Annotated in this window: 47 protein-coding genes (2 of these 47 cut by a window edge); 23 read left to right on the forward strand and 24 right to left on the reverse strand. The window is 49.8% G+C overall.

Annotated features, from left to right (window positions below):
- Window positions 1-1,781, forward strand: partial view of a catalase/peroxidase HPI gene (gene katG, locus ACO0LF_RS07020; protein ID WP_423013486.1) — the 3' portion only. It extends 394 nt beyond the left edge of the window; 1,781 of the gene's 2,175 nt are visible here — the last part of the coding sequence; the start codon falls outside the window, past its left edge; the stop codon is at window positions 1,779-1,781.
- 154 nt (window positions 1,782-1,935) lie between these two features.
- Here katG and ACO0LF_RS07025 read toward each other — a convergent pair whose 3' ends face one another.
- Window positions 1,936-3,201: a flavin-dependent oxidoreductase gene (locus ACO0LF_RS07025; protein WP_423013254.1), complete on the reverse strand. Its 1,266-nt coding sequence runs from the start codon at window positions 3,199-3,201 to the stop codon at window positions 1,936-1,938.
- 206 nt (window positions 3,202-3,407) lie between these two features.
- Between ACO0LF_RS07025 and ACO0LF_RS07030 the strand changes: the two genes are divergently transcribed.
- Together ACO0LF_RS07030 and ACO0LF_RS07035 are read left to right on the forward strand one after the other, a co-directional pair.
- Window positions 3,408-3,947 carry a MarR family winged helix-turn-helix transcriptional regulator gene (locus ACO0LF_RS07030; protein ID WP_423013256.1) on the forward strand — a complete coding sequence of 180 codons (540 nt, stop codon included), beginning with the start codon at window positions 3,408-3,410 and terminating at the stop codon, window positions 3,945-3,947.
- A 378-nt stretch (window positions 3,948-4,325) separates the two neighbouring features.
- Entirely contained in the window at window positions 4,326-5,465 is a 1,140-nt protein-coding gene (locus ACO0LF_RS07035) for an ABC transporter substrate-binding protein (RefSeq protein ID WP_423013258.1), read from the forward strand.
- Between the two features lie 176 nt (window positions 5,466-5,641).
- Here ACO0LF_RS07035 and ACO0LF_RS07040 read toward each other — a convergent pair whose 3' ends face one another.
- Complete coding sequence (locus ACO0LF_RS07040; protein WP_423013260.1) at window positions 5,642-7,018, reverse strand: PLP-dependent aminotransferase family protein; 1,377 nt, start codon at window positions 7,016-7,018, stop codon at window positions 5,642-5,644.
- Between the two features lie 232 nt (window positions 7,019-7,250).
- Here ACO0LF_RS07040 and ACO0LF_RS07045 point away from each other — a divergent pair, with 232 nt between their 5' ends.
- Window positions 7,251-7,481, forward strand: coding sequence for a hypothetical protein (locus tag ACO0LF_RS07045; protein ID WP_423013262.1), 231 nt, complete (start codon window positions 7,251-7,253; stop codon window positions 7,479-7,481).
- A gap of 56 nt (window positions 7,482-7,537) precedes the next feature.
- Here ACO0LF_RS07045 and ACO0LF_RS07050 read toward each other — a convergent pair whose 3' ends face one another.
- The 3 genes from ACO0LF_RS07050 to ACO0LF_RS07060 form a co-directional block, all read right to left on the reverse strand.
- Window positions 7,538-9,472 carry a UvrD-helicase domain-containing protein gene (locus tag ACO0LF_RS07050; RefSeq protein WP_423013264.1) on the reverse strand — a complete coding sequence of 645 codons (1,935 nt, stop codon included), beginning with the start codon at window positions 9,470-9,472 and terminating at the stop codon, window positions 7,538-7,540.
- Window positions 9,454-11,595, reverse strand: a complete 2,142-nt coding sequence (locus ACO0LF_RS07055) for an ATP-dependent nuclease (RefSeq protein WP_423013266.1) — start codon at window positions 11,593-11,595, stop codon at window positions 9,454-9,456. Before ACO0LF_RS07055 ends, ACO0LF_RS07050 begins: the two co-directional genes overlap by 19 nt.
- Before the next feature lie 245 nt (window positions 11,596-11,840).
- Complete coding sequence (locus ACO0LF_RS07060) at window positions 11,841-14,729, reverse strand: polyprenyl synthetase family protein (protein WP_423013268.1); 2,889 nt, start codon at window positions 14,727-14,729, stop codon at window positions 11,841-11,843.
- A 338-nt stretch (window positions 14,730-15,067) separates the two neighbouring features.
- Between ACO0LF_RS07060 and ACO0LF_RS07065 the strand changes: the two genes are divergently transcribed.
- From ACO0LF_RS07065 to ACO0LF_RS07075, 3 genes are all read left to right on the forward strand, one after another.
- On the forward strand, window positions 15,068-15,403 hold the full coding sequence (locus ACO0LF_RS07065) for an ArsR/SmtB family transcription factor (protein ID WP_423013270.1): 336 nt from the start codon (window positions 15,068-15,070) through the stop codon (window positions 15,401-15,403).
- Window positions 15,404-15,411: 8 nt separating this feature from the next.
- Window positions 15,412-15,669, forward strand: coding sequence for a hypothetical protein (locus ACO0LF_RS07070; RefSeq protein WP_423013272.1), 258 nt, complete (start codon window positions 15,412-15,414; stop codon window positions 15,667-15,669).
- Window positions 15,670-15,899: 230 nt separating this feature from the next.
- On the forward strand, window positions 15,900-16,877 hold the full coding sequence (locus ACO0LF_RS07075; RefSeq protein WP_423013274.1) for an alpha/beta hydrolase family esterase: 978 nt from the start codon (window positions 15,900-15,902) through the stop codon (window positions 16,875-16,877).
- Between the two features lie 131 nt (window positions 16,878-17,008).
- Here the strand turns inward: ACO0LF_RS07075 and ACO0LF_RS07080 are convergent, their stop codons facing one another.
- The 6 genes from ACO0LF_RS07080 to dnaA form a co-directional block, all read right to left on the reverse strand.
- Window positions 17,009-18,757, reverse strand: a complete 1,749-nt coding sequence (locus tag ACO0LF_RS07080) for a response regulator receiver domain (RefSeq protein ID WP_423013276.1) — start codon at window positions 18,755-18,757, stop codon at window positions 17,009-17,011.
- On the reverse strand, window positions 18,757-21,723 hold the full coding sequence (locus ACO0LF_RS07085; protein ID WP_423013278.1) for an ATP-binding protein: 2,967 nt from the start codon (window positions 21,721-21,723) through the stop codon (window positions 18,757-18,759). The genes ACO0LF_RS07080 and ACO0LF_RS07085 overlap by 1 nt, the downstream gene beginning before the upstream one ends.
- A gap of 115 nt (window positions 21,724-21,838) precedes the next feature.
- Window positions 21,839-23,017 carry a DNA cytosine methyltransferase gene (locus tag ACO0LF_RS07090; protein ID WP_423013280.1) on the reverse strand — a complete coding sequence of 393 codons (1,179 nt, stop codon included), beginning with the start codon at window positions 23,015-23,017 and terminating at the stop codon, window positions 21,839-21,841.
- A 101-nt stretch (window positions 23,018-23,118) separates the two neighbouring features.
- Window positions 23,119-25,614, reverse strand: coding sequence for a DNA topoisomerase (ATP-hydrolyzing) subunit B (gene gyrB, locus ACO0LF_RS07095; RefSeq protein ID WP_423013282.1), 2,496 nt, complete (start codon window positions 25,612-25,614; stop codon window positions 23,119-23,121).
- A 235-nt stretch (window positions 25,615-25,849) separates the two neighbouring features.
- Window positions 25,850-26,956, reverse strand: coding sequence for a DNA polymerase III subunit beta (dnaN, locus tag ACO0LF_RS07100; protein WP_110254682.1), 1,107 nt, complete (start codon window positions 26,954-26,956; stop codon window positions 25,850-25,852).
- Window positions 26,957-27,482: 526 nt separating this feature from the next.
- On the reverse strand, window positions 27,483-28,874 hold the full coding sequence (dnaA, locus tag ACO0LF_RS07105) for a chromosomal replication initiator protein DnaA (protein WP_423007985.1): 1,392 nt from the start codon (window positions 28,872-28,874) through the stop codon (window positions 27,483-27,485).
- 467 nt (window positions 28,875-29,341) lie between these two features.
- Here dnaA and rpmH point away from each other — a divergent pair, with 467 nt between their 5' ends.
- The 6 genes from rpmH to ACO0LF_RS07135 all read left to right on the forward strand — a co-directional run bounded on the left by rpmH (window position 29,342) and on the right by ACO0LF_RS07135 (window position 34,257).
- A complete protein-coding gene (rpmH, locus tag ACO0LF_RS07110; RefSeq protein WP_061535510.1) occupies window positions 29,342-29,476 on the forward strand; it encodes a 50S ribosomal protein L34 in 135 nt (44 codons plus the stop codon).
- A 40-nt stretch (window positions 29,477-29,516) separates the two neighbouring features.
- Window positions 29,517-29,963: a ribonuclease P protein component gene (rnpA, locus tag ACO0LF_RS07115; protein ID WP_423013284.1), complete on the forward strand. Its 447-nt coding sequence runs from the start codon at window positions 29,517-29,519 to the stop codon at window positions 29,961-29,963.
- A 20-nt stretch (window positions 29,964-29,983) separates the two neighbouring features.
- Window positions 29,984-30,280, forward strand: a complete 297-nt coding sequence (gene yidD / locus ACO0LF_RS07120) for a membrane protein insertion efficiency factor YidD (protein WP_423013286.1) — start codon at window positions 29,984-29,986, stop codon at window positions 30,278-30,280.
- 9 nt (window positions 30,281-30,289) lie between these two features.
- On the forward strand, window positions 30,290-31,948 hold the full coding sequence (gene yidC / locus ACO0LF_RS07125) for a membrane protein insertase YidC (protein WP_423013288.1): 1,659 nt from the start codon (window positions 30,290-30,292) through the stop codon (window positions 31,946-31,948).
- A 339-nt stretch (window positions 31,949-32,287) separates the two neighbouring features.
- Window positions 32,288-33,694 (forward strand): tRNA uridine-5-carboxymethylaminomethyl(34) synthesis GTPase MnmE, encoded by a 1,407-nt coding sequence (gene mnmE / locus ACO0LF_RS07130; RefSeq protein ID WP_423013290.1) that lies wholly within the window; start codon window positions 32,288-32,290, stop codon window positions 33,692-33,694.
- Between the two features lie 314 nt (window positions 33,695-34,008).
- Complete coding sequence (locus ACO0LF_RS07135; protein WP_423013292.1) at window positions 34,009-34,257, forward strand: hypothetical protein; 249 nt, start codon at window positions 34,009-34,011, stop codon at window positions 34,255-34,257.
- 380 nt (window positions 34,258-34,637) lie between these two features.
- Here ACO0LF_RS07135 and ACO0LF_RS07140 read toward each other — a convergent pair whose 3' ends face one another.
- From ACO0LF_RS07140 to ACO0LF_RS07155, 4 genes are all read right to left on the reverse strand, one after another.
- The gene (locus ACO0LF_RS07140) at window positions 34,638-35,342 is read right to left on the reverse strand and encodes a DUF6058 family natural product biosynthesis protein (RefSeq protein WP_423013294.1); all 705 of its coding nucleotides are present in this window, start codon (window positions 35,340-35,342) and stop codon (window positions 34,638-34,640) included.
- An 81-nt stretch (window positions 35,343-35,423) separates the two neighbouring features.
- Window positions 35,424-35,768, reverse strand: coding sequence for an antibiotic biosynthesis monooxygenase family protein (locus ACO0LF_RS07145; protein WP_423013296.1), 345 nt, complete (start codon window positions 35,766-35,768; stop codon window positions 35,424-35,426).
- On the reverse strand, window positions 35,765-36,733 hold the full coding sequence (locus tag ACO0LF_RS07150) for a DMT family transporter (RefSeq protein ID WP_423013298.1): 969 nt from the start codon (window positions 36,731-36,733) through the stop codon (window positions 35,765-35,767). The genes ACO0LF_RS07145 and ACO0LF_RS07150 overlap by 4 nt, the downstream gene beginning before the upstream one ends.
- A complete protein-coding gene (locus tag ACO0LF_RS07155; RefSeq protein WP_423013300.1) occupies window positions 36,730-37,986 on the reverse strand; it encodes a cytochrome P450 in 1,257 nt (418 codons plus the stop codon). The genes ACO0LF_RS07150 and ACO0LF_RS07155 overlap by 4 nt, the downstream gene beginning before the upstream one ends.
- Window positions 37,987-38,011: 25 nt before the next feature.
- Here ACO0LF_RS07155 and ACO0LF_RS07160 point away from each other — a divergent pair, with 25 nt between their 5' ends.
- Window positions 38,012-38,728 carry an ArsR/SmtB family transcription factor gene (locus tag ACO0LF_RS07160; protein ID WP_423013302.1) on the forward strand — a complete coding sequence of 239 codons (717 nt, stop codon included), beginning with the start codon at window positions 38,012-38,014 and terminating at the stop codon, window positions 38,726-38,728.
- A gap of 30 nt (window positions 38,729-38,758) precedes the next feature.
- Here the strand turns inward: ACO0LF_RS07160 and ACO0LF_RS07165 are convergent, their stop codons facing one another.
- Both ACO0LF_RS07165 and ACO0LF_RS07170 read right to left on the reverse strand, forming a co-directional pair.
- Window positions 38,759-39,094, reverse strand: a complete 336-nt coding sequence (locus ACO0LF_RS07165; protein ID WP_423008005.1) for a hypothetical protein — start codon at window positions 39,092-39,094, stop codon at window positions 38,759-38,761.
- A gap of 151 nt (window positions 39,095-39,245) precedes the next feature.
- Window positions 39,246-39,542: a YciI family protein gene (locus ACO0LF_RS07170; RefSeq protein ID WP_423013304.1), complete on the reverse strand. Its 297-nt coding sequence runs from the start codon at window positions 39,540-39,542 to the stop codon at window positions 39,246-39,248.
- Window positions 39,543-39,631: 89 nt separating this feature from the next.
- On the opposite strand from ACO0LF_RS07170, the gene ACO0LF_RS07175 reads away from it, so the two are divergent.
- Complete coding sequence (locus tag ACO0LF_RS07175) at window positions 39,632-40,417, forward strand: class II glutamine amidotransferase (RefSeq protein ID WP_423008009.1); 786 nt, start codon at window positions 39,632-39,634, stop codon at window positions 40,415-40,417.
- The gene (locus tag ACO0LF_RS07180; protein WP_423008011.1) at window positions 40,414-41,340 is read left to right on the forward strand and encodes a LysR family transcriptional regulator; all 927 of its coding nucleotides are present in this window, start codon (window positions 40,414-40,416) and stop codon (window positions 41,338-41,340) included. The genes ACO0LF_RS07175 and ACO0LF_RS07180 overlap by 4 nt, the downstream gene beginning before the upstream one ends.
- A 226-nt stretch (window positions 41,341-41,566) precedes the next feature.
- Here the strand turns inward: ACO0LF_RS07180 and ACO0LF_RS07185 are convergent, their stop codons facing one another.
- The 4 genes from ACO0LF_RS07185 to ACO0LF_RS07200 form a co-directional block, all read right to left on the reverse strand.
- Entirely contained in the window at window positions 41,567-42,724 is a 1,158-nt protein-coding gene (locus ACO0LF_RS07185; RefSeq protein WP_423013306.1) for a BMP family ABC transporter substrate-binding protein, read from the reverse strand.
- A 68-nt stretch (window positions 42,725-42,792) separates the two neighbouring features.
- Complete coding sequence (locus ACO0LF_RS07190; RefSeq protein WP_423013308.1) at window positions 42,793-43,713, reverse strand: ABC transporter permease; 921 nt, start codon at window positions 43,711-43,713, stop codon at window positions 42,793-42,795.
- 6 nt (window positions 43,714-43,719) lie between these two features.
- Complete coding sequence (locus tag ACO0LF_RS07195) at window positions 43,720-44,787, reverse strand: ABC transporter permease (RefSeq protein ID WP_423013310.1); 1,068 nt, start codon at window positions 44,785-44,787, stop codon at window positions 43,720-43,722.
- Window positions 44,780-46,390, reverse strand: a complete 1,611-nt coding sequence (locus ACO0LF_RS07200; protein WP_423013312.1) for an ABC transporter ATP-binding protein — start codon at window positions 46,388-46,390, stop codon at window positions 44,780-44,782. Before ACO0LF_RS07200 ends, ACO0LF_RS07195 begins: the two co-directional genes overlap by 8 nt.
- Before the next feature lie 84 nt (window positions 46,391-46,474).
- On the opposite strand from ACO0LF_RS07200, the gene ACO0LF_RS07205 reads away from it, so the two are divergent.
- On the forward strand, window positions 46,475-46,783 hold the full coding sequence (locus tag ACO0LF_RS07205) for a hypothetical protein (protein WP_423013314.1): 309 nt from the start codon (window positions 46,475-46,477) through the stop codon (window positions 46,781-46,783).
- A gap of 62 nt (window positions 46,784-46,845) precedes the next feature.
- On the opposite strand, the gene ACO0LF_RS07210 is transcribed toward ACO0LF_RS07205, so the two are convergent.
- On the reverse strand, window positions 46,846-47,415 hold the full coding sequence (locus ACO0LF_RS07210; protein WP_423013316.1) for a hypothetical protein: 570 nt from the start codon (window positions 47,413-47,415) through the stop codon (window positions 46,846-46,848).
- Between the two features lie 120 nt (window positions 47,416-47,535).
- Here ACO0LF_RS07210 and ACO0LF_RS07215 point away from each other — a divergent pair, with 120 nt between their 5' ends.
- The 5 genes from ACO0LF_RS07215 to ACO0LF_RS07235 all read left to right on the forward strand — a co-directional run bounded on the left by ACO0LF_RS07215 (window position 47,536) and on the right by ACO0LF_RS07235 (window position 52,662).
- Window positions 47,536-48,363: an AraC family transcriptional regulator gene (locus ACO0LF_RS07215; RefSeq protein ID WP_423013318.1), complete on the forward strand. Its 828-nt coding sequence runs from the start codon at window positions 47,536-47,538 to the stop codon at window positions 48,361-48,363.
- Window positions 48,364-48,958: 595 nt separating this feature from the next.
- Window positions 48,959-49,696 (forward strand): AzlC family ABC transporter permease, encoded by a 738-nt coding sequence (locus ACO0LF_RS07220; RefSeq protein WP_423013320.1) that lies wholly within the window; start codon window positions 48,959-48,961, stop codon window positions 49,694-49,696.
- Window positions 49,693-50,013, forward strand: coding sequence for an AzlD domain-containing protein (locus ACO0LF_RS07225; protein ID WP_423013322.1), 321 nt, complete (start codon window positions 49,693-49,695; stop codon window positions 50,011-50,013). The genes ACO0LF_RS07220 and ACO0LF_RS07225 overlap by 4 nt, the downstream gene beginning before the upstream one ends.
- Window positions 50,014-50,052: 39 nt before the next feature.
- Window positions 50,053-51,231 carry a serine hydrolase domain-containing protein gene (locus ACO0LF_RS07230; RefSeq protein WP_423013324.1) on the forward strand — a complete coding sequence of 393 codons (1,179 nt, stop codon included), beginning with the start codon at window positions 50,053-50,055 and terminating at the stop codon, window positions 51,229-51,231.
- Between the two features lie 15 nt (window positions 51,232-51,246).
- Window positions 51,247-52,662 (forward strand): metallophosphoesterase family protein, encoded by a 1,416-nt coding sequence (locus ACO0LF_RS07235; protein ID WP_423013326.1) that lies wholly within the window; start codon window positions 51,247-51,249, stop codon window positions 52,660-52,662.
- Window positions 52,663-52,699: 37 nt separating this feature from the next.
- Here ACO0LF_RS07235 and ACO0LF_RS07240 read toward each other — a convergent pair whose 3' ends face one another.
- Window positions 52,700-54,925 carry an ATP-binding protein gene (locus ACO0LF_RS07240; RefSeq protein ID WP_423013328.1) on the reverse strand — a complete coding sequence of 742 codons (2,226 nt, stop codon included), beginning with the start codon at window positions 54,923-54,925 and terminating at the stop codon, window positions 52,700-52,702.
- Between the two features lie 50 nt (window positions 54,926-54,975).
- Window positions 54,976-56,706, reverse strand: coding sequence for an ABC transporter substrate-binding protein (locus ACO0LF_RS07245; protein WP_423013330.1), 1,731 nt, complete (start codon window positions 56,704-56,706; stop codon window positions 54,976-54,978).
- Between the two features lie 358 nt (window positions 56,707-57,064).
- On the opposite strand from ACO0LF_RS07245, the gene ACO0LF_RS07250 reads away from it, so the two are divergent.
- Window positions 57,065-57,671: the start of a TonB-dependent receptor gene (locus tag ACO0LF_RS07250; protein WP_423013332.1), read on the forward strand. 1,613 nt of this gene lie beyond the right edge of the window; 607 of the gene's 2,220 nt are visible here — the first part of the coding sequence; the start codon lies at window positions 57,065-57,067; the stop codon falls past the right edge of the window.

The raw sequence follows: 57,671 nt of genomic DNA on the forward strand, positions 1-57,671 counted from the left end.
AGGCCCGCCGTCTGCTCTGGCCCATCAAGCAAAAATATGGCAACAAACTGTCATGGGCAGACTTGATGATACTGGCTGGTAACGTCGCCCTCGATTCCATGGGCTTCAAGACCTTCGGTTTTGCTGGTGGCCGCCCCGACGTCTGGGAACCACAAGACGATATCTACTGGGGATCAGAAGGCAAATGGCTGGATGACCAGCGCTACACAGGCGACCGCGAACTGGAAAAATCCCTCGCCGCCGTACAAATGGGCTTGATCTACGTCAACCCTGAAGGCCCGAATGGCAAACCAGACCCGCTGGCATCTGCCCGCGATATACGCGAAACCTTCGCCCGCATGGCCATGAACGATGAAGAAACCGTGGCCCTCGTTGCAGGCGGCCACACCTTCGGCAAAGCCCATGGCGCAGGCGACACTGCCCATGTCGGCGCAGAACCAGAAGGCGGCAGCATAGAAGAACAAGGCCTGGGCTGGACCAACAGTTTTGGTACAGGCATAGGTGTGCATACCACCACCAGCGGCATAGAAGGCGCATGGACGCCGACGCCCACTAAATGGGACAACAGCTATTTCGAAACTCTGTTCGGCTACGAATGGCAACTCACCAAGAGCCCAGCTGGCGCGCATCAATGGACGCCGACAGACCCGGCTGCCAAAACCACAGTGCCAGATGCGCATGACCCGTCCTTGCGCCACGCACCCATGATGACCACCGCAGACCTGGCCCTGCGTGCTGATCCAGCTTACGAAAAAATCTCTCGCCGCTTCCTGCAAAACCCGCAAGAACTGGCAGACGCCTTCGCCCGCGCCTGGTTCAAACTGACGCACCGCGACATGGGCCCAGTCGCCCGTTACCTCGGCCCCCTCGTGCCAACAGAAGTCCTGCTGTGGCAAGACCCTGTCCCGGCTGTTGATCACACTCTGGTCGATGACAAAGACATCGCCAGCCTCAAAGCCAAATTACTGGCATCCGGTCTTTCGATTTCGCAACTCGTCAACACTGCCTGGGCATCTGCCTCCACCTTCCGCGGCAGCGACAAACGCGGCGGCGCCAACGGCGCACGCATACGCCTCGCTCCACAAAAAGACTGGGAAGCCAACCAGCCAGCAGAACTGGCCAAGGTAATCGCAAAACTCGAAGCTATACAGGCAGAGTTCAATGCCGCGCAATCGGCTGGTAAAAAAATCTCGCTGGCTGATCTGATCGTATTAGGTGGCAGCGCCGCCATTGAAGCAGCCGCCAAAAAAGCCGGGCAAGACATCATCGTCCCATTTACCCCAGGCCGCACAGACGCCAGCCAGGAGCAAACCGACGTAGCATCATTTGCTGTACTCGAACCCGTAGCAGACGGCTTCCGCAATTACCAGCGCAAAGGTCTCGAAGATGCCGCCGCAGCCCTGCTCATCGACAAGGCCCAATTGCTGAACCTGAGCGCGCCAGAAATGACCGCACTGGTCGGCGGCTTGCGCGCACTCGATGCCAAATCCGTACTCAGCAAACATGCAGAGACACTCAACAACGACTTCTTCGTCAACTTGCTGGACATGAGAACCAAATGGCAAAAGTCAGGTACGGATGGCCAGCTTGAAGGCCGCGACAGAAAAACCGGTGAGCTGAAATGGACCGCCAGCGTGGTCGATCTCGTCTTCGGCTCCAACTCACAACTGCGGGCACTGGCAGAAGTCTATGCCAGCAGCGATGCCCAGCAGGTTTTTTTGCGTGATTTTGTGAGGGCTTGGACCAAGGTCATGAATGCGGACAGGTTTGATTTATTGTGACCCCATCAATGCGACGAAACTAAAAATGCGGGTTATTTCGTAGGTTGGGCTACGCTTTATCAGCCCAACACTGGGCGTTTAAATGACGTATACTTTTTTCCCCAGTGTTGGATTCGTAAAGCGTAGCCTGGCGAGGTCCGGCCCCCGGACCCGCCTACGCTTTTAAACTGAACTTCCCCGCCACACTTGTCAAAGACATTGCCTCCTTATCAAACCCCGCCAACCGCTTATACCGCAAAGAAATCGCTTCAAGCTCAGCCTGCGCAATCACCTCATTCACATCCGTAAAACCCAACGGCGCACGCTCCTCCGCCATCTGCATCACCTGCTCAGGCCCATTCATGCGGTTACGCAGGACGATGCCCGTAGTACGCGGCAAACGCTCCGCCTCATACTCACGCAACGCATACAAAATACTCGCTTCGCCAACGAGACAGTCAGCAAGATAGCGAGCATCAAGTATCGCCTGCGCACTACCGTTTGAACCTATAGGGTACATCGGGTGGGCAGCATCACCCAGCAGCGTCACCCGCTCAAAAGTCCAGCGCGGCAAAGGGTCGCGATCCACCAGCGGGAATTCATATACCACCTCTGATTTTGCTATCAAGCCAGGGATGTCTATCCAGCCCCAGTTCCAGCTATCAAAGGGCGTGCTGAAGGTAGCTTTATCGACTTTGCGGTTCCAGTCCGACGCTGGCAATTCCCCACCAGGTACGCGCAATTCTGCAATCCAGTTAATCAGCGAACGCCCTTGCGCCCGTAATGGCTCAGAGATAGGGTAGCCAACAAATTTCTGGTCCTGATGCCCCGCCATAAACATACTGCGTCCATCCATATACGGTGCAGCCTCAGTCACCCCACGCCACAACATGCGACCAGAAAAACGAGGCTGGTCACCCTGCGGGTACAAAAAGCGCCGCACTGCTGAATGTATGCCATCTGCACCAATGAGCAAATCTGACTCCACCAGCACCGCCGCTTTATCCACCTGTCGGGTGAAAGTAGAAATCACCTTGTCAGCCACCTGCTCAAAAGACGTAAATGCATGGCCTTGATGAATACGCCCGGCACCCAGCCGGTCGATTGCATTTTGCAGCAAAGTCATTTGCAACTCACCACGGTGTATAGAATATTGTGGCCAGTCATACCCGGCCGCACGCCCCCGTGGCTCTTGCCAGATTTTTTGCCCCAACTTATTAAAATACGACAGCGATGAAGTCTCTATACCACGCTCAGCCAGGCAAGCCTCCAGCCCCAGCTGACACAATTGCTGGCTGGCATGCGGCAATAAATTAATGCCCACACCCAGCGGCTTGATCTCATTGACCGCTTCATAGACCTCAACATCGATTCCGCGCTCATGCAACATCAGTGCAAGCGTCAGGCCACCTATACCAGCACCTGCGATAACTACCTTCATGTCTTCCTCCTGCAATGGATGATGCCGCAAGTCTTTGAGTAACGGCTTTATTGTTGTACTGTATAACAATTATTCGAAATAGCACAAGACTTGTTGCAATTCTCCATTAGCCTGGTTCTTGTATTTTGACCATGTGGTTTAGCCAATTTAAAATTGCCCAGCATGTACAATACTTAAAACAAAAAATTCATTCATAGTCCCTGACCATGCCAAAACAAAAAACAGCCACCCCCAAAGCGCCAGCCCCGCTCAAAGCAGCATTGCCCAAGCGCCAGGCCAGCCAGGCCCTGACCCCTGCCTTCAATGCCCGCATAGAGGGTATAGACTACGACATCCTCGAAGAACTCACCGGCTACGCCGTGCGCCGCGCTCAGCTATCCATCTATGCAGACTTCACCGCCAGCCTGGGTGCATACGACATCACCCCTCAACGTTTTTCTTCCCTGGTGATTATCAGCAACAACCCCGGTATTTCACAAACCCGCCTGGCAGAAGTCATGGGCATCGCCCGCTCAGGCGTGGTCGCCATCATCGATAATTTTGAACAGGCGGGCCTGCTGGAACGCCAGGACTCCGGCGACCGCAGATCCTATATGCTGCATCTGACCAAAGACGGCCACAAGCAATTGGCAAAATACAAACGGGCAGTGAAAGAGCATGATGACAGGGTCAGCCAGCACCTGACGGCCAAGGAAAGGCAGCAGTTGCGTGCCTTGTTGGGGAAGTTGTGTATGGAGACGAAGTAATAGTATTGCGTCGGGTCTCGACAGGCTGTACTTCGTAGGTTGGGCTACGGGGTATCAGCCCAACACTTGGCCTTAACAAACGTATACCTTATTTAATCGCTGAGTGTTGGGCTGGTAAAGCGTAGCCCAACCTACGATGCGAGCGAGGCAGCCCGGCCATTGGAATACGAATTTAAAGTTTTATGCTGCAATGCTACATCGTCGTCGCTAACACGAAACCCAAAAATCCAAATCCCCACTTGCATCCCAACAAAAATATTATTATATTGAATAACTGTTATACGACATAACAATATTGCGGCGAAAAAAAAATTCCAAGCCAGACAACAATACACCACCCCCGCATCTGCAATACCAACAATAATTCAGGAGACCGCAATGCAAATCAAGCTCAAACCTACACTGGCAGCACTATTGATAGCCGCCGCAGGCACTGCCCATGCCGACATCACCATCGGTGTCAGCCTGCCTCTGACGGGCCCGGCATCCGGCCTGGGCATACCCACCAAGAACGGCATAGGCCTGTGGCCAGAAACCATAGGTGGTGAAAAAGTAAAACTCATCATCCTCGACGATGCATCCGACACTACCCAGTCCAGCAAAAATGCCCGCAGGCTCATCACGGATGACAAGGTCGATGTCATCGTCGGTTCCACCGCCACACCCGCTTCTGTTGCGCTGGCAGAAATTGCATCTGAACTCAAGACGCCACAAATCTCTACCTCACCTGTCGAGGTAGCACCTGGCAAAGGCACCTGGACCTTCCGCGTCGCTCAATCAACCCCGCTCATGGCCCATGCCGTGGCCGACCACATGAAAAAAGCAGGCGTCAAAACCTACGCCTATCTTGGCTATTCTGATGCCTATGGCGAAACCTGGTTCAAAGCCATCACTGCTGCGGCTGCCAAAGATGGCTTGCAATCCGTCGCCACAGAACGCTTCAATCGCCCCGACACCAGCGTCACCGCACAAACCCTGAAGATACTTGCCGCCAAGCCAGATGCGATACTCATAGGCGCATCCGGCAGCGGCGCAGCCATGCCACACAAAGCTCTCATAGAGCGTGGCTACAAAGGCAAAATCTATCAGACCCACGGCGCAGCATCACGTGACCTGATACGCCTCGGTGGTAAAGACGTAGAAGGCGCCTTCGTCGTCGCAGGCCTGGCCATCCTGCCCGAACTGCTGCCAGACAACCACCCCTCAAAACAACTGGCCACAGACTTCACCAGCCGCTATGAAAAACAATATGGCGAAGGCACCAGAAACCAGTTCGCCGCCCACGGCTACGACGCCTACCTGCTACTGAACCGCGTCATTCCCCTGGCCCTGAAAAAAGCCAAACCCGGCACACCAGAATTCCGCACTGCCTTGAAAGACGCGATGGAATCTGAGATCGATATCCCCATCACCCAGGGTGTCTTGCATTACACCGCGAATGATCATTTTGGACTGGAAGAAAAGGCGCGGGTCATGCTGACCATACAGGGCGGGAACTGGAAGGCAGTCGGGCCATGATGAGTAAGAGCAAATGGATGGCAATTTTGTTTGCTTTGATCTGGTAATGACATGTGCTACCAGATCAAATTCCTGATAAACGCTGGGGCAGCAAAACTATGTGCGAGTACATAGAGAGAACTCCCGCATGAAACTCAGTATGTCCTGGGCATTTAAACCACAGTAGCGTCGAACGACTAGGGCCGCTGCGCAAGCAGATGAGACAGCCTTTGCAGAGCCGCCTGCAAGCGCCCACGGTCCTTGATGCCACCCAAAGAGATACGAATTGCATTCACAGATAAACTGCCAGTTGCGAATGCTTCCGCTGGCATGACAGTGATGCCCTCGCTTTCGGCTGCGCGCGCAAACTGTGCGGAGTTCCAATACGCTGGCAAAGCTAGCCATACATGCAGACCATCTCCGTCACCGCTGTACCGCCCCGCCAGAATATCTCTAGCCATCCAGTGGCGCAGGCGCGCCTCCTTGCGTACGCCTTCCATCAACCCCTGGGCCGAACCATCGACTATCCACTGAGTGGCCAGTGCAGCCGTCAGAGGAGCGCCCATCAGCGCAAATGATCTTAGCGCTGCCAGAAAACGTTCGCGTTCCTGTGGGTCGCGTATCAGCACGAAGGCGACACGTAAGCCGGGCGTCAGACATTTCGACAGCGTTGAGATGTAGTACACCTGTTCCGGGGCAAACGTCGCAATAGGTGATGGCGGGGTATCGGCTAGCAGCCAGTAGGGATCGTCTTCGACCATGCGTACATTGCAGCGCAGCGCGATGCTGGCGAGTTCCTTGCGCCGGTGTGCCGGCATGGTAACGGCGGTCGGGTTCTGTAATGTGGGATTGAGATAGACCAGTCCAGGCTGGTGCTGGCGGCATGCTTGCTCCAGCATTTCAGGCAGCATCCCGTGCTGGTCCGCTTCCACCGCAATGATGCGTCGGCCTAACTGAGTTGCAGCGGCCCGCAAGCCGGGATAAGTCATCGCTTCTGCCAGGATCACATCGCCAGGCTCAGTCAGCGCAAGTATCAATGCAGCAATCGCCGCTTGCGCACCCGGACAGACAACAAGCTGTTGAGTATCCACATGCCCAAACATCGGTGCCAGCCACCTGGCCCCAGCCTGGCGATCCGAGTCGCTCCCACCGGCCAGGTGGTAAGTCATCAACTGCTCATTATCTGCCCTCATCAGTACCTGAGACAAACCTTGCTTCAACATGTCGTCGAAGTCCACACCATCCGGCGGTGGCGGGGTATTCATGCTCAGGTCGAGGACAGCGTTCAATTCAACTTTTGGTGCCGTGACATAAGTGCCCCGGGCGCCGCGGCCCTCCAGCAAGTTGCGACGTCTGGCTTCGTCGTATGCACGCGTGACCGTCGTCAGGTCAACGTCCAGTTGCGCCGCCAGCTGGCGCTGCGTAGGCAGGCGCTCACCCGGTTTCAGCGATCCTTCTGCCACCGCCGCCTGCAAGGCATCCGCAATTTGCAAAAAACGTGGCCCGCCGTGCACGGCCAATCGCGGCAACCAGACTGGCACTTCTTTATCTTGTATGTTTTTCAACTGGGACATTTTGTCCTAATGTATGGAAATTGCTTTCAAGTAGTATGCATCAGGGCGCACAGCAATACCATGCTTGCATGGCAGTTGTTGACGTTTCCCCTTCTCGCATCTGCATCCGGCAAATCGCTACGCTGGATGCCTGGGGAATGGTTGAACAAAAAATGTAGGTGCTGAAGCAGCAGTTTACGGTAGTGCTCTGCACACGATAGATAGTGCCATTAACAACCTGGAAATACTCAAAATGATGGATTGGATCCCTATAGTCCTGGTGACATTCAAGCTCCTCGTGCTCGCCATAGGCATGTTCTTCGCCATCAAGTGGCATTATGACCAAGGCAAGAAGATGGCAACGCAAGCGGTACTACGTGCGGGCGGCAAGGTGGCCGTAATCTTCATGCTATCGCTCCTGGGTCTGGGGTATCTCACCTTAGTCCTTGCCAGGACGTTCGGTCTGGACTTGAGCTTCCCATGATGGCAAAGAATAGCCAACTTTACATCCAGTGATGTGACAGTAATTCCCAACTTTGACTACGATTGAGCATCTAGATTTATAACGTTAGAAACGCCAAACCATTCTCTAGTTTTTTGCAAGACTTGCTCTGATGGTTGATGATAAAAAACAGCAAGATTTTCTTTGGCTCGAGTGCAACAAACGTAGAATATTTTCCGTGTTCTAGACACTACACTTTCTTTACCTTCGGCTTCAGTAAAAAGATAATCGAAGTTATAGTGGTTCCAATCTCCATTATCAAGAATAACGAGAACATTTGGAAACTCTGCTCCTTTAGTCTTATGTTGTGTGGTGAATGGTGTATATCCCTCTAGATAGTCAAATAATTTTTGAAATTCTGAAAATGGTAAGCTTGCAACTTGATCGTAAAGATATTTTTTCTTTTGCTGGAATTTAATTAGGCGGTCATCTATTTTCACAATCCCATTTTCGTTTGCTTCATCAATGATTTGCTTTATGGTTTTCTCACCTACCGCAACAAGGGATTCTATTTTCTCTTTTAGATTCTTTTTATCTTTTTGCGTATGAATTTTAAAATCAGTAATCCTTAAAAATTCGTTGAAATTTCCACCGAGATACAAATGAACATTTCTTTGTATTTTAAATAGATGCTTTATCAGATCATCGCGATTACTTCCCGTTCGCCCTTCAATTGAAGCATCATTCTTTTTATCGTCAATTAGTTGACTCTTGTCAATATAAAGCGAAGACAATTCTGAAAACAAAGTGGTCAAAGCAAGTATATATACATCCATGTTTTCAGATATATAGGTTTTCATTCCATCTGTTGGTTCAATTCGTTTCAAATCCTTGCGGTCCTTTCCTATTTTCAGTTCTTCAATAAGATCGCCGAATTTTTTCCCCGCTGTTGGGGTGTCAGGTGCATGGTCCTTAATGTACTTTTTTATTCTTTTTATATACGCGTAGATTTGATCACTGTCATATATTTTCATTAAATTCTTAAAGCCAGCCTTTGCCGCAATAAGATTATGTGTAAGATTTAATTCTTTGCAAATCAATGGGTCGGAAAAATTCCATTTCAGATATAACTTCGCAATTTCTATGTTTTCTGACGCAGAATATAGGAACTTCAGACTACCTGGCTTAATGATTCCATTGGAACCCATATTGGGTGCGTGAATGTCGTCTGACGGCTTTTGTTTTAGTCCATCAGTACGAAGATTGTTCGCAAAATCAATAATAAGTTGCGGGTTGCGGCGATTTTGTTCCTTTTTTATTTCAGCAAGGTTGCTTGAGGCTTCTGCAAGATATAAATCGAGATTCCCAACACCATCATCGTAGATCGATTGCATTGAATCACCAAAAAAACCGATAATATTTTTGTTATCTGATTGATTGAGGTGATGCAGCAAGATGTCAACAACGTTCTTATCAGTATCTTGATACTCGTCAACTAATACATATTGATAACAATTTTGGACAATTCTGCAAAGCTTCTTATGCCGTGCATACATTTTTTCGGCCAAAATAATTAACTCATCATGTGAAATAATACCTTCTCTTAATTTGACATACTCCTTATAGCGAATGTCGTCTTCAATTTTATCAATCGTTTCAATTGATCCGTCAGCACTGGTAATATTAAAAGAAGTTATTGCTTCGTCATTTATCAACTCAACTACCAATTCTTTTAATTCGTTTTGAAAGTGTTTGATAGTATCCCAAAGAAAATCGTGAATAGTAGATACGCGCAGGTTCTCATGACCTATTCTTTCTTCAATTTCTCTGACCGCGGCATTTGTATAAGTAATACACGCAATCTTTGCGAGAGGATATTTTTCAAGGAGAGCATTAATTACTTCTACAAGTGAATATGTTTTTCCACTGCCTGCACCCCCGCTAAGCAAAAAGTTTTTCTTTGCTGTGATCGCGTCCATCACCTGCTCTGCTTCGTAACTTAATTTTTTAGATTTCATTGCTGGCGTAGCCATTCCAATCCCTCATAAATGTATTTGGGTATCTTCCAATTTGAAAAATCTGAATTTTTATGCGGTATACTATTTAATAATATTTCAATCGCAAGAGATGGCTTGCTACCAACAGCTTTTTCGGAAAAATCGAATGCATCACAATTTCCATCTAGGTATTGTGTGAGCCATTTTTTTGTAAGCGATGGAAAATTATCTGGATTATTTTTTAGTAGATTTTTATTTATGTGGAAAAAAGCATCTTCAAAACTTCTCGCGTGATAATTTTCTTCTTCTATTTGATATATCAACAATAATTGCCCATTTTCATTGGCATTCCATTTTCCATCTTTTTTTAATAGAGTTTTTTTCTGGAGAGGTAAGCTCAAGAAATAACTTAGGTCTTTCGTTGTTTTCGCATGAAAAAAAACTAATGCTGAGTTAGATGTATGGTCTGCAGCCGGGTCATTAGGGACACATTTTTTTGTCTCGGTTTTAATATCCCCGTCTTTATTTTTTATGGGAGTCGTTCCGTCTGTCTCAAAACACGTTTGAGTCAATCCACTATCAATATCTGTAATAATTAAGCATTTAATTTCGAGGAAGTGGATGAATTTCTCAAATATTTGAGAATAGGCACCAACTTCGACAATGGAGATATTTTGTGAAATTATCGGAGAGAAATTATCGTCAGGATTTTCCTGATCTAACTTTTTCATTATTGCAGGTAAAAGAATCCGTTCTGTGTCACCCTCAACTAAGATTGCCTTGTCCGCAAAGAATAGCTCTGCCCTATTTAAAGTCAGGTATTGTTTGAGAAATTTAAAACTCTGCTTAAGATCATTGTTTTCTTTCTCATCTTCAGAGGAATATTCGCGTTCTAATTGCTTTAGATTTTTTGCGACAACACTATTTTCGTTAGCTGACTTTATCAGGTATTTGATGTCATCAAATTCACACTCAGAAACTATGTGCGATGAATGAGTGCTAATTATTGTTTGGAGATTTACGCTTAACTTATCTTCGCGTTCTAAGTTTTTCTTGATGAGAGATTTAATGTTTTTAATGAAAACATATTGCATTTGAGGATGTGTATGTGCTTCGGGTTCTTCAAGAAATAGAAGATTTATTGGTGTGGGTTTTTCTTTAACAGATTTTCTAAATGAACTCATAAGCATATCAATTTCGAAAATCATGCTAATTAGGTTCATGTACCCCAGGCCGTTATAGTGCTCAGGAAGAGCGTGATCATTTTGGGTGTAAAGAACCGTCGTGTTGTCACTTAGTATTTCTCTATGTTGAAGCGTGGATGCTATTTGTATGCTTGTATCGCCTTTTTTGATGCCACCGAAAATGGAAACTTTTTGGATCAATTCTGAGAACATAGTCTCATAAATTGAACTTAGATCCTTATCGGTGCTACGAAGTTTATTTTTAAATTCTTCAATTGCACTTTCTTGCTCTTGGCTTTCAGATCTTTTCTTGTAGATAGTAGAAGTCTGTGTTGAGAGTGTCTTGTCATTATCTTTGTTCGTGACGCTTCGTTTTGCGCTGATGTACTTAAATGAAATAACATCTGCCAGGCGTATTTTTTCTTTTTTCAGATCAAGGGTTTTTTCTGGATCTTTAAATGAAATACTTGTTTTTTCGATTGAATTAAAAAAATCAGAATGGTTTTCTCGAAGAAATGTATTTGGATCAGATCCATATTTTGTTTTTGTTGATTGAAATTCTTCAACCATATCTGTTAAACGTGCATGGCTAATCTTATAGTCAAAACCCAGGACGATGTGGTTATCGTCAGGATCAAGATTCATAATCAACTGATTTACACTGGATAAGTCGTCTTTATCTTCATACTCTATGTAAATCCTCAATTCGAGGCCAATTGCTTTATATTTTGATTGTTCTTGAATTTTTTTTTTCTTATCCAAGAAAGCTACTAATTCATTTTTAAACTGGATGTTGAAATCATCATAATTAATCTTGTTCACTTCAGACGAGTTTATAAATTTGTCTAAAGCTGCCACTAAGGACGTCTTTCCACAATTATTTTTCCCAATCACAACCGATAAATTATTCTCTAGATCAAGAGAGAAATTACGAAGTAAGCGAAAATTCTTTATTTGAATTTGTGTGACTCTCATGGGATATCCAAGGTTTACATTTATGCGTAATGGCGGGCGAACGATATAAATATTGGTGTTAATAGTACAACTTATTTCCAATAAGACAAAGCTCTATAGAATCAACTTTAGTCTCATGAGTGTTGTTACGAATATTTCAACCAATAAAAATTTGATTGCAGTTGAACACCATAATTTCACACTGGAGATAGTGTTGTTCTTAGTTAATTTTTCTATCTAAACACATTGGCGGGAAGTAATATTCTTTACCTCAACCGCCTACTAGAAGCCCGCGCCAACTCAATCAAAGTCGCCTTCGCCGCAGAATGCCGTACTGGCAGCAAAGCCTCTACCCCCATTGCGATCTGCCTCGCAGCCTCAGCCCGCGTATCCTCCAGCGCCTCATTGGCGACCAGCCATGCACTGACTTCGGTTGCATCTGCAAAACCATTCGCAGCCAGCACATCAAAGCCTTGCGGGTCGCGTTGTCGTGCCAGTAGCAAGGGGTAGGTTAGCAGGCCGGTGCTGAGGTCGGTGTAGCGGGTTTTGCCGGTGTCGTTGGTATCCGGGGCGAGGTCGATGATGTCGTCGATGAGCTGGAAGGCCAGGCCCATGTGGCGGCCAAAATTGGCGGTGGCGGTGACTGTGGCGGCGTTGCAGCCGCCTACGGTGGCACCGGCGCGGCAGGACCAGGCGAATAGGCCGGCGGTTTTGCCGTCGATGATGCGCAGGTAATCTTGTTCGCAGGCTTCCAGGTTGCGGCGGCCTGATAGCTGGTCGGATTCGGCGGCGATCATGGATTCTATGACTTCAAACAAGTCGTCTGCGAGACCGTTATAGCCTATGCGGTACAGTGAGCGCACGGCGCGTGAGACCAGCAGATTGCCTGCCAGTACACCGGCACCGACGCCATATTTTTTCCAGGCAGTGGGGTGGCCGCGTCGCTGGTCGGCTTCATCGATAATGTCATCGTGCAGCAGGGTGGCGGCGTGTATCGATTCAGTGATGATGGCGACCTGCACCGCTTCTTCTGACAAGAAGCGCCGCATCAGCATGGAGCACAGCAGGGCGCAGCTTGCGCGCAGGCGCTTGCCGGACTGGAATAGTGAATCTGCCAGCACGCCATCGATAAGATGGCGCTGGTGGCTGGCACCGTATTCTCTGAAGTGTTTATCGGTCTGGTCCAGCGCGCTGATTAAACGCGCACGCAATTTGTCGAGATCGTCCGCCAGTGCCTTGTCATTGATGGAACCGACGACATCGTTGATGAGCGTGTTGACGCCGGACGTATTAGTCTGTGCTTCTGCTGTGCCTGATTTTGAGTCAGGCTTAGTGCTGGCCCATTTGGATACCGGTGCCACGCCTCTGCTGAGGTTGTTGATAAAGCGCATGGCTTTGGATTCAAATTCAGGCAAGCGCTGGTCCCAGCCCAGCTGGCGCACGATATCGCCCGCCTTGACAGAATATTCGGCAACGCGGCTGGTCATGCCACCCAGCCAGGCGATGGTTTCGCCTGAGAATACCGGCACCAGGTCCAGCAGGTGTGGCAAGCCTGCTTCAAAGCGTAGCCTGTCTATGACCTTCAGTGGTGTCAGCGCCACGGGTTCTTCCAGCGGGAATAGCTGGCAGCGTGCGGCACTGGATGCAGTCAGATCAAGTATGCGGTTAACAACGTGGCGGGCAGATTCATTCGCGCTTTCCATGGTCGCCACGTCGGTCGTTGTTCGCACAAAATCGCCAGCGACAAACAGATTGATGATGCCTATATCTACCTCAGGCCGCGCCGCCCATGAACCAGCAGTATTGACGAACAGCGGCGCATCGTTTTGCATGCCCTGTTCTGTCCAGCGCAATGACGGGTCTATCGAGCAGGCGATCACGCCAGCAGCTTCGAGCTCTGCGCGGTCTGCCGGTGCAAGGTGGGCCAGGATTTGTTGCCAGACTTCTTCCTGTATTTCTGCGGGTGTGCAATCCTTTGCAGGTTTGCGTATGTAGTCACCCGGTGCATCAAAATCAGAGATGCAGACACTCAGTATGCCGCGTACGGTGCCATCGCCATATTGCGCAAGCCCGCGTGGCCAAAAGCGTTGTTGGCACAGCGAGGTTAATGCCCACGGCGCATCCAGAAATATCGTGTGCCCGTGATTGAGTTCTATATCCTGGCCCAGATAGAACAGGATGCCATTCATCCACTCGGTCTTGAGTTCATCCAGCCTGGCGAGGCTGGGTGCTCTCGCCAGCATGTCGTCATTGCTGATGGCCTGCAAGGCTTCCAGCGGTAGTGCCAGGATGAAGTGGTCGGCTGTCAGTTCTGTGCCATCACTGAGTTGCAGCGCACGTACAGATTCACCATCCCACAGTACATTTTCTACAGACACACCCTGGATAAATTCCACGCCCAGATGTTGCAGATGCGTGACCCACGGCGTTATCCACACTTCACTGGTCGGGCCATTCAGTACACGGTCGGCACAACTGCGGTAGATATCACTAAGCAGTTGTATGCCCACGACCACGTTGGAGCGTGCGCTCATATCGGCCGCACGGCAAGCCACCAGGGTGCGTGTCACTGCATTGATGACATATTTCTGGTAAGCCTCAGAACGTGAAGGTGCCTGGAAATAATCCCAGGCTGAGATATTTTCAAATTCGCCAAAGCGCCGCTCATCAGAACTGGTCAACATGGTGAATACGCAGCGCACATAATGCAGCATGTCTTCACGCGGCACGTCAACACCGCTGCCCACAAACAGATCGTAGAGAAAAGACAGTAGCGACGCCGCATCACGCGACGATGAGCGCAACTGGTTGGGCACTTCCCAGCGCCCCTTCTTGGACAGCGCCAGCGTGCGCGAAGTATGCGCCAGGTTGTCTGCCACACTGCCATAAGAACCATCCGCCAGCACGCAGGGTATGCGCGCCATGGTGTCAGGGATATGCCGGTAAAAACCGGGGAAGAAACGAAAGCCATGCTCACCCGGCAACTCCTGCTGACCAGCAACGGCTGAACCCTCAACTGGAATACTGCGCGACTTACCGCCCGGCACAGCCAGCGCCTCTACCACCGTCACCAGATAACCACGTTCGGCCAGTTCATGCGCCGCCGTCAAACCTGCAATACCTGCGCCTGCTATCAACACTCTAGTTTGCTTCAACGAGCTATCTCCCGGGATAAGGTCGCGGAGATAAGCTCATCCGCCATTAGTAAGTGGGTAATTACTCAGTGGGTAATTTGTCAGTGGGTATTATGCTGGCAGTCTGTTGGTCTTGGGCAAGCTAAGTGCGGGCGAAATAGTATTTGTATAAAAAAACAGACATTTACCAGTAGCCAGCTTAGGCTGGGTTTATCTGCTCTATCGTCAAACCTTCCTCTTTTTCAGAGCAGTTCTGATCTCCGCCACAGCAGCACAGCTCCCTTTACCAGATAAGCTCCATCTGAAAATTAATACAAAAATTGGTTTACATCGTGACACGTGTAAGATATTGTTGACACATGAAAGAATTAAAAAATCATGCAATCACAGGTGAGCAATTGCTGGAAGTGCTGGCGGCGCTGGCCAACCCGCATCGCTTGCGCATCATTGCAATACTTGAGACGCAGGGTCGCAACTACATCAGCCAGCTCGCCCGCGAGGTAGGCATCAGCCGCCCCTTGCTGCATCTGCACCTGCAAAAGCTGGAGGCTGCAGGTCTGGTCACCAGCCAGCTGGAACTGTCGCATGATGGCAAAGCCCTCAATTATTTTGAAGTATCCAGTTTCGCCATTACGCTCTCGCCACGCAGCATTGCCGCGGCGGTGGCTTCCCTGAACAACAATCCAGAATCATAGAGGTCACCATGTCTCAAAATGCATTTTTTGCCGCGTTCTTCTTCCCTGCTGCTGCGGCAGTCATCATCTTTTTCATGAAATATGTCTCCGAGGTTTTGCAGGCGCGAGTGCGCCTGGGGCAGGACGAAGCCTATCGTGCGCTCGCAACCCAGGCAGCCGCAAGCCAGGCCGAGACAGTGGCAGCGCTGGCTACGACAACTGCAGCCCTGGCAGAGATACAGGGCAGACTCGTGACGGTAGAAAAAATACTGCGCGAAGTTGAATAGCTGACTAAGTGCATGGCTAGCACAATCAACATCATCTGCACAATCAGTAGCATCAAATCAGCGCGCAGTCTCACTTTGTTTAGCTGCGTCACCCTGCGGCCATTAGGAGTCAAGCAAATGCACCATGTGTCATCGTCTCGCCTGTATATGCCGTGGGCGCTTTACTCGCTTATTACTATCGCGCTTCCATCCACACATCCATCCACGCATTCAGCCACAGCAGGTGCAAGATGAAACGAGTACTACGCTGGTTTGCCTGGGGCTTGTTGGGCCTGCTTGTCCTCATCGCGCTGTGCGGCGCATTGTTCGCTTACTTCATCTATTCCCCAACACCCATTCGCCCCGCCTTGTCTGGCGTTGTGCAAAAAGGCAGCATACAAGCAGGTGGCATCAAACGCACCTACGTGAGCTATGTTCCACACGACCTGCCTAAAGGCGCACCGCTGGTGCTGGTCATGCACGGCTCAGGCCAAAGCGCAGAAGACATACGCGTAGAAACCGGCTACGGCTTCGAACGCCTCGCCGACCAGCACGGCTTCGCCATCGCCTACCCCGACTCCTACAGCTTTGACTGGAACGATTGCGGCAAAGTCGGCGACTACCAGGTCAATGGCCGCGACATCGATGACGTCGGCTTTCTCGACACCCTGACCGATAAACTCATCACCGACCTCGGCACAGACAAGACCCGCGTATTCGCCACCGGCGTATCGGCAGGCGGCTTCATGTCATTACGCCTGGCCCTGGAATCCCCAGCCCGCTTCCGCGCCGTGGCCGCAGTATCCGCCAGCGTACATGTCCCCCAAAACTTCCGCTGCAAACCCGCAGGCACAGGCGGAACCTCAGTCATGATCATGAACGGCACCAAAGACCCGCTAGTACCATACAACGGCGGCGAAGTGAACCTGCTAGGCCTGTTCTACAAATGCGGCGACGTACTCAATGTCCGCGCATCGGCACAATATTTTGCAGACTTGAATAAGATCACCGCCACACCCACAGTGCAAACCAGCGCAATATCAGGTATCGATGTGGAACGCATAAGCTGGAGGCAAGACCCCAGAACCGAAGTAGAACTCGTCACCATACACGGCGGTGGACATGGCCTGCCGCAACCCTACTATCGACGTGCACGCTTGCTAGGGCCGTCACCTATGGCGCCGAATGGGGCGGAAATGATTTGGGAGTTTTTTGCGCGGCAACGATGAGCAACTTGCAATTGGTTCGGGAGAGCCCCTTAAAGCAATCGTCATTTGGTATTAATAAGTACGACACGAATTTAAGCATTTTGTTAAAACGCGTCTTTGTTTAACCAATACCGCTAGATCTCCTAAAATAGCTATTTAAAATTTATAAAATCAACTCCGACACGTCCGATATGGTGACTCGCAAGTGCCTGAAATCTAGCTGTGTAGATATCTCTAAGTTGCGCTATAGGGTGAAGCATTTTCTCTTCAGGAGTTAATTTCGTTTCAGAATCAGTACTAATGAAAGAAACACTTATTCCGTTTACACATTGAGCTCTTGTCGACGTGTCATGGTTTTTTACAAGTAGATAGTCGATCGTAGGATGGCCATTAGTATTTACAACCGAATAAGCATATCGTTGACCATTCTGAGTCTTCAAAAATATGCAATTACTGTTTGTCGCACTCTGCAAAGCCGCACGGAGTTCAGTTTTTGTGAGATGTAATACCTTCATTAGTCGATGTGGTTTTAGCTTCTGCGTTAAGTGACCAGTGTGTTGCATGGGGACAGTTTCACATGCAGGCGCGACACACAAATAAGCATCATTTGAATTTGAGCCCAGAAGAATTGTCCCGCTTGTAACGTACCCGTTGTCAAACTCTGTCGAGCAAAGAGTGTAATTTAGAGCGTGCCCGATATATTCTTTATGTTTTTCGACAGGGATATTGAGGTTCACATGTTTTGCACAATAAGTTAATAAATCCACTTTTTGCGGCACTTCTTGCGCTAAAAATTCTTTGAGTAGTGAATCAAAAACTGACGTTAATACCTCAGCCATTTTTCTATCCGAAAGAAGTTTTTGTTCAAGCTCATCCGTTAAATAGCTAAATAATTGATCAATAACCGCGCCACGATTTGGCCCAGTCTCTGAAGACAGTATTTGATGCAGCCAACCTGCCTGTCCCTCGGGATCATGGGACAAATTTCTTGAAAAAGAAATTGGTTCATTCTCAAGGCGATTCTGCATCTCTGAAATTAGCAACTGATAATATGTCGGTGCCCAATCAACTAGCGCCTTACTTATTTCGTTCCATATAAGTAGAGGATCGTCTTGTCCATTTTCGGCCGATTTATTTGTAAGCACTACAAAGACATTACCAAAATGGATCCATTTAATTTCACTGTTTTTTCCGGAAATTTTGATGTGGCTTTGTTGCGAATTTAGAATATTAAATTGACTGAAAGCATGAGAGCAAACAATATCGCTAATGAGTGAGCCTATATTCGCAATGGTATTCTGACAAAACCACTTAATTGTCGATTTCGTTGCTTTCCCAGTAATTGCATATTCTTCTAAATCTGCATACGTAATTTTGGATTTCCATTCCTCTGGGATGGATGCTCCTGAGTCTGTATTATTATCCCAATACTCTGTTGCAGTTTTATTTACACCCAGTGTATCTTCAATATTTGCACTGCCGTATATTGATGAAGCAATCTCTAGCCATACTCTTTCTAAAGGTTCTCTCGTGTAAACGACTACCAGATTCATGTGATCTGTTTCGCTCAATCCCTTAATTATATTAATAGATTTTTTGGGGTCATTTTGTTCTAAGTGATAGTCAAGAATTACAAGATCGCATTTTCTAATTTTTTCAATATCAATATTGTCAGCGCCTTTATCAATATCACAGGTAATTTTTTTTGATTGAAAAAATTTATGGATAGCAGCTGCTTTTGCCGTACCAATTTTTTTTGGTTCAGGCAAATCTGCAAAAGGAATGGTTTGTAAGCAAAGTTCATCGTAAGGCAAAAAATCATCATCGATCATTATTACTGAGCGAATAGATTCATCTCTAAATGTTTTGGTTACTAAATCTTTATATAGAACTTCAGACATTACTCAATCTCCATACCATTAAAAGTGATGATGAAATTTGCACCGTCTTCAATAAGTTGGATATCATCACGAGCGCCATATCGAATTTTATGATGTGCCACAGCTAAATTTTCTTTGCAAAGATATAGACCGACACCATGCCCATTCGATCTCCTGCTATAAAAAAGTTCAAATAGTCGAGGAATATCATCTTCATCGACGGGGGGGCCTGAATTTGCGATTACTACCTCATTTTCTACCACGTCAATTTTGATGAGACGATATTCGGAGAGACAAACCCAATACAAGGCATTGTTAATTAGATTAACAAAAACTGGGTAGATGCGCGAAGGTAAATCTTTGATGGACATTCGCAAGAATGTATCTTCAAATCGCATTTCGACTCTCTGCCGACTGAAGCGGTCTTTGAAGAACATTTCTATTTGCCGTTGAATTTCTTTGCCTGTGATTACTGTTCGAATTTGGTAGCCAGACAATTTCAATGGCGACAAGAACCGGATTTGCTGAGTTAGTGACTTATGTGCGTTATAAGCTGTTCTGTATCCAGGATGAGTTTCTTTTATGTCTTTCGGCAAAGAGTTTAAGCCTGCCGTCACCATGCCATCGAGCTCTTCTAATTCATGCGCAAGTATTTCTACACTTATCCCAAGTTGCGCTAGCGCCTGCAAGCTCTTTGCCTTGTCTTCAAAGTATGCTTTTTCCTCTTCTGCCATTGAAAAAGCAGCGTCTAGATTGACGCCTTCTTCTAATCTTTCAAGTGCACGGAGCATTGAATCGTACTTGACACTAAAAGTATCGGCAAAACTATTGTATGTCGCATCTAAATTATTGAGAGCGTCTTCTAGACTAAATCCATTTTGAACATTCTCAACGTACTGAATGCAAAATTTGTAGTACTCGCTTCTATTTTGGCGAGCTTCATCTCCCCAAGCATTTTTTAAGGAAGATAATTTGCTCTCAATTTTTGATTCGGCCTTATTTATCTGTGCGTTAAGCAAAGACTGATTTCGGTCAAAATGTTTTTTTGCTGATTGCAAAGGGGATTGTTTGTAGAGCTGAGATTCGAATTTATTTAACTTATTTTTTAAGTCGAGAATATGAGCAGTATATTCACTATACATATCCCTATACAATCTATAACGATTTTCATTATCGCCAATTTTGGGAGGCTTTACAGGAGTTTTCAACATCGTACGATTTGATTCAAACTGTCGAAAATTGTCATCAATTTCAGCAAGAGTAGAATTTTCTATACCTTGCAAATTTTCAATTTTTTTTCTCAAGTTCCGAATAGCGTTTAACTGAAATGTTAGTTCAGGTTCTAATCTTTTGAGTTCTAAAAGAAATTGTTTTTGAGATTGTTTTCTGGCTTGTGTTTGTGCGGCTTTGCGAGATTCACGTTCTATTTTAACTATCTCAAGCATTTTCTGTCGATCGTCAGATCTTGCGCCAAAAAATCTATCGGCCAATTGAACTAATATCTCTGAGACCAAAGCCTTAAGTTCACGAGCAGCCTGATTTTTTATGAATCCTTCTCTGCCTGCTTTGTCTTTCAACTGACTATTTTCGTTTTGAGTAATTAACACTTGTCCAAAAATGCGTCGTTTCGACCAATAGTAGCGTCCTGCACTTTTACTGCGTCTTTCTTCAATCTCAAAGAAATCATTGTCGACTCGACCATAGGGAAGAACGCGCAAACCATCGCGATAAATCATCAACCCTGTGATTTGTTTATCAGTTTGCTCGATCAGATTTGCATGTATATTTTCTGAGTGGCTTGTTTTGTCTAATTCTTGTTCAAAAGTTCCGATACTTAGTTTGAATGGACCAACCTTTGTTCCATTCCTATCTAACTCAATGGAGGGTGAAAATTTAAACTCTCCGCGATCAATACCAAAGGCTTTAATTTTTCCAATGAACCAGCCTCGGCTGTCAATTTCACCTTGGACTACATGCTCCAAATTTAAGAAATCCTTCAGATCAAAGACATCTGATTGTCTTAATAATTGGCGCTGGCTATTTTCTGAGAAGACTCGGATCTCATATTCAAATTCTTCCAGGTCTTGACTGAAAGGGTCCACGAACGCTCTTAAGGTATCAACTAAATCCTTTTCAATTTGGATAATTTCATGATTGTTTTTATCTAAATTTCCACGATTAGTGCATAAAGCGAGTTCTCTATCTAGATCAAGTAAGAGTAATGCTGTCCCGTGAGCTGCCCCATCTAATTTTTTGGCCTTATCAAGAAGAATTTCCCATGAATCCAGAATACTAGGATCAAAATCAAATGAGTCACAAAAGGCACATATTCTCTGTTCAGTCGTAACTACTTTGAGACCAGAATTTTCCCCCGCTTCTATTTGATCTTCACCGAATTGTTCCCATGCCTGGCGAATTCTCCGTTGATCTAATGTCACCGGATTTAGAGATAAATTACTTTTTAAATCTCTTAGAAGTTGTTCAAATTTTCTCGGAAGATCAATCAAATCTTCAATTTCAGATACTGGGACAGATATGTCAGATAGTGACAAGTAGGTATTTTCAAAAAGTCTCCAATCGATAAGCGCAATCGAAAATTGGGTATCAATTTTTTTTGTTACCAATAACGTGACTGGTGCGAGAAATGCGCAAGATAGACGACCAATCCCTTTTTCTCCTTGCGTGCTTCTTATTGGCAAGCCAAACCTATCTATCGAATCGAGAGATTTTTTTTTGCTTTTTGATTCGGTTCCGACGATCAGCCAACTTTCAATAAGTTGCTGGAAGGTCATTCCACAACCGTTATCAATAATTGAACCGCACTTAGTGTCGCCGTCAAACAAGTGCAATGCTACGTCTCTTGCATACGCATCGAAAGAATTCTTCCAGAGTTCGCTTATTGCTGTGGGGCAGTCGGCAATTTGCCCCTTGCCCAAATGATCTATTGTTCTTGCGCGAGCTCTGAATGCGATGGCCTGAGTTTTCATTGAAGGACCTTTTGAATGAAGCTCAATATTTGTCTTTTAATCCTCATTCTATTCCAACTCAAAATGGTAGTTTGGAAATTATAAAAGAAACAAGGAAACAAAAGAACGGTTATAGTTACTTAATTTGCAATTTGTTGCTATCTACTAGAAAATTTCTTAGCGTAGTAATCAATTGCTCCCCCAGTTTCACTGGTACCGCATTTCCAACTTGCTTCCCTTGACTTGTGATGCCGTTAGTAAAAACGAAGTCGTCTGGAAAAGTTTGAAGCCTTGCTGCATGCCGTATAGTTATGCCATGGTTTAACCAAGGATGCAGAAAACGTCCTTTGGATGGATTGAAGCACCCCGTAGTTATCGTCGGTCCTGGTTGAGCTAATCTTATTCTACCGTACACGTCTTTATGACCTTTATAGGCATTGCTATGGCATGGGAGTCTGAATGCGATATCTTCTCGGCTCCCGTTAATTGGGGTAATTTGAATTCGCTCGAGTAAATCCTGTGTATGCGTCATGTGCAATGCACTTGGATCAAGGTCAATTCCTAATGTTGGCTGGCCAAAAACAAGTGAATTTACTTTTTCTTTACCTAAAATTTGCTTCAATTTCTTAAACGTCGGTTCCGGCGGTTTTTCAAAAACAACAGATGAACTTAACCACGTTTGTCCCCCTTCTGTTGGTGAAAAGTGAGTTGGATGCGGTGGCCAAGTTAGATGTCTAATATCGATAGATTTACTCACACCAAGAATAAATACTCGATCTCTATTCTGGGGAACCCCATAGTCTTTCGCATTAACTTTAATTGGTTTAAAAATTTGATACCCATTTTCTTCCGCTAATTCATTAAATTGCTTGAGATATTTTTCGTGCCGTTTCCAAAGCAGGCCGGGCACATTTTCAACAAGGAATATTTTAGGCTTGAGTTCTTTGACGAAATCAAAGTATCTCAGAAGTAATTTGTTTCGTGGATCATCTATACCTTTACCATTGATGCGATGTGTCGAAAATCCTTGGCACGGCGGTCCTCCTATCAACATATCCAAGTGCCCTTTTTCTAAATCAAGGCTTTCTCTAAAATCTTTTGGATTTATTTCAAGTATGTCGAAAGGTAGCAATTTGGTATTTGGTGAATACTTCTCAACTATATTTTTTTGATAAGTTTCTGCCGCTGCGTTGTCGAACTCTATTGCCGCTAATACATGCAAGCCTGAATTTAGGGCTGCAAGCGAGAATCCACCTGCACCAGAAAATAAATCAATAACGGTTAAGCTTCGTATTTGTTTTTTTTGTACGGACATGATTTAACAGCGAGATATTAAGAATGAATTTACGAAATTTGAGAGAATAAAAAAGGCCAACCAAGTAGGAGGGCCTTTTTTATTTCGAATTACCTATAACATCAAACGTCAATATTCCCCGCCCTCAACGCATTCGATTCAATAAACGCCCGGCGTGGTTCCACGTCGTCGCCCATCAGTGTGGTGAAAATCTGGTCGGCGGCGATCGCGTCTTCGATTTGCACTTTGAGCAGGCGGCGGACTGTGGGGTCCATGGTGGTTTCCCAGAGTTGGCTTGGGTTCATTTCGCCCAGACCTTTATAGCGTTGCTTGCTGACGCCGCGCTCGGCTTCGTCGCGTAGCCAGAGCATGGCCTGGTGGAAGTCGTGGACGGCGATTTCCTTGGCTTTTTCGCCTTCGCCGCGGCGGATGAATGCGCCTTCTGTGAGCAGGCCCTTGAAGGTGGTGGCGGCGTTTTCCAGTACCTGGTAATCGGCACCATCGACAAAGTCGGCATCGATGCTGCTGACCTTGATGTTGCCGTGGTACAGGCGTTCTATGCGCAGGCTGAATGCGCCTGAGAGTTCGTCGCTGCGTACTACTGCTTTGACCGCATTGTCGCCGATGGCGGCGGTCAGGGCGATGGCGGACGCCTCTGCGTTTTCTGCGTTATCCAATTTCAGCGTGACGCCAGTCATGATGGCGGTGAGGGCAGCGCGGTCGATGACGCGGGTCAGGCGCATCATGATGGCGTTGGCCAGGTTGTACTGGCGTACCAGTTCGCCCAGGGCTTCGCCAGTGATAGGGGCTGCGCCTGTGCCTGGTGTCAGGGATGCGCCGGTCAGGGCCACGGTCATCATGTAGGTGGCTTCTTCTGCATCATCTTTCAGATAACGTTCATCGCGGCCTGCCTTGACTTTGTAGAGTGGTGGCTGGGCAATGTAGATGTGGCCGCGTTCTACCAGTTGTGGCATCTGGCGGTAGAACAGGGTCAGCAGCAGGGTGCGGATGTGGGCGCCGTCGACGTCCGCATCGGTCATGATGATGATGCGGTGGTAGCGCAGTTTGTCGGCATTGAATTCGTCCGGGCCTATGCTGGTGCCGAGGGTGGCGATCAGGGTGGTGATCTGTTCACTGGACAGCATTTTTTCAAAGCGGGCTTTTTCTACGTTGAGTACTTTACCGCGCAGTGGCAAGATAGCCTGGAACTTGCGGTCGCGGCCTTGCTTGGCTGATCCGCCCGCAGAGTCACCTTCGACGATGTACAGTTCGCACAGGGCCGGGTCTTTTTCCTGGCAGTCGGCCAGTTTGGATGACAGGCCCAGGCCGTCCATGACGCCTTTGCGGCGTGTCAGTTCGCGGGCTTTACGGGCTGCTTCACGGGCGCGGGATGCCTCGACGATTTTGCCGCAAATGATCTTGGCGTCGTTTGGTTTTTCTTGCAAAAAGTCAGACAGGGTCTTGGCAACGATTTCTTCTACCGGGCCGCGCACTTCACTGGAGACCAGTTTGTCTTTAGTCTGCGAGCTGAACTTTGGCTCTGGCACTTTGACGGACAAAACGCAGGTCAGGCCTTCGCGCATGTCGTCGCCAGTGACTTCTACTTTGGCTTTCTTGGCGTATTCGTGTTCTTCAATATACTTGTTGATGACGCGTGTCATCGCGGCGCGCAGGCCGGTCAAGTGGGTGCCACCGTCGCGCTGCGGGATGTTATTGGTGAAGCACAATACCTGTTCATTGTAGGCATCATTCCATTGCATGGAGACGTCAACAGTGATGGTGGTGTTCTGGTCAGACTGGCGCTCACCTGTGGCCTGGAAAATCGTTGGGTTGAGCACGCTTTTGTTTTTGTTGATGTATTCAACAAAGCCACGGGTGCCGCCTTCGAACGCAAACAATTCTTCTTTGCCGGTACGGTGGTCGTTGAGTTTGATGCGTACGCCATTATTCAGGAAGGACAATTCGCGTATGCGCTTGGCCAGGATTTCATAATGGAATTCAACGTGGGTGAAGATTTCTTCATCAGCCCAGAAGTGTACTTCCGTACCGCGTTTGTCAGTGTCACCCAGGACTTTGATGGGGGATGTGACAACGCCATCAACAGTTTCGAGTTCGCGGTTTTGCGGTACGCCACGGACAAATTCCATCGCATACATTTTGCCATCGCGGCGGATAGTCAGCTTCAGCAACTTGGACAGGCCATTCACGCAGGACACACCCACGCCATGCAGACCGCCGGATACTTTGTAGGAGTTTTGATCGAACTTGCCACCCGCATGCAGCTCGGTCATGACGATTTCTGCGGCGCTGCGTTTGGGGTCGTGCTTGTCATCCCATTTGATGCCGGTAGGGATGCCGCGACCATTGTCAGTGATGGAGATGGAGTTGTCGCTATGGATGGTGACATTGATCTCGGTACAGTGACCTGCCAGGGATTCATCAATGGAGTTATCCAGCACTTCAAATACCAGGTGATGCAGACCGGTGCCGTCCGAGGTGTCACCGATGTACATGCCGGGGCGTTTGCGCACGGCTTCCAGGCCTTCCAGAATCTGGATTGAAGACGCGCCGTATTGATTGGGCTGCGCTGGAGTGTTGTCTTGGGTGTTATCGGACATGGCTACCTTCTAAAAAAACGAACTGTTTTGGACAATTGTGTAAATCGCCCAATGTGAAACATATTCAGGGACTGCTTTGTCATTTCTGTACAGGCGGGATTCAGTGTCTTGGGTGTTGATGCATCAAGGCATAACGACTAACGACGCTGGATTCCAGCCTGCGCTGGAATGACGGTAAAGAGATTGCCGTGAACTTAGCGTTCTGCTTTCACGGCAATTCAGCACATAAAAAAAACTATATCCGCATCGGCATGACGACATATTTGAAGTCGGTGTTGTCGGGGATAGTGATCAGTGCGGATGAATTGGAATCGCCCAAAGAGACCGATATCTGGTCGCATTTGAGGTTATTCAATACATCGAGCAGATAGCTGACGTTAAAGCCGATGTCCACGCTGTCGCCACCGTAGTCGATTTCGATTTCTTCTATCGCTTCTTCCTGGTCGGCATTGGTCGACAAAATCTGCATGAGGCCAGGAGTGATGACGCAACGCACGCCCTTGAACTTGTCCGACGTCATGATCGCGGCACGTTGCAATGAACGCAGCAATTGTTCACGGCCCAAGGTAAAGCTGTTTTTATAGCCTTTTGGGATGACGCGGTTAAAGTCAGGGAACTTGCCTTCGACCAGTTTGGAGATCAGTTCGATATCGGCAAAAGTCAGTTTGACCTGGTTGTTGGCGATGTCGATCTGTACCGGGTCTTCTTTATCTTCCAGCAGACGTTGCATCTCTATGATGGTCTTGCGCGGGATGATGACTTCATGACGCGGGAATTCTTGCTCGACTTCAACCTGGCAAAATGCCAGACGGTGACCATCAGTTGCGACGGCGATGACGTTCTTACCATCGACGACCAGCAGTAAGCCATTCAGGTAATAGCGAATGTCTTGTTGTGCCATCGAGAAATGCACCATGTTGAACAGGTGCTTCAGGGTTTTTTGTGGCAGATTGACGCTGGCATTGAAATGCTCGGCCTGGGCAACGGTAGGGAATTCTTCTGCCGCCAGGGTTTGCAGGGAGAAGCGCGACTTGCCTGACTGCACGCTCATCTTTTTGTTTTCAAGCTTGAGGACCACATCATTGTCATCTGGCAGGGCGCGCAAAATATCCAGCAATTTGCGGGCCGCAACTGTCGTGGCGATGCTGTCGCCACCAGAACCTATGGCTGCCTTGGTCGTGATCTGCACTTCTATGTCTGTCGACAGGAACGACACCTGTTCACCGTCTTTGCGAATGAGGATATTGGCCAGAATCGGCAATGTATGCCGACGCTCGACAATACCACTCACAATTTGCAAAGGCCGGAGCAGGGTGTCCCGGTGGGTTTTAACCAATTGCATTTGAATATCCTCACTATTTTGTTTAAAGGATCGGAGTAAGCTAGCTTGCTCCCTTGCTTCTTTTTTTACTACTTCATCTATTTGCTACTGTCATGCTTGCTGCCTCGTAGGGTGCGCCGTGCGCACCTTCAGGGCTTTTGCTACGTTGGTGCGCATGGCGCACCCTACAAATTTGTTTGTCGTTCTGCGCAAACGGCTCTTGCGCAGATGGATCCCAGCCTTCGCTGGGATGACGTTAATACTGTTCATGTAACTTTAAACAGCTTGCTGCTTTAATTCTGGTCGCGCTCTCAAAACCGTCATTCCAGCGCAGGCTGGAATCCCCCGGGCTGGCGCACCCGTGGCGTTTGTTGCTTACGCATATCGCTGACTCCAGAGCAAAACCCTTGCCAACCGTAGGGTGCGCCGTGCGCACCGCACTTGTCCGGCTTTACTGCCATGGTGCGCATGGCGCACCCTACAACATTTCCTGCCCGCAACTGGGCACAAAACCATCCCAATTGCACATCCTACAACATCCCGGCCATCAACCCTTGAGCGTTTGCTCTAATACATGCAGCTCATGGTTGCATTCGGGGTTTTTGGTGCGGTCTGCGGTGATCTTGCGGACTGCGTGCAAGACCGTGGTGTGGTCGCGGCCGCCGAAGAGTTCGCCGATTTCTGGCAGGCTCTTTTGCGTGAGTTCCTTGGCCAGGTACATCGCAATCTGGCGTGGTCTGGCGATATTGGCCGGACGTTTTTTCGAATACATGTCTGCGACTTTGATGTTGAAAAAGTCGGCGACGGTCTTCTGTATGTTCTCTACGGATATCTGGCGGTTCTGTACCGACAGCAAATCCTTCAGGGCTTCCTTGACCACGTCGATGGTGATTTCTTTACCATGGAAGCGTGAGTAAGCCAGAATCTTGCGCAATGCACCTTCGAGTTCACGTACATTCGAGCGCAAATGCTTGGCGACGAAGAAGGCAACGTCATCTGAAATATTCACACCTTCTGAATGGGCTTTCTTGAGCAAAATCGCTACGCGCATTTCCAGCTCTGGCGGTTCAATCGCGACTGTCAGGCCAGAGTCAAAGCGTGAAATCAGGCGGTCATCCATGCCTGTGATTTCTTTGGGATAAGTATCACTGGTGATGATGATCTGCTTCTTGGCCGCGATCAGTGCTTCAAAAGCATAAAAGAATTCTTCCTGGGTGCGGCTCTTGCCGCCAAAGAATTGAATATCATCGATCAGCAACAAATCCAGCGAATGATAATAACGCTTGAATTCATCAAAGCCCTTGCGCTGGTAAGCGGTCACTACGTCGCGTACATATTGTTCAGCGTGGATGTAGCGTATCTTGGCGTTCGGGTTATCAACCAGGATCTGGTTGCCGATAGCGTGGATCAAATGCGTCTTACCAAGGCCTACGCCGCCATACAGGAATAATGGGTTGTACGATACACCTGGATTATTTGCCACCTGGATGGCAGCAGCACGTGCCAGCTGGTTGGCCTTACCGGTGACGAAGCTGTCAAAGGTCAGGTCGGAATTGATACGGCTTTGTTCACGGCGCGGAGATACTTCTGGCGCAGCAGGTTCGGACATCATTTCTGGCACGCTGCCCTGGGCATCGAGGTCAGCATTCAAACCCTGAGGGCGTGGCGCTGCCGCTGCTGGAGCAGGTTTTCTGTTGCCACGTGGATCAAGCACGAACTGTACTTCTACTTCTTCATCCCAGTACTGGTTAGCCAGGTCGGTGATACGGTTGGCAAACTGGGCCTTGACCCAGTCCAGTTTGAAACGATTAGGCGCAGCGATACGCAGCTTGCCGTTTTCAAAGTCAAGCGGTACTAGCGGTTTGATCCAGGCGCTATATTGCTGTGGTGGAAGCTCTTGCTCAAGTTGGGAAGAACAGGCCTGCCAGAAATTTTCCATGTATGACTTTAATTATTAAATGCAAATGCGCGGTGCCGAATTAAATTCTACCGGTGCGATATTTAGTAAGACCTAAGCCTCTATCGCTGGGTAAGTTGTCTTAAAGACATAAAACGGTGCCGCGCTAATCCGCTATTTTAACCCCGCTTGACCGAGTTATCCACAGGTTTGGGTTTAAATTTATTCTTTGCATTGCACCAATAGATTTGCCCTGATTGATTAATTTTTGCGCTAAGTGATTGACACGCAAAGCAGAAATGGTGTCTAATTGTGGGTTCCCTACCCCTCTTTTATTGGTGCGGCTTTAATTATCAGTTTTTTGATGGATTGACGCATAACACCATGAGCAGCGGTTTTGGGGCAGTAAAGGCGAAAGGCCTGACGAAAATGTGCAAGCCGAAGTCGCACCCAAGACAGCCTTTATCCGTAATTCCGATTTTTTTTATTGCTCAATTAGCGAGACCAACATGAAACGTACTTACCAACCTTCCGTCGTTCGCCGCAAGCGCACTCACGGTTTCCGCGCACGCATGGCAACCCGCGGTGGCCGCGCTGTTCTGAACGCACGTCGCGCCAAAGGCCGTAAACGCCTGGCAGCTTGATTATCAGTTCATTGATCTGCGGCAGCTTTGCTGAATTTGCATGATCAATCTCGTAACTGAGCATACAACTGAGCCAGTTCAGGCAGGTGCAGGCGGCGCAGATTTTGCCCGCGTCAGGCGCATCGTTAAAACGGATGAGTTTTCATCCGTTTTTCGTTTGCGCCCCGTGCAAAAGACGGCGCATTTTGTGCTCTATACCAGAACCAATGATTTGCCGCACGCCCGTCTGGGTGTGGTGGCCGCCAAGCGTTTTGCGCCACGTGCAGTGACGCGCAATACCATCAAGCGTGTCACCCGCGAGATTTTCAGGCATGCAGCTTTGCTCAACGTGGACTGCATAGTGAGGTTGTCCCGCCCTGTTAACAGCAAGGCCGGGCCAGCGACGACTGCCCAGCTCAAGCGTGAGCTCAGGGCGGAAATTTTGCGTCTGTTTGCAGCACCTGCTTGCGCGCCTGTTAGTCATAAGCCACCTGCAAGTTCTACCTAAGCTAACCTAGGGCATTTGAGATGAAAACCTTGCTGCTCCTGTTGCTCAGATTTTACAAGCTGGCAATTAGTCCCATGCTGGGGCAGAACTGCCGGTTTTATCCCAGTTGTTCTGAATATGCGGCAGAGGCCATCAAGTTGCATGGTGCTGCCAAGGGTAGCTTGCTGGCAGGTAAACGCTTGTGCAAATGTCATCCATGGCACCCAGGTGGCGTCGATCATGTGCCGCCCGCTAGTGAAAAATCGCATACCGCCCCCACATCTGCCCAGTGCTGCCATGATGGCAAGCATACTGGACATTCTTCTCCCCTTTCCTGACATACACAAATGGATATCAAACGTACCGTCCTGTGGGTAATTTTCTCTTTCTCGCTGATCATGCTCTGGAATGGCTGGGGTGTATATAGCGGCAAGCCGTCTATGTTTGCTGCGCCTCCTCCAAAAGTGGCCAGTGCTTCTGCCTCTGCCAGCAGTGCAACAGCTAGTGTGAGTGGTGCTGCCAGCACGACCGCAGTGGCAGGCACTGATGCTGCCGCGGCACCTGTCATCAAGAGTGAAACCATTACCATTACTACCGATGTCATCCAGGCAGAAATTGATACCATCGGTGGCGAGCTGAAAAAACTGGAATTGCTGAAACATAAAGACGGCACAGATCATACTCAAAATGTGCTCTTGTTTAACAAATCAGAGAAGCGTACTTATCTGGCGCAAACGGGCTTGCTGGGTGGTGCTTTCCCTAATCACAAGTCTGGCTTCGTTGCCAAGCCTGGTGTACGTAGCCTGGAAGGTGGTAACCAGGTACAACTGGTGCTGGAATCCGAGCAAGGCGGCGTCAAGCTGACCAAGACTTATACCTTTAAAAAAGGCGAGTACCTGATCGATGTGCGCCATGATGTGACCAATACTGGTACAGCGGCGATCACACCTTCTTTGTATCTGCAATTGTTGCATGACGGCACCAAGCCTGAAAGCGGCGGCATGTTCTCTGGCAGCGGTGAATTCTATGCGCCTGCTGTGTACACAGAAGCAGAAAAATTCCAGAAACTGGATTTTGAAAAAATCGCCAAGGGTACAGATAGCCATGCCAAAGAATCAGACAATGGCTGGGTAGCAATGCTGCAACATTTCTTTGTGTCTTCTTTCATTCCGCAAGACAAGGCCAAGCGTGAAATTTTCACCAAGAAGGTTGATACCAATCTGTATGCAGTTGGTAATGTCTTGCCTATGGGCACAGTGGCACCAGGTGCAACAGTCAGCATGAATGCGCACCTGTATTCCGGCCCGCAAGAGTCTGCCAAGCTGGAAGCGATTGCCCCTGGCTTTGAGCTGGTCAAGGATTATGGTGTTTTGACACTGATTGCCAAGCCACTGTTCTGGGTCATGGAACAAATTCATAAAATGCTGGGTAACTGGGGCTGGACTATCGTGGTCTTCACGATCTCCATCAAACTGGCTTTGTTCCCGCTGTCGGCTGCCGGTTATCGCAGCATGGCCAAAATGAAGGTCGTCACACCGAAGATGCAGGCTGTGCGCGAGCGTTTCAAAAACGACCCGCAAAAAATGAACCAGGCCATGATGGAGTTGTACAAAACTGAGAAGATCAATCCTCTCGGCGGCTGCTTCCCTATCCTGATCCAGATGCCTATCTTTTTGGCACTGTACTGGGTCTTGCAAGCCAGCGTAGAAATGCGTGGCGCACCGTGGGTGGGCTGGATCACTGACCTGACTTCACCTGACCCTTGGTATATCCTGCCTGTGGTGTATGCGATTTCCATGTTCATCACCACCAAGCTGAACCCAGCCCCGGCTGATCCTATGCAGGCGAAGATGATGATGTTCATGCCACTGGCATTCTCGGTCATGTTCTTCTTCTTCCCGTCCGGTCTGGTGTTGTATTGGGTAGTCAACAATATCTTATCGATTGCACAGCAATGGGTCATCAATAATAAATTGATACCGCCAGAGCATAAGGCTCAAGCGTAAAGATTGAGCAAATGAGAAAGCCCGCAAGTTTGCTTGCGGGCTTTTTTTATGATGTGATTTGTTGATCAAACCCCTGGCTCATTTGCGTCTAATTTGTAGGTTGGGCTACGGGGTATCAGCCCAACACTGGGCCTCAACAAACGTATACGTCATTTAGATGCCCAGTGTCGGGCAGGAACACGAAGGTAAACGTTATTTAAACGCCGAGTGTTGGGCTGGTAAACCGTAGCCCAACCTACAAGAGTAGATATTCTTGGTATACACGCCCTGTCGCATTTCCGTCACAAACCAACAGACTAATTTGCACTCACAGTGTGCAAGCACAGATAGAATTTCAACATGATCTACGAACCCATTCCCATTGCTGCCATTGCTACCGCCCCCGGACGTGGCGGCATAGGTGTAGTGCGCATTTCTGGCAAGGACCTTGCGCCTGTCGTCACTGCTCTGTTTGGCACTACCCAATTCAAGCCGCGTCATGCCAGTTATTTGCCGTTTACCCAGACTGACGGTACCGTCATTGACCAGGGCATCGCGATTTATTTCAAGGCACCGCATTCTTATACCGGTGAAGATGTGCTGGAACTGCAAGGCCATGGCGGCCCGGTTGTCATGCAAATGCTGTTGTCGCGCTGCCTGGAAGCAGGCAAGGATGCAGGATTGCGACTGGCAGAACCTGGTGAATTTACTCAGCGCGCCTTTTTGAATGACAAGCTTGATCTGGCGCAGGCAGAAGCTGTGTCTGATTTGATCGAAGCCTCGACCGAGGCGGCAGCCAAATCGGCATCGCAATCGCTGTCCGGCGCTTTTTCCAAAGTCATTCATGCGCTGGTAGAAAAAGTCGTGCATCTGCGCATGCTGGTCGAGGCGACACTGGATTTCCCGGAAGAAGAAATCGACTTCCTCGAAAAATCGAATGCTCGCGGCCAGTTGGCGACCATACAGGATGCCCTGCAAAAGGTATTTGAACAGGCAGCCCAGGGTGCCTTGTTGCGCGCCGGTTTGAATGTGGTGCTGGCAGGCCAGCCGAATGTCGGTAAATCATCTTTGCTCAATGTGCTGGCAGGCGATGATGTCGCCATCGTCACACCGATTGCCGGTACGACACGCGACAAGGTGACTGAGACTATCCATATCGAAGGCATACCCCTCAATATCATCGATACTGCCGGCATACGTCACGAACATGACGAACCCGAAGAAGGCCAGATCGCCAATGCCATCGATACGGTAGAGCGCATAGGCATAGAACGCACCTGGGCAGAAGTTGAAAAGGCCGATGTCATCCTGCATTTACTGGATGCCAGCCGCGGTCCGACCCGGGCAGACGATGCCATCGTCGCGCGCTTCCCGGATGGCGTACCGGTGATACGTATCTGGAACAAAATAGATTTATCCGGCCACCATGCCAGTGTCGATGAAATGTCAGATGCGACGCATATTTATCTGTCAGCACATGAACACATAGGCATAGATCTGCTGCGCAAGGAATTGCTACGCATCGCCGGTTGGGAGCAGACTGGTGAATCACTTTATCTCGCCCGCGAACGTCATCTGATCGCTCTTAAACATGCACATGAGCATTTGCAAAACGCCGCTGAGTATGCAGCGCAAAATGATCAGTCGCTGGATTTGTTTGCTGAAGAACTGCGTCTGACGCAAGACCGCTTGAACAGTATCACTGGTGAATTTACTTCTGATGATTTGCTGGGTGTAATTTTTTCGCGCTTTTGTATAGGTAAATAGAGTATCTATGTATCTAAAATGAAGCCCCCATTTGGTAAGCTATCAGTGTTTTTTGAAAATTCATAATGTGATAAGGGGGCAGGGCATATCACATGGTTTTTGTCAGCACACACAATATGTAATGGTCAAGATTGTTTGATTTTTTAAGAGTAAGGGGAAATCTCTGATCTGTGATTCGGAAAAATATTGGTAATTCTAAAATTTAGATTTTAGTTTACAGGGTTGTCTCTTGTATGAGGACTTGGATCACGTTAAACTTCGCGCGAATCTTTAATTCGTCGTGTTTGATCCACGCGACACACAGGAGAAATTATATGAAAAAATTGACTAAATTTTTAGTTGTGCCCATGTTGTTGGCTTCAGTTAGCGCTTGTACGTCAACAAAAATATCTCAAAATTTAGCGTCGGGTGCAATTGGCTGCTCACCTACCGATATAGGTATTTTTAACGAGAAAGTCAGTAGCGGTGTACATACGTTTATGGCATCTTGCGGTAGTAAAAAATACTTTTGTACTTATCTTTATCCGAATCCGATTGCTTGTAAGGAGCAGACTGCAAACTAACAATAGATGCGTCTACAGAGGCACTGATCAAGCTGATGTACTCGATGAGGTTGGATTGGTAATTGACGAGATATTTATGAGGGCACAGTCTTATTGAGGCATTACCAATTATGATATCGAAAAATACAATCGCTTGATCGAGTTATTGCTTAACTGAGTTTCATGGAAAAAACACTTCTATCCAATGAAAAACAGCTTCCTGAAATGATCCCGCGTTTTTGTGTAGCAATAGCTGGCCTTTCATGGTGCCAGTATGCTTGCAAGCAAATCAAATAGTGTACTGATACAAGGCTACAATATAAACCGGGTAATGGGAAATACTGGCAGCTAGAGTAAAAGGCTGCCATGGGTGCATAGAGATTGAGTATATGTGCCAGGCATTATCTGGATAACACAGCTTGTAATTTCGGCCTTATATCATCGACCAGACGCTTGCGGCTGGAGCGTGCAAATTCAGCCGGTGAAAAACACATGACGGCGTCCGCAAAGGCATCGACTACTGGCAGGATGTCGTTTGCTTCAGCATGACTGAATTCGTTTTTGCTGCCATTCCCAGTCAGAGAGCTCAGCTTTAGCTGTAACACACCTTTACGTGCAATCTCTGCGGCAGAAACTGGATTGGCGGTGCAGATGCCAAAGGTGCCGAGCAAAAAATGCTTCCAGTGGAATTCTGCATTTTCTGTCAGGCCAGCAGCATTTGCTGTGCCATCCTGTTCGAAGCAGTCTTGCATATGCCATACACTGGCATTCAATTCAGTCAGCGCAGCGATGTAGTCGCGCATGAATTCTTGTTTCATTGTCTCTGATGCTGCGGCCAGGCCGTGTTCAGCCACCAGCTGTTTTGCCCTGTCACACCAGACAGTATGGCTGGCACGAAAATAATCACTGGCTATGGTATCGGCGGCATCTGACTCACCAAATACGGCAGAGTTGATGGTGGCTTTTTCTGAGATGACATAAGAAGGACCGGGCAGTATCTGTGCTGCCAGCAAATCATTTAATTCTGCTTCAGGAATGCCGCAGGCTGCGGCGAATTGTGCCTTGGTCAAAAAGTATTTATTCAGGTAAAGCTGTAATTCAGACATATTGATATTCTCTCTTGAGATGAAAATTGCCGCTGGTCTGGCGGCATACTACGTCATAAATCTGGGGTGCACTTATGAGTGTCAACCGTGTACATGACGACTATCTGCCGGTGCCTGTTCACGCTCCAATAAGCCATAGTCACGCACGACAGATGCTATGCGCAAACGGTAGCCGGCAAAGATGTGAGCACGTCCCTGTGACTGCGCAGCCCGGTGTTCTTCGGTATTGCGCCAGTTGGCGACAGCAGCTTCATCACGCCAGAAAGACAGCGACAAAATCTTGGCAGGATCAACCAGACTTTGAAAACGCTCTATCGAGATGAATCCATCCATCTCCCTTAGCAAGGGGGCCAGTCCGGCGGCGATGTCCAGGTATTCCTGCTTGTTGTCTGCATGGGGGATGACTTCAAATATAACGGCGATCATGGTGTCTCCTGATTGTTATGGGGTATCTGATTGAGAGGTTCTATTTTGACAGGTATGGCAGCGCGTGCCGGGATGGTCATCGCTGCCACGCCAGCTACCACGCAGGCCAAGCCTGTCCAGACGGTAGGTGTCATGTTTTCTTGCAAGACGCCCACACCGATAAGGACACCAATCGGCACGCGTAAATATGCCTGGGCAGTCGTGCCGACGGAACCCAGAGTTCGCATCAGGCGAAAATAAATAACTAATGCCAGCGCTGTCGAAAATACGGAAAGTCCAAGCAAGGCAAAGACCGATGCATGCGAAGGCGTGATTGTCCATGGGTGATCAAGCAGCAGACTTAAAGGCAGCATGACGGCTGCGCCGCAGATCAACGATCCGGCAGCGGGCTGCATCGGGTCCAGGCCTTTAAAATTCTTGCCGTAGATGGCGGCACATGAATAACAGACAGTGGCCAGGACAATGGCAAGTTGTGGCATCAATTGTTCGCCCAGGCCATGCAAGACTTCCATGCCGATGATGAGGCAGGTTCCTGCCAGTCCCGTGACGATACCAAACAGCTTGCGGGCAGTGACGGATTCATGTCGGGTGATCATCCATGTTCCCAGAAACGTCAGAATGGGTGCGCCAGAATTCAGGATAGTGGCGAGACCGGCATCGACTGACTGCTCTGCCCATGCAATCAGGGTAAATGGCATGACGCTATTCAGCAATGCCTGCACCATGAAACGGCGCCATACGACCGTGTCGCGTGACAGACGGATTCCGCGCCAGCGCATGATCATCAACAACAAAGCACTGGCAATCAAGGTGCGCGCCGCGATAAAACTCATAGGCGGGATAGTCACAACACCAATTTTGATAAAGGTATATGACGCCCCCCACAAGGTAGAAAGTGCGAGCAACAACGCAAGTTCTGTAGCAGGATTGTTTTTCTTGCCTCCGGCAATGCAGACCTCAGTCATGACAGACCCCTATGATGATTGAATACCGGAATGCGGCCATTCAGGGAAGGGCGATAAGTCCAGCTTAATCTATGCCATTCAAGCACGGAGGTAGTTATCAGATGATGAAGACTGCTGGCGCTGATCTGTTCGGCAATTGCTGGGCCTGGGCAGGCATGGCGCGCATGGCCGAAGCTGAATACCTTGCGGTCAGGTCTGTTCAGTTGCAGACTGTCTGCATCATGGTTGACTGACGCATCACGATTGGCGGCTGCCAGCAAGACCACGATTGCCTCACCAGCTTGCAAAGCCTGGCCTGCAATTTCACATGTCTGTGTGACGAAGCGGCGGGTGTTTTGTACCGGGGCATCGTAGCGGGCTACTTCTGCAATCAGGTCTTTTATTGTCTGTGGCTGACTGGCTGATTCTTCACGCAGCTTCTGCAACAGGCCTTGTTGTTGCTGTAAGGCGATGATGCTATTACCCATCAGACCCGCTGTTGCTTCATACGTCTGCGATAACAAGCCGATGAGATTGCACAAGATGCCATCAGCATGCTGCCAGCCTAGTTGTTCCGCTTCGCTTTGCAGACCTGCCAGAAATCCATCTGGTTTCGCCTGACTGTCTTGCAGCAGTTGGCGAAAACTATTTTGCAAAGCCTTTGCAGCCACATGTGCGGCATCGATTTGTTCTGCAGTGCTCAAGGGGGAAAGGCAGCGTACGAAATCTGCCATCCAGCTTGCCAGGGCGGGCAGGGCTTCTTCTGAAAACCCCAATACGCTGCCCATGACATGGATGGGCAAGGCGAACAGATATTGTGTCAGTCCATCTCCTGTTCGTACATCATATGTGTTTGCGAGTTGGGTCGCATGTTGCTGCGTACAGGCGGCGATGCCAGACAAGTCCAGCTTGCGCAATGAGCTTTGTATTACCTGTTTAGGCAGGGCATGGGCCTGGCCTTCATTCATGCGTATCAGGTTTGAAAATATTTCTCCCGCTGATCCCCCGGCAATATTGCGTGGCACAGGTTCTGTCACTGGCCTGACAGCACAAGCGGGAGATTCCAGCACTTGCTGCACGATGTCGGCACGGCTGACTATCCAGCATTTGAGTGCTGCATCAAAAAACCATGCTGGCCCTGCACGCAGGCTGGCGTAATACGGGTAAGGGTCTGGGTGGCAAGCGGCATTCAATATAGTGATTTGCTGTGTCATGGCAGGGCAGAGTAGGGTTGATGAGTAAGTGGTGAAATGCAGTATAGGGCTTGTTCGCATTGAACAATTCGTCTACCATCAAACTATGAATGCAGACAATCACACCAATATAGAATACGCCGATACGCAATTAGCCAAGCTCGCCGGGGCCATTGCCGAGCCTGCCCGCGCCCGCATGCTGTGCAGCCTGATGGATGGGCGCGCCCGCACCAGCACTGAGCTGGCCGTTGTGGCTGAGGTCAGCCCATCCACTGCCAGTGTGCATTTGAGTAAATTACTGGAACAACATCTGGTGACGGTGGTGGCGCAGGGCAAGCATCGCTATTACCAGCTCGCCAGTAATGAAGTGGCGATTGCACTGGAGTCCCTGCTGTTGATCGCCGGCTTACCAAGATCACGCTTTGTGCCAAACACCCCGGACCGCCTGCGCAAGGCGCGTACCTGCTATGACCATATGGCGGGTGAGGTGGCGGTGGGGGTGCATGATTATCTGATGCAGCAAGCCTGGATCAGGCCGGTCGACGGTGAAGAAACTGCCTATGAATTGACGGCAACAGGCAGTAAGTCTTTGGAAGAACTGGGTCTGGATATTGCCACGACACGCAAGGCCAGGCGGCGTTTTGCCTGTTCCTGCCTGGACTGGAGTGAGCGCACTCCGCATCTGGGTGGTGCTTTGGGGGCTGCTTTGCTGAATTTATTGATTAGTCATTCCTGGCTGGAACGTGATCTTGATAGCCGGGCGCTGGCATTGACCAGCAAGGGCAAACGTGAATTTCAAAAAGTGTTTGCCTTAAAAACCTGAAACTTGATGTCCAGGCTGTGCTTACTGCGCTTATTCTTTTGTACCAAGCTTGATCTTGGCAAGCCTGTCTATGATCGCTGGCTTTAACTTGCGGAAGTACACCAGGTCAATCGCAAACATGGAAACAAGAGCCAAGCCTACAGTCAGCACGCAGCTTATCCATATCGAGTCTGGGGCTGCGATGCGGTTAGACAGATAAATTGCTGCGAATATTGTCAAACCCGTCATGAATTCACGCCAGAGCGGTTTACGCGTCTTGAAGGTTTTTTGTGCTGCCAGCAATACCAGCTCAGGGTAGTGTTTGGGCGCAACATCCTTTAATTCAGGGACTGCCAGCAATAAGGCGTCAGTGCTGAAGTTTTGCATGATTATCCATCCTTTATTCACCTGCAATCAGGTCTTGTGGGAAATATTATCTGCTTCAATAGAGGCTTAGTCTACGGTCAAAATGTAAAACATTTACCACAGGCATGTTGTTGGTCTATTGTTAAGCTGGTAGCAAGTCCTGGAGACAGCCTCAGATTTCGGCGATGACTTCTGGAAAAGCCTTGGACCATTGCAAAATTTCCACACTTTCACGCATGCCATAGACCCAGAAAGGGTCAGTTTGCCACAGGCTTTCTACTTCGGCCTTGTCTTTAGCTTCAATGATCCATAAAGCGCCTATGGGGTGGTCATTGGCATCATGGCGCAGTGATCCTGCCACCTTGATTTGCGCCCGGCGTGCTGCCAGCCAATCTATGTGGGCAGCCATATAGTCAGTGCGGACATGGCGCATCGTTGTTTTGTCGGTAAATCTGACGGCAAATAACATAAGCAAACTCAAAAATCTTATAAAGATGGGAATAATAAGCGGGTTTGCCTATGTTAAGGTATGGTCAAACTGTTTTCACTATATGCATCATGTGTCAATTACTAGGAATGAACTGCAATACCCCGACTGATATTGTCTTCAGTTTTACCGGGTTTGCAACACGCGGCGGTCTGACGGACGAGCACAAGGACGGCTGGGGCATCGCTTTCTTTGAAGGCAGCGGCGTACGCCTGTTTGTCGATCACCAGTCGGCAGTCGAATCGCCGGTGGCCGAGCTGATCAAGCGCTATCCCATCAAATCCAGGAATGTCATCGCCCATATCCGCAAGGCTACCCAGGGCCAGGTCAGCCTGGAAAACTGTCATCCCTTCGTACGTGAATGCTGGGGGCGTTACTGGGTATTTGCCCATAATGGTGATTTGAAGGAATTCGCACCCGTGCTGGACGGCAGCTTCCAGCCAGTTGGCAATACCGATAGTGAAAGAGCATTTTGCTATCTATTGCAACGCATGCGTCGTCACTTTGGCGAGCAATTGCCATCGGTGCAGCAACTGGCGCAATTCATGCAAGAGATCACGGCAGAAATTGCCACTTATGGCACTTTCAATATGATGCTGTCGAATGGTGAAGCCCTGTTCACCCACTGTTCTACCAAACTCTATTACATCGTGCGCCAGCATCCTTTCAGTACCGCTGCCTTGACGGATGAAGATGTGGCTGTCGATTTTTCTCAGGTCACTACCCCTGCCGACAAGGTCGCCATCATCGTCACCGAACCTCTGACAACCAATGAAAGCTGGACTCAGTGTGCATCTGGCCAGATGCTGGTATTTGTTGATGGTGATGTATTGGCTTTGCCAGAGGTAGTAGCATGAACCAGCGATTGATGGATCAGCTCGACACCAATCTCTTGCGCGTCTTGCACACCCTGCTGACTGAACGCAGCGTCACCCGCACCGCCATGAAGCTGGGACAATCACAACCCGCCATCAGCAATATGCTGAAGCGCCTGCGCGAAATCACCGGGGATGCCATCCTGGTACGCGGTAAAAACGGTATGACTGCGACTGAGCGGGGTGAAGAACTCTTATTGCTGGCACGCCAGGCTTTGAATGTGCTGGAAAGTATCGCCAGCCCGGCACCGGCCTTCATGCCAGCCTCTAGCCAGCGCATCTTCCAGCTCGGCGCACCGGATTACCTGAGCGCCTTGCTGATTCCACTCATCATAGAAAAATTGCGCGAACAGGCACCCAATGCCGGCCTGACTGTACATGCTCTGAATGCCGGTTTTGATTATGCCGCTGGCCTGGAAAGTGGCGAGCTTGATTGCGTCATCGGCAACTGGCCCGACCTGCCACCGCACCTGCATCTGGCGCAATTGTTTGAAGATGAAGTGGTCTGCATGGTGAATCGCAAACACCCGGTCGTCAGCAAGGGTTTGTCGATCAAATACTACCTGGAAATGGCCCATCTGGCCCCCACGCCGTATATGATGGGCCACCGCAGTATCATAGATAGCGCACTCGCAGAGCAGGGCTTGAAGCGCAAGATACAGATGACCATTCCCTACTTTGGCATGGTCCCCTATGTACTCTCACGTACCGACCTCATTTTCACCACCAGTCGCAGCTTTGCCGTGCAATGCGCCAGAGACTGGCCGATAGAAGTCTTGCCCATGCCGATTACCGTACCCAAGATGAAGTTCTACATGCTCTGGCATGAACGCGCGCATGCGGCGGCAGAGGTGCAGTGGTTGAGACGGATAGTGGCGGAGGCTTCGGCTAAGGTGATGGTGTAAGTTGTAGGCAGGATGGTTGGCAGGATTGTAGGTTGGGCTACGGGGTATCAGCCCAACACTGGGCCTCTGCAAACGCATACGCTATTTAAACGCCGAGTGTTGGGCTGATGTGGCGTAGCCCAACCTACGAGGAGCTCAAGCTACGGAAAATCCGTAGCCCAATCATCCAGAGACACAGTGAAACCTGTATTTTTCCGTGTCTCTGTGTTGAGAGGTCTTACTTAAATCAACCCGGCACTTTCCCCTCCACACCCTCCACATAAAACTTGATGTCATGCAGGAACTTGTCATCCGCCACGGCATCCTTGCCCAAAACTTCCTTGCCAGTATTGTCCTTGATAGGCCCTTTCCAGATCGGGCCTGTGCCGTCGATGACGCCCTGGCGTTTGTCGGCGATGAGTTTTTTGACTTCGTCGGACAGGCTGGCGTTGAAGGCTTTCAGGTCTATCATGTTTTCTTTCAGGCCCCACCAGGTGGTGTCTGATTTCCATGTTTTGTTGAGCACTTCATCGACGCGCTTGGTGTAGTACACCCCCCAGTCGATGACCGATGCTGCCAGGTGGGCTTTGGCGCCAAACTTGCTCATGTCGCTGTCCCAGCCAAAGGCGTAGACGCCTTTTTCTTCGGCAGTTTGTACGACCGCGGCTGAGTCGGTATTTTGCATGAGCACATCCACGCCCTGACCTATCAGGGTAGTGGCGGCTTCACGCTCTTTGCCAGGGTCAAACCATTTATTGACCCAGACCACCCTGGTGGTGGCCTTGGGGTTGATGGAGCGAGCACCGAGGGTGAAGGAATTGATATTGCGCAGTACTTCAGGGATAGGGATGGAGGCAACCACACCCAGCTTGCCAGACTTGCTCATCTTGCCTGCAGCGACACCGGCGAGATAAGCGCCTTCATATGTGCGCACATCATATTGCGCCAGGTTATCGGCAGTTTTGTAGCCAGTCGCATGTTCAAACTTCACATCCGGGAAATCCTTGGCGACTTTGAGCATGGCTTCCATGTAGCCAAAGGTAGTGCCAAAGATGACCTTGTTACCTTGATTGGCGAGGTCGCGGATCACGCGCTCTGCATCTGCTGCGCTCTCTGGCACGTTCTCGACAAAAGTGGTTTTGACCTTGTCACCAAACTTGGCTTCCACTGCCTTGCGGGCAGCATCATGGGCATAGGTCCAGCCTGCATCACCCACCGGGCCTACATAGATGAAACCGACTTTCAAAGGCTCGGCGGCAGTTGGTGCTGCAGCGTTGCTGGCTGGCGCAGGCGCTGCTGCACTGGCGCTGGCGGATTTGCTTTCTTCTTTCTGGCCACAACCAGCAAGACCGACAATAGCCAGGGACAGCGCCGCTGCCAGGGTTTTTCTGCGAGTGATTTTCATGGATAGCTTCCTTGGTTTGATTTTCAGTGTTAATCAAAAAACGCACAGCAAATTACATAGATATCTGATTACGCCGACCCCGGGCGGAAAGGCTTGCCCAGTGAAGCCGGCATGTTCAGGCGTATCCAGTCAGGGTTACGCGAAATCAGCACCAGCACGATAATCGTTGCCAGATAGGGCAGCATGGATAAAATTTCCGATGGAATGGCGATGCCTATTGCCTGGAAATGGAACTGCAAAATCGTCACGCTGCCAAACAGTAAAGCACCCAGCAAGACCCGTGCCGGACGCCAGGTAGCAAACGTCGTCAATGCCAGGGCTATCCAGCCACGCCCGGCAACCAGGCCTTCCACCCACATCGGGGTATACACGACAGACAGGTAGGCCCCAGCGATGCCGCAACAGGCACCGCTGAACAGCAAGGCCAGATAACGTATCTTGCGCACTGGGTAACCCAGCGCATGGGCAGATTCCGGCGATTCACCCACCGATCTCAAGACCAGGCCAGCACGGCTGCGGTACAAGAACCAGATAATGCCGCCGCATAGTAAAAGACCAAAATACACCGCCAGATGCTGGTCAAACAAGGCTTTGCCAAGGAAAGGGATATCCGATAAAAACGGTATGCCATGCGGCCCCGCAGGCAGAGACTGCCCAACGAAAGACTGTCCTATGAAGGCCGACAGGCCAGCGCCAAAGATGGACAATGCCAGGCCAGTCGCTACCTGATTGGTCACCAGTACCAGTGCCAGCCAGGCAAACAAAGTCGCCATCAGCATGCCAGCAACTGCGCCAGCGACAAAACCCAGCCAGGGCATATGGGTCTGGTGGGCCACGGCAAAACCGGTAATGGCGGCCACCAGCATCATGCCTTCGGCACCAAGATTGAGCACGCCTGCACGTTCATTGATCAGCAGGCCCAAAGCCGCGATCAGCAAGGGTGTGCCAGAGTTGATAGAGGCGGCGATAAGTGCAGCAAAATTTTCCATGGTTGCTTATTTCTGCCAACGCAGGCGGTAATTGATCAGGGTGTCGCAAGCCAGCAGCAAAAACAGCAGCATGCCCTGGAACAGGCCAGTGATGGCAGAAGGCAGGCCCAGGCGCGATTGCGCCATCTCGCCACCGAGATAAAACAGCGACAGCACCAGGCCACCAAAGATAGTGCCTATGGGATTCAAACGACCTATGAAGGCCACGATGATGGCAGCAAAGCCATAACCCGGCGAGATAGAAGGCAAGACCTGGCCTATGGGCCCGGCGACTTCAAATGCGCCTGCCATGCCAGCGAAGCCGCCGGAGATCAGCAAGGAGGTCCATAAGGCGCGGCGGCTGGAGAAACCCGCATAACGCGCTGCCAGCGGCGCCAGCCCGCCGACAGTCAAGCGGTAACCAGCAAAGCTGCGATACACAAACACCGCCATCAAGCCACTCGCGACCAGCATGACGATAAAGCCTATATGCAGGCGGCTGCCCGAGAACAGATGCGGCAACAGGTAATCACTGGAAAACACCTTGGACTGCGGAAAGTTCATGCCATGCGGGTCTTTCAACGGGCCGTTGACGGCATACATCAGCAGCAACTGCGCGATATAGGTCAGCATCAGTGACACCAAAATCTCATTGGCATTAAAGCGGTCACGCAACAAGGCGGTGATGGATGCCCACAAACTGCCACCAATCACACCCGCGCAAGTTGCCAGCAACAAGACCATGCCACCCGACAAACCTGGCGTGCCAGTATCAAAAAATAGTATGGTGCTGCCAGCGGCCAGGCCACCGGCAATCAACTGCCCTTCTGCGCCGATGTTCCATACATTGGCGCGGTAACAGACGGATAACCCCAGTGCGCACAAGACCAGTGGCGTGGTCTTCAGCAATAGTTCGGCGATGGCAGCCTTGTTGCGTATTGGCTCTATCAAAAATACCTGCAGGCCAGTCCAGGGGTTTTTGCCCAGTGCCATGAATAACAGCGCACCGAAAAAGATCGTCAGCAACAAGGCCAGCACAGGAGAAAAGTAGGCCATGCTGCGCGAGCTGGCGGCACGCAATTCCAGCTTAAGCATGCTCGCCCCGCTCATTCTGCACATTTTTTTTCTTGCGGCTGCCACCAGCTTTACCCAGGGACACGGTTTCTGCCGTCGTCCATTCTTCCCACAAACCACTCATCCACAATCCTATCTTTTCCCTGGTCGCGCTGGCAGTTGCTATCGAAGGCGACAAACGGCCCTTGGCAATCACATGCATGCGGTCACATAATTCAAACAATTCATCGAGTTCTTCCGATATCACCAATACCGCGCAACCAGCCTGCTTGAGCTTGCGTATCTCATCATGGATTTGCGCGGCCGCACCCACATCCACCCCCCAGGTGGGCTGTGCGACGATGAAGACATCCGGCTGGCGTGTGATTTCACGACCCACAATAAACTTTTGCAGATTGCCACCCGACAGGCTGCGCGCCAGTGACTCAGGCCCGCCCGCCTTGACGCGGAAACGGGCGATGATATTCGCCGCTGCCTGTATCGTATGGCGAAAATTGATCATGCCCTTATTGACGAAGGGTTCATGCTGGTGCGACAACAGCATATTGGCAGTCAGGCTCATTTCTGGTACTGCCCCCCGGCCCAGTCTTTCTTCCGGCACCAGGCTTTGGCCCAGTTTGCGCCTGCTCTCAGGGCCGCGATTACCAACTGGCTTGCCTTTGAGTTCTATCATCTGCGGCGCGGCGCGCCTGTCTTCGCCTGACAATGCGGCCAGCAATTCTTGCTGGCCGTTGCCGGATACACCGGCGATGCCGACGATTTCACCACCAAACAATTCCAGTTGTATGTCTTCGAGTGCCGTCGCAAAGGCATGTGCCTTGGGCAGGCTCAACTGACGTATCAGCAAGCGAGATTCGCCCAGGGTCACGGGCTCAGTATGTGCCGATGGCGGTAAATCCTCGCCTATCATCATGCGCGACAGGCTGGCAGCGGTTTCTTGCGCCGGATCGCAATGCCCGGTGACCTTGCCAGCACGCATGACGGTGGCGCTATGACATAGCTCACGGATTTCATCAAGCTTATGGCTGATATACAGGATACTGCAACCCTCAGCGGCAATCTTGCGCAGGGTGACAAACAGTTTTTGTACGGCTTGCGGCGTCAGTACTGAAGTAGGTTCATCAAGTATCAGCAATTGTGGCTTGGTCAGCAAGGCACGCACGATTTCCACGCGCTGTCTCTCACCAACTGACAAGGTATGCACATGGCGGTGTGGTTCCAGCTCCAGGCCATAGTTTTCACCAGTCTGGGCGATTTGTTCGGCCAGCTCCAGCATATTCACATGCTGGTCCAGGCCCAGGGCAATATTCTCGGCCACGGTCAGGGTATCGAAGAGTGAAAAATGCTGGAACACCATGGCGATGCCCAGTTTGCGCGCATCCTGTGGTGTCGCTACTCTGACTTCCTCACCATTCCAGCGCACCGTGCCCGAATCAGGTTTGACGGCACCAAAGATGATCTTCATCAGCGTCGATTTGCCCGCACCATTTTCACCCAGCACTGCATGGATTTCACCCGGAGCCACCTGCAGTCTGACAGCATCATTGGCGACGACTGCCGGATAGCGTTTACAAATGTCGGTCAGTTCCAGCCTGGGCACTATGGGTGAAGCAGCAGAAGTCACTTTGACCTTTCCATCCGGTGTTTGATGTTCAAGAGTAGGGAGTAAGTCCTGGGCTGCACATCACGCTAGCGACATGCTGGACATTTGCCCATCATTATAAGTGGCAGCTCTGCGCAAATTCAAAATCTATTTATCATTTGGCACAAGATGGAATTTGTTTGCCGGATAACAAATTGGAAGAAATCATTTAAATTCTTCCTGCCGTTGTTTTCCAGCATCAACAGCATTGCCTGCGCACAAAATTTTGTAGATGAATTGTTTGACACCTGCCCCTCAAGGCAGGTAATTCAAACTCAGTTTGAGTGGCAGGCAATATATAGCCAGGAAAAAGAATACGAGGAAAACATGCGGGGTGATGTTTCACTTCTGTGCCACGCAGAAAATAGTGCGTGAATAGATCCGCCTATTTTTATTTTAAGGGGGAAAAATGGCTGAAATTCTATCTACTATTTTTTTTACTGTTTCACAAAAACTGGCTGCTCTACTAAGCCTACGCCGGGTGTGTAGACAGATGCTGCTGTGATAACCCGCTTCGCTGGTGTAGTGCCATCCATACCTGTATTTGGGTTGGGTAAAGGTAATTTAAACTTATTTCCAAGCAAAGCGTACCCAGTATATTGAGTAGTACCATTTGAAGTAATATCCAGTGTTTTGTAGGATTCACTTCCAGAAGTCAAATAAATATCGCCTGTTTTGAAAATTCCCGTCAAGCTGTCATTTAGAATGAAGCCGCCAGTGTTACCTTTAAGGATAAGACAAACTTCCTTCTTGCCTGTGATTGAGCTGCCTGAGAAAGTAAAAGTTGTACGCTCCTCATACGCACCATGAATGTCTAAACCACAGGCAGTCCCAGTGATATGGCTTCCAGTGGAGTACACCCAGGTTCCTTCAAGTTCGGAGACGGCTGGAGTTACCGGGGCGTTAGAAGTGGAGGAACTTCCGCCACAGGCGGTAAGACAGGCAATGAGTAAGAGAGATAGGTTTTTCATAGAGCGGGTATAAATACGAATTAACAAATGCCACATAAAAAATGGCGGGCGAAATGTATCACATATAGGCAGAAATGGCGTTGATGTATATCAGTGTTCTTGCTTGGGTATAGAATAATCCTTAATAATCAAAGGACTTACCGTATTTTTTAGCATATGGACCAACCAGCCACCTTCCGTGACGACGCCCACTTCTGGCGCAGCCCGCTGCTGCCAGATGCTGAGTTGCTGACGGCTGAATACTTCGCCCAGGAATTTGCCCCGCACTGGCACGAAGGCTTTTCCATCCCCGTCATACAGTCAGGCGCGCAAACCTACCGCTATCGCGGCAGCCGTTGCCTGGCTTCTGTTGGCTGCATCGCTGCCATCAACCCCGGTGAAGTGCATACCGGCGAGAGAGCAACCGAACATGGCTGGGCTTACCGCGCCTTTTACCCTTCGGTAGACTGGATGCAACAACTCGCCAGCGACATGGCAGGCACAGCTGTCGGTGTCCCGTGGTTGCCGGATGGAGTCATCGAAGATGCCGAAGTCTCCGCTCAACTGGCCTTTGCCCATCGCCTGCTGGAAGCCGGTAATGATCCACTCGCCGCCGAAAACGCCCTGACCGCAGGCTTTGCCCTGATGCTGTCGCGCTACGCCCGCACCCGCCCCACTGTACAAGCCATCTTGCCAGACACCGTCAGGGTGGAAATGATGAAATCCCGGCTCAGTGAAGATCTCAGCATAGCAATCAGCCTGACCGAACTGGCGCAAGAGGTAGGCCTGTCAAGCTTCTACGCTGCCCGTCTGTTTTCCCGCATGACTGGCATGCCACCACATGCATGGCGTAACCAACTGAGGCTGAACCGCGCCCAGAGTTTGCTGCGGCAGAATCTGACTGTGACTGAGATTGCGACCATGACAGGGTTTGCGGACCAGAGTCATTTCACGCGGCATTTTAAACGGGCGTTTGGAGTGGCGCCGGGGAGATGGCGGGTTTGAGTGGATTTTGGCGATTTGATCAGTCGTGTATTAAGTAAAGCAATTAGCGGTCGTGTTGACGTTGGGGTTGATTTTCGCAGTTCCCATGTGTCGATGCCTTTGCTGCGAGGCAGAAAATGGATTAAGAAATGACCGTTGTTTGAGCGTAGCGAGTTTTCGAGCCTTCCCATTTTTTGACTTGCAGCAAAGGGAACCCCCTTTAGGGGGCAGCGACGCCTGGGTCGCCTTCTTTTGCTTCCTTTTCTTGGCGAAAGCAAGAAAAGGGAGTAGCTGCCGGGCTACCCCCGGCCTGCAATCGTGAATGACGTGTGGGGGTATTTAGAAATCTAGCTCGTAAATCTGCGATTCTACGTTTAATGCATTACACGGCATGCTAAGAACGCCGCTGGAGCGCCAGCCCGGTGGATTCCAGCCAAAAGCAGGCTGGAATGACGTAACTAACATTGAGAGTCATTTAATTTACTTTCAGCCAGGTAAGGTACGTAAGTAAATTCTTTATTTCAAATAACGCCCCCAAACCGCAAGAACGTACAAGCCCCATCCCCAATTAACAGGCAAGATCCCATTCAATCGCAATGCAATATGGAATCACCCCATGCCCCCCTCCACAAGAATGAAGCACTTCACCGCCGGTATCCGCGACACCGTCCCCATGCTGGTCGGTGCCGCCCCTTTTGGCATGATCTTTGGCACCCTGGTTGCCACTGCACAAATGCAAGCCTGGCAGGGGCAGTTGATGTCGCTGGTGGTGTTTGCCGGGTCCAGCCAGTTCATTGCCACTGGCCTCATCGCCAGTCACACTGGCATGCTGGTGATCTGGCTGGCGACTTTTATCGTTAATTTGCGGCACATGCTGTATGCGGCTTCCCTGATGCCGCATGTACGTCATTTACCCAGACCTTGGCGCTGGGGGCTGGGTTTCTTGCTGACGGATGAAACTTTTGCTGTGGTCGACGGCTATTACCGCCAGCATCCGCAAGATGCCCTGGGGCACTGGTATTTCCTGGGGTCGGGCTTGTCCATGTATGTCAACTGGCAAGTCTGGACGCTGATAGGTCTGATGTTTGGGGCGATCTTCCCACAATTGCAGACCCTGGGCCTGGACTTTGCCATGGTGGCAACTTTTATTGCGATCGTCGTGCCGCAACTGTTCAAGCGCCCGCATTTGCTGGCTGCCATCGTCGCTGGCAGCACCGCCTATGCCTTGCAACATTTGCCCTATAAGCTGGGTTTGCTGGCAGCGATTGCCCTGGGGGTGGCGACTGGCATGCTGGCATCGTGTTTCACTAAGCAAAATAATAAGCAAGAACAAATCACTGTGGAGCAGGCATGAATATCACTTTGACCATACTGGGCATGGCTGTCATCACCTTTCTCGTCAAGGCCCTGATCTTCATCCTTGGTGACCGCGTGGCATTTTCCGGTAATCTCAAAAAGGCATTGGAGTTTGTGCCTGTGACGGTGCTGACTGCCATCATCGTCCCCATGATCTTGTCGCCGCACGGCAAGGAGCTGGAATTGAGCTGGCGTAATCCGCAACTGGTGGCAGCAACTGTGGCAGCCTTGCTGTGTGCAGTTACAAAACATCAACTGGCAACCATCATCGCTGGATTAACAGTCTTCTTTAGCTGGCAGTATATGTTGAGTTGAGGGTAGGATATATGCTTTGTCGCTTTCAGCATTTAGCAAATGACTTACGATTTCAGCGCAGTTAACGCAGCAATGCAAAAATATGTGGACAGGCAAATCCTGTCCGGTGTCTCGACTGCGGTGCTGGTCGGGCGTGAACTGGTGCACCAGCACTGCACAGGCTGGGCCGACCGCGAGAGCCAGACGGCTATGCGCGATGATCATCTGTTTCGCGTGTTTTCCAATACCAAGCTGATCACCTCGGTGGCAGTCTTGTTGTTGATGGAAGATGGCAAACTCGAATTAGACCAGCCAGCAGAAGAATTTTTGCCACAACTGGCGCACCTGCAGGTACTCAAACCTGGTGCCACCCGCATAGACGATACCGAACCGGCACGCAGCAAGATCACCATCAGGCATCTGCTTTGCCACACCGCCGGTCTCAGTTATGGCTTGCTCGATCATGGCACGGTCATGTACAAGGCCTACAATGAAAAACGGGTCATGAATGCCTTTACTACTCTGGCCGAGATGATGGATGTGCTGGCAGAATTGCCGCTGAGTTTTCATCCAGGTACAGCCTGGGAATATTCTATCGCCACCGATGTACTGGCGCGTCTGGTGGAGGTGGTCAGTGGCCTGAGCTTTGACCGCTTCCTGCAATTGCGCATACTTAATCCCCTGGCCATGCATGACACCAGCTTTGTCGTGCCTGAACATAAACTGGACAGGCTGGCTTCTTACTATGCCGGTACTGACCCGCAAAATATCCTGCAGCGTGGCTTGCGCAAACTCGACAAATCACCTTACCCCGGCGCTTTCATGACGCCAGTGGCACGCCTGTCGGGCGGTGGAGGCCTGGTATCGAGCATGCAGGATATGCTCTCACTGATGCGCAGCTTCATGCCTGAAGGTGACACCTTGCTCAGGTCTGAGACTATCAAACTGATGATGCAAAACCATTTACCCGCTGGTACAGGCATAGCTTTTCCCGGCGTGGGTGATGTACCCGGCAAGGGCTTTGGCCTGGGTGGTGCGGTAACGCTTAAGCCTTCATCCATAGATCCGCCAGCATCGCTAGGCGAGTTTGAATGGGGTGGTATTGCTGGTACACACTGGTGGATATCACCACGCCACAATATCGCCGGGATATTGATGACACAAAGATTAATGAGTTTCTGGCATCCGTTTTCTTTTGATTTCAAGCGGCTGGCCTATGAAGCTTTGGGATTGAAGTAAATACAGGGGAAAAACATGGGATTCAACAAGATGCCCGGGCTGCAAAGGCTCACAGTGCTGACCATCAGCAGTTTGCTGGCGGCCTGTAGCAGCCTGTCTACACAACATGATGCAAAAATACAGGCAGCCTGGGTAGTGCTAGGCGAAAATGGCCAGGCCATAGCCCGCGCTGTCACGGCAGACAATATCTGTCCTTCCCTGGTGCAGGATGGTAATCTGGTCGCGATGAACCACAGGGCAGAGCCAAATTCCCTGCCTTTGCGCAAGACAGCCAGTAAGCCGGAAGACAGCAAGCCTTCCGCTTTCCCTGTGCTGACTTGTGAAGCTCCCTTGCTGCCTGCTACCAAAACAGCCAGTGTTGGCGGACGGGATTTACCTATCCCCAAACCTATCGCGCAAAAAATCATCGTTATTGGCGATACCGGTTGCCGTCTTAAAGTGGGTGACAATTACTTCCAGTCTTGTAATGACAGCGAGAAATGGGCTTTTCGCGAAATGGTGGAAACTGCGGCACGCTTCAAACCTGACCTGGTGGTGCATGTCGGTGATTATCACTACCGCGAAAATGCCTGCCCTGAAGGGAATAAGGAATGCGCAGGCAGCCCATGGGGTTATGGCTGGGACACCTGGCAGGCAGATTTTTTCACACCCGCACAGGCTTTGCTGAAGGCGGCACCCTGGGTAGTCGTGCGCGGCAACCATGAAACCTGTGTACGCGCAGGCCAGGGCTGGTGGCGTCTGATGGACCCGCGTCCTTTGAAGAGAGGGCATGACTGTGTCGATGAAGCAAATGACATTCGTGGCGACTATAGCGACCCTTATGCCGTGCCGCTGGGGCGTATAGGCAGCGAGCAGGCGCAGCTAATCATATTTGATTCAGCCAAAGTACCTATCAAGCCACTGGCGAAAACGGATGCGGCTTACCAGTTGTATATGGAGCAGTTCAAGACCGTCAACACGCTGGCAGACAATGCAGATTTCAATATCTTCATCGACCACCACCCTGTGCTGGCCTTTGCTGCTGAACGTAAAAAAGACGGCCCTTTGAATATCTTCCCTGGCAACCTCGCGATGCAAGACATCATGCAAAGCTTGAACAGCACGCGCCTGTTCCCCTCCAAAGTGCAGGCGACCTTGTCTGGCCATGTGCATTTGTTTGAAGCCCTGATTTTCAGTACAGATCATCCTGTGCAATTTGTTGCGGGCAATGGTGGTTCTTCGCTGGACACCCCTTTGCCTGTGCCACTGGCAGCGAATTCCACGCCGTATACTGAGGCGAAACTGGATTACTTCAGCAACTCCAATGAAGTCGGTTTCATGACCATGGAGCGTGAGCAGCAAAGCTGGAAAGTCCAGGCCTGGAACAAGCAGGGCAAGCTCATCACTGAATGCCGTATGCAGGGTAAGAAGACGGAGTGCAGCAACAAATAAATATGCAATGCCGCCACAGTCCCCACCCCTTTCAGGACTAAGACTGTGGCGTAATTTTTTCCTCTGTATCTGGTGCGCTTAAAGGCACGATGACAGTGAAACAGCAGCCCTGGCCGGTGTCGCTTTGCACCTGTATTTTTCCACCCAGTATCTTGCTCACCAGGTTATAGACGATATTCATGCCCAGGCCAGAACCGCCCTGGCCCAACTTGGTCGTGAAGAATGGGTCAAAGACTTTTGACAGATGTTCATTGGCGATGCCAGTACCATCATCCCTGAATTCCAGCTTGACATGATGCTGGTCTATCAGCGTGGTGCTCAGTTGCATGACACCTGTAACTCGCCCATCAAAACCGTGCTTGATGGAATTGGTCAAAAAATTCCCTATGATTTGTCCAAAGGCACCAGGGAAGCTATCCATCTGGATACCAGCCTGTAGCCGGGTCTGCATTTCAAAGCCAGTCTTGGCATACAGGGATGAATTGGTCAGCAGGATTTCTTCCAGTACCTGGCTTAATTCAAATTGCCGACGCATATCACTGGACTGATCAACCGCCACATGCTTGAAGCTGCGTATCAATTCAGAAGCACGCTGCAAGGAGCGTAGCAAAACCTCAGAACCAAAAATGCTGCTCTCAAGGAAGGCATTGAAGACACTGCGTTTGATCGTCCCTTGTTGCAATTCGCCTTGCAGTGTCCTGGCCTGGTCTTGCAAAGTACTGGCAACAGTGACGCTATTGCCTATTGGGGTATTGAGTTCATGTGCCACGCCTGCCACCAGTGAACCCAGAGAAGCCAGTTTCTCTTGCCGTATCAATTCGCCTTGCATGAGTTGCAGGGAATCGAGGGCTTCTGCCAGCTCTGCATTCGAGCGCTCCAGGTTTTCCGTGCGCCTGGCAACCCGGTCTTCGAGCGAGGCATTCAGGTTCAGCAAATCCTGTTCCGCAGCAAGCTGGCGTGTCACGTCCTGAGGGGTGATGATAAAGCGCTCTTCACCATCAGACATATAGGTGCGCGAGGAGAGCAGGCACACCCTGATGCTACCGTCGGCATGCCTGAACCTGGCCTGGAAATGATCTATCTGTGGCTCGGTGCGCAAGAGCGAGATGAACTTGCGCATCTCTTCTTTATCTGCCCAAAAATACTTCTGGTATTGTTCACCAGCACCGACGATGTCGTCGTGACGGTAACCAAATAATCTGATCCAGGCATCATTGACGGCATCAATTTTCCTGGTGTGCAGATTGACCAGAGAAATAGCCAGTGGTGAGCGTTCAAAAATTTCAGAGAATTTGTATTCGGCATTTCTGAGCGTGGCTTCCGACAACCGCAATTTATGAAATTGCCGCGCCAGTATGGCCATGACACAGAGCAGTAGCAAGACGACCACGGTGGTGAACATGATCCTGGTTTGCAGGCGCTGATACCAGGGGGCCAATATGCTTTCTATATCACGTCCATACACCACGCTGAGCGGGAAACCATTGACTTTGCGATAGGCATACAAGCGTTCAAATTCATCGTCCAGCCAATCCGGGTCGGTGAAGCTGCCTTCCTTCTCTTCGCTGGCCAGCCTGTCTGTCGCGGGCTCCTTGCTGATATCGCGGTTGACATAGCGTGCTTCGAAGGGAGAGCGGACGATGACAAAACCTGCATTGGCAATCAGCGCCAGCATGGCATTATTTTCTTTCGCCACATTCGCATACAGCTCAGCAAAATAGGCAATGCGCAGATCAGTGCTGATCATCGCCACCTGCCTGCCCCGTTTGTCAAACACATTGCGTGCAATCGGCAACACCAGCTGGCTATCGTAGCGGCTTTCATAAGGGCTGCCGATGACGACTTCTTTATGCTCGGGATGCAGCATGAGGAAATGGATGTCATCCCTGTCCGCGACGGTCATTTGATGCGATGGAAAATCAGGGGAGCTGACCCAGCTATTGCCATCCAGATCGATATAACGCAGAGCCTTGATATAGCGGTAATCCTGGGCATCATAATTATCGAGGAAATGCTGGACATCGACGCCGACGTCCGTAAAAGAAGCGGCAGCAATGGCCGCAGTATCGAGTTTTTGTACACCGTCCTGCATGGTCTGGGCAACATGCTCCTCAAGCAGACGCACTGCCACATGGGCATTGCTGCGTTCTGCTTCCAGCGTCAACTCCTTATCTTGCTGAGCACTCCAGTAGGACTGTGCCAGGATGGCCGACACGATCAGTATCGTGACGGCAATCAGGCTCAGATTTTTACGCAGGAACACTGTTTTCCTCTCATTTTTCTATCCATCACCAGCTTGATCCGGAGTGGATATTATTTGACACGACCTTCACGCCAGGCTTGCAATAATTTGTCATAGGCGATGGTTTCACCCTTGGGTTTTTCCACTGCCATTTTTTTCCAGGGTGCGCCCTTGTCGGTCAGATACTTGCTCGTATCCCGTACAGGGTTGAGTTTGGGCGGACAATTTTTCATGCCCTTGCTTTGCAATTCCGCCATGACCTGGTCGATTTGTCCGGCCAGTTTATCGAGTGCCGCCTGGGGGCTGATCTGTCCCTGTACTACGGGGGCGATATTGCTCCACCACAGACTTGCCAAGCGCGGATAGTCAGGTACATTATTACCGGTCGGCGTCCAGGCTACCCTGGCCGGGCTACGGTAAAACTCGATCAAACCGCCGTAACGATAAGCATTTTTTGTGAAGTACTCATGACGTATATCGGATTCACGTATGAAGGTCAGACCGACGATGGATTTTTTCAGCGAGACTGTTTTCGATGTGACGAACTGGGCATATAACCAGGCTGCGGCCTTGCGGTGTTCCGGGGTTGATTTGAACAAGGTCCACGAACCCACATCCTGGTAGCCATTTTGCATGCCAGTTTTCCAGTAAGCGCCATGGGGTGAGGGAGCCATGCGCCATTTGGGGCTACCATCTGCATTCATGACCGGCAGGTCTGGCTTGATCATGGCAGCGGTAAAGGCGGTATACCAAAAAATTTGCTGGGCGATCTGGCCCTGCGCCGGCACTGGCCCGGCTTCGGTAAAATTCAATTGCCTGGCTTGCGGCGGTGCATACTTATTCAGCCATTCCAGGTATTTGCTGAGCGCATACACAGCAGCCGGTGAATTGGTGGCACCACCCCTGGCAACGCTGGCCCCTACTGGCGTGCATTTGTCACTGGCCACGCGTATCCCCCATTCATCGACTGGCAAGCCATTCGGTATGCCACGGTCTGCTGCGCCAGCCATGGACAACCAGGCATCGGTAAACCGCCAGCCCAGGGAGGGATCGCTCTTGCCATAGTCCATATGGCCATAAATCGCTTTGCCGTCGATAGTCTTCACGTCCTTGCTGAAGAATTCAGCGATGTCTTCATAGGCTGACCAGTTTTGCGGCACACCCAGTTCATAGCCGTATTTTTTCTGGAATTGTTCTTGCAAGTCTTTGCGGGCGAACAGGTCGGCCCGGAACCAGTAAAGATTGGCAAATTGCTGGTCCGGCAGTTGGTAGAGCTTGCCATCCGGTGCGGTCGTAAAACTGGTACCGATGAAGTCCTTGAGATCAAGGCCGGGATTGGTGAATTCCTTGCCCTGGCCTTTCATGTAATCAGAGAGTGGTTCGATGACACCATAACGATAATGAGTGCCTATCAGGTCAGAGTCCGAGATCCAGCCATCGTAGCTGCTCTTGTCGGCATAGATGGCTTTTTGCAGGCGTTCCACCAGGTCCCCTTCAGGCATGGTTTCATGAATGACCTTGATACCGGTAATTTCAAAAAAAGCTTTTGCCAGGACGGTGGATTCATAGGCATGGGTGTCGATGATTTCAGAAGCCACCCTGATCTCGCTAATGCCAGCCCGCTTCAATTTGTCGGCCGCAGCGATGAACCACTGCATTTCTTCGATTTGTTGAGATGCTGACAAGCTCGATACTTTGAATTCTTCTCGCAGCCATTTTTCCGCTGCCTGCTGGTCGGCATGTGCAGGTGCCAGGCATAGCAGCAGTATTAATGTCATGCCAGGTATTCGAATTGCAGCCATTCACAACTCCATATCAAAGCGAAGCAGCTTTACCGCAATGAGGGCATTTACAAGCAAGGGGAAAGCTTAATATCTTGTATAAATTATTAATCAATATTGCAATGTTGGCGAGGCATTTGAACTTATTATATAAGTAGTAAATATTCTTTAAGATAATTTTTATACATCTGTCGCCGCCCTAAACGATACCGCGCTCAGGCTTGTATAAACTGGAATTTCAAAGCAATTCAAGATTTTTTACCTTTGTACCTCAGGTTTTGTCGTCACGTCACGAAACGGTCATCTTGCTTACACCGTCTTGTCATAAGCTCTTTCTACACTTGCGGGTTTTCTACCCACCAAGAACATCGGAAGGCAAATGATGACACGCAAGCAAGTTCAATTTTCCATGCATATCACGACAGTACAAGTTTTACTGGCCCTGGCTTGCATGGCACAACATAATGCCCAGGCACAAACAGCAGCCGCTAGCGAAGTTGCGCAAGAATCCCCCTCCGCGCTGGATGCTGATGCGATCAAATCGCGCGTTGTCATTACTGGTTCTTCTGTTGGTAACCGGGCACCGGTGCAAACATCATTGAAAGCGACCCAGCCTCAGTCTGTCATCACGGCGACCTTCATAGAACAATCGGTGACCCCTCTGGCTGACTTTAATGCAGTAGCACGTATTGCGCCCAGCATAGGCGCGGGTGTATCTCCAAACGGTCCAGGCCTGGCAGAAACCAAGGTGACCTTGCGTGGTTTTCAGGATGGTGAATACAATGTGACCTATGATGGCATCCCTTTCGGTGATACCAATAATCCTACTCATCATTCGACGTCCTATTTCCCGGCACGCATCATCGGTGGCATGGTCATAGAACGCGGCCCGGGCAATGCCAGCAATCTGGGGCAGGCGACCTTTGGTGGCTCCATCAATCTGTTTTCCAAAGAGTTGTCGCATGATTTTCATTTCACGCCCTATG

This window comes from Undibacterium sp. Di27W (assembly GCF_049340345.1).
GTDB lineage: Bacteria > Pseudomonadota > Gammaproteobacteria > Burkholderiales > Burkholderiaceae_D > Undibacterium.

Excerpts from the sequence above, each read along its gene's own strand:
- yidD (WP_423013286.1), top strand. The coding sequence starts at position 29,984 with ATGAAAACCTTGCTGCTCCTGTTGCTCAGATTTTACAAGCTGGCAATT.
- ACO0LF_RS07050 (WP_423013264.1), bottom strand. The coding sequence starts at position 9,472 with ATGGCTACGCCAGCAATGAAATCTAAAAAATTAAGTTACGAAGCAGAG.
- ACO0LF_RS07080 (WP_423013276.1), bottom strand. The coding sequence starts at position 18,757 with ATGTCTGAAGTTCTATATAAAGATTTAGTAACCAAAACATTTAGAGAT.
- ACO0LF_RS07065 (WP_423013270.1), top strand. The coding sequence starts at position 15,068 with ATGAAAGAATTAAAAAATCATGCAATCACAGGTGAGCAATTGCTGGAA.
- ACO0LF_RS07190 (WP_423013308.1), bottom strand. The coding sequence starts at position 43,713 with ATGGAAAATTTTGCTGCACTTATCGCCGCCTCTATCAACTCTGGCACA.
- ACO0LF_RS07155 (WP_423013300.1), bottom strand. The coding sequence starts at position 37,986 with ATGCGAACAAGCCCTATACTGCATTTCACCACTTACTCATCAACCCTA.
- ACO0LF_RS07085 (WP_423013278.1), bottom strand. The coding sequence starts at position 21,723 with ATGAAAACTCAGGCCATCGCATTCAGAGCTCGCGCAAGAACAATAGAT.
- ACO0LF_RS07030 (WP_423013256.1), top strand. The coding sequence starts at position 3,408 with ATGCCAAAACAAAAAACAGCCACCCCCAAAGCGCCAGCCCCGCTCAAA.
- ACO0LF_RS07145 (WP_423013296.1), bottom strand. The coding sequence starts at position 35,768 with ATGATCGCCGTTATATTTGAAGTCATCCCCCATGCAGACAACAAGCAG.
- yidC (WP_423013288.1), top strand. The coding sequence starts at position 30,290 with ATGGATATCAAACGTACCGTCCTGTGGGTAATTTTCTCTTTCTCGCTG.
- rpmH (WP_061535510.1), top strand. The coding sequence starts at position 29,342 with ATGAAACGTACTTACCAACCTTCCGTCGTTCGCCGCAAGCGCACTCAC.
- mnmE (WP_423013290.1), top strand. The coding sequence starts at position 32,288 with ATGATCTACGAACCCATTCCCATTGCTGCCATTGCTACCGCCCCCGGA.
- ACO0LF_RS07180 (WP_423008011.1), top strand. The coding sequence starts at position 40,414 with ATGAACCAGCGATTGATGGATCAGCTCGACACCAATCTCTTGCGCGTC.
- ACO0LF_RS07045 (WP_423013262.1), top strand. The coding sequence starts at position 7,251 with ATGATGGATTGGATCCCTATAGTCCTGGTGACATTCAAGCTCCTCGTG.
- ACO0LF_RS07135 (WP_423013292.1), top strand. The coding sequence starts at position 34,009 with ATGAAAAAATTGACTAAATTTTTAGTTGTGCCCATGTTGTTGGCTTCA.
- ACO0LF_RS07040 (WP_423013260.1), bottom strand. The coding sequence starts at position 7,018 with ATGTCCCAGTTGAAAAACATACAAGATAAAGAAGTGCCAGTCTGGTTG.
- ACO0LF_RS07150 (WP_423013298.1), bottom strand. The coding sequence starts at position 36,733 with ATGACTGAGGTCTGCATTGCCGGAGGCAAGAAAAACAATCCTGCTACA.
- ACO0LF_RS07170 (WP_423013304.1), bottom strand. The coding sequence starts at position 39,542 with ATGTTATTTGCCGTCAGATTTACCGACAAAACAACGATGCGCCATGTC.
- ACO0LF_RS07225 (WP_423013322.1), top strand. The coding sequence starts at position 49,693 with ATGAATATCACTTTGACCATACTGGGCATGGCTGTCATCACCTTTCTC.
- ACO0LF_RS07210 (WP_423013316.1), bottom strand. The coding sequence starts at position 47,415 with ATGTGGCATTTGTTAATTCGTATTTATACCCGCTCTATGAAAAACCTA.
- rnpA (WP_423013284.1), top strand. The coding sequence starts at position 29,517 with ATGATCAATCTCGTAACTGAGCATACAACTGAGCCAGTTCAGGCAGGT.
- ACO0LF_RS07195 (WP_423013310.1), bottom strand. The coding sequence starts at position 44,787 with ATGCTTAAGCTGGAATTGCGTGCCGCCAGCTCGCGCAGCATGGCCTAC.
- ACO0LF_RS07160 (WP_423013302.1), top strand. The coding sequence starts at position 38,012 with ATGAATGCAGACAATCACACCAATATAGAATACGCCGATACGCAATTA.
- ACO0LF_RS07235 (WP_423013326.1), top strand. The coding sequence starts at position 51,247 with ATGGGATTCAACAAGATGCCCGGGCTGCAAAGGCTCACAGTGCTGACC.
- gyrB (WP_423013282.1), bottom strand. The coding sequence starts at position 25,614 with ATGTCCGATAACACCCAAGACAACACTCCAGCGCAGCCCAATCAATAC.
- dnaN (WP_110254682.1), bottom strand. The coding sequence starts at position 26,956 with ATGCAATTGGTTAAAACCCACCGGGACACCCTGCTCCGGCCTTTGCAA.
- ACO0LF_RS07090 (WP_423013280.1), bottom strand. The coding sequence starts at position 23,017 with ATGTCCGTACAAAAAAAACAAATACGAAGCTTAACCGTTATTGATTTA.
- ACO0LF_RS07215 (WP_423013318.1), top strand. The coding sequence starts at position 47,536 with ATGGACCAACCAGCCACCTTCCGTGACGACGCCCACTTCTGGCGCAGC.
- ACO0LF_RS07245 (WP_423013330.1), bottom strand. The coding sequence starts at position 56,706 with ATGGCTGCAATTCGAATACCTGGCATGACATTAATACTGCTGCTATGC.
- ACO0LF_RS07230 (WP_423013324.1), top strand. The coding sequence starts at position 50,053 with ATGACTTACGATTTCAGCGCAGTTAACGCAGCAATGCAAAAATATGTG.
- ACO0LF_RS07185 (WP_423013306.1), bottom strand. The coding sequence starts at position 42,724 with ATGAAAATCACTCGCAGAAAAACCCTGGCAGCGGCGCTGTCCCTGGCT.
- ACO0LF_RS07075 (WP_423013274.1), top strand. The coding sequence starts at position 15,900 with ATGAAACGAGTACTACGCTGGTTTGCCTGGGGCTTGTTGGGCCTGCTT.
- ACO0LF_RS07220 (WP_423013320.1), top strand. The coding sequence starts at position 48,959 with ATGCCCCCCTCCACAAGAATGAAGCACTTCACCGCCGGTATCCGCGAC.
- ACO0LF_RS07055 (WP_423013266.1), bottom strand. The coding sequence starts at position 11,595 with ATGAGAGTCACACAAATTCAAATAAAGAATTTTCGCTTACTTCGTAAT.
- dnaA (WP_423007985.1), bottom strand. The coding sequence starts at position 28,874 with ATGGAAAATTTCTGGCAGGCCTGTTCTTCCCAACTTGAGCAAGAGCTT.
- ACO0LF_RS07175 (WP_423008009.1), top strand. The coding sequence starts at position 39,632 with ATGTGTCAATTACTAGGAATGAACTGCAATACCCCGACTGATATTGTC.
- ACO0LF_RS07025 (WP_423013254.1), bottom strand. The coding sequence starts at position 3,201 with ATGAAGGTAGTTATCGCAGGTGCTGGTATAGGTGGCCTGACGCTTGCA.
- ACO0LF_RS07035 (WP_423013258.1), top strand. The coding sequence starts at position 4,326 with ATGCAAATCAAGCTCAAACCTACACTGGCAGCACTATTGATAGCCGCC.
- ACO0LF_RS07165 (WP_423008005.1), bottom strand. The coding sequence starts at position 39,094 with ATGCAAAACTTCAGCACTGACGCCTTATTGCTGGCAGTCCCTGAATTA.
- ACO0LF_RS07140 (WP_423013294.1), bottom strand. The coding sequence starts at position 35,342 with ATGTCTGAATTACAGCTTTACCTGAATAAATACTTTTTGACCAAGGCA.
- ACO0LF_RS07070 (WP_423013272.1), top strand. The coding sequence starts at position 15,412 with ATGTCTCAAAATGCATTTTTTGCCGCGTTCTTCTTCCCTGCTGCTGCG.